Annotated in this window: 48 protein-coding genes and 1 pseudogene (2 of these 49 cut by a window edge); 19 read left to right on the top strand and 30 right to left on the bottom strand. The window is 62.4% G+C overall.

Annotated features, from left to right (window positions below):
• The 5 genes in view from M1D44_RS17155 to M1D44_RS17135 are tightly spaced (at most 50 nt apart) and all read right to left on the bottom strand, a layout consistent with a single transcriptional unit that may run on beyond the window.
• Positions 1-435, bottom strand: partial view of an NAD-dependent succinate-semialdehyde dehydrogenase gene (locus M1D44_RS17155; RefSeq protein ID WP_316853480.1) — the start only. The gene continues 1,047 nt to the left of window position 1, outside the view; only the first 435 of its 1,482 coding nucleotides appear in the window; it begins with the start codon at positions 433-435; the stop codon falls past the left edge of the window.
• Positions 436-455: 20 nt separating this feature from the next.
• Positions 456-1,541, bottom strand: a complete 1,086-nt coding sequence (locus M1D44_RS17150) for a tartrate dehydrogenase (protein WP_316853479.1) — start codon at positions 1,539-1,541, stop codon at positions 456-458.
• Between the two features lie 29 nt (positions 1,542-1,570).
• Positions 1,571-2,374: a 4-hydroxy-2-oxoheptanedioate aldolase gene (gene hpaI, locus M1D44_RS17145; RefSeq protein ID WP_112186862.1), complete on the bottom strand. Its 804-nt coding sequence runs from the start codon at positions 2,372-2,374 to the stop codon at positions 1,571-1,573.
• Positions 2,343-3,683, bottom strand: coding sequence for an MFS transporter (locus tag M1D44_RS17140; RefSeq protein ID WP_316853478.1), 1,341 nt, complete (start codon positions 3,681-3,683; stop codon positions 2,343-2,345). The genes hpaI and M1D44_RS17140 overlap by 32 nt, the downstream gene beginning before the upstream one ends.
• A 50-nt stretch (positions 3,684-3,733) precedes the next feature.
• Positions 3,734-5,281 carry a UxaA family hydrolase gene (locus tag M1D44_RS17135; RefSeq protein WP_316853477.1) on the bottom strand — a complete coding sequence of 516 codons (1,548 nt, stop codon included), beginning with the start codon at positions 5,279-5,281 and terminating at the stop codon, positions 3,734-3,736.
• Positions 5,282-5,444: 163 nt separating this feature from the next.
• Between M1D44_RS17135 and M1D44_RS17130 the strand changes: the two genes are divergently transcribed.
• Positions 5,445-6,497 (top strand): LacI family DNA-binding transcriptional regulator, encoded by a 1,053-nt coding sequence (locus M1D44_RS17130; protein WP_024977986.1) that lies wholly within the window; start codon positions 5,445-5,447, stop codon positions 6,495-6,497.
• Positions 6,498-6,500: 3 nt separating this feature from the next.
• Here the strand turns inward: M1D44_RS17130 and M1D44_RS17125 are convergent, their stop codons facing one another.
• From M1D44_RS17125 to M1D44_RS17095, 7 genes are all read right to left on the bottom strand, one after another.
• The gene (locus M1D44_RS17125; RefSeq protein WP_316853476.1) at positions 6,501-7,979 is read right to left on the bottom strand and encodes a M81 family metallopeptidase; all 1,479 of its coding nucleotides are present in this window, start codon (positions 7,977-7,979) and stop codon (positions 6,501-6,503) included.
• Between the two features lie 20 nt (positions 7,980-7,999).
• Positions 8,000-9,262 carry a Zn-dependent hydrolase gene (locus tag M1D44_RS17120; RefSeq protein WP_439007800.1) on the bottom strand — a complete coding sequence of 421 codons (1,263 nt, stop codon included), beginning with the start codon at positions 9,260-9,262 and terminating at the stop codon, positions 8,000-8,002.
• Positions 9,259-9,972 (bottom strand): ABC transporter ATP-binding protein, encoded by a 714-nt coding sequence (locus M1D44_RS17115; protein WP_037032086.1) that lies wholly within the window; start codon positions 9,970-9,972, stop codon positions 9,259-9,261. Before M1D44_RS17115 ends, M1D44_RS17120 begins: the two co-directional genes overlap by 4 nt.
• On the bottom strand, positions 9,969-10,739 hold the full coding sequence (locus M1D44_RS17110) for an ABC transporter ATP-binding protein (protein WP_024977990.1): 771 nt from the start codon (positions 10,737-10,739) through the stop codon (positions 9,969-9,971). Before M1D44_RS17110 ends, M1D44_RS17115 begins: the two co-directional genes overlap by 4 nt.
• Positions 10,736-11,704, bottom strand: a complete 969-nt coding sequence (locus tag M1D44_RS17105) for a branched-chain amino acid ABC transporter permease (RefSeq protein WP_024977991.1) — start codon at positions 11,702-11,704, stop codon at positions 10,736-10,738. Before M1D44_RS17105 ends, M1D44_RS17110 begins: the two co-directional genes overlap by 4 nt.
• On the bottom strand, positions 11,704-12,561 hold the full coding sequence (locus tag M1D44_RS17100; RefSeq protein WP_024977992.1) for a branched-chain amino acid ABC transporter permease: 858 nt from the start codon (positions 12,559-12,561) through the stop codon (positions 11,704-11,706). Before M1D44_RS17100 ends, M1D44_RS17105 begins: the two co-directional genes overlap by 1 nt.
• Positions 12,562-12,641: 80 nt before the next feature.
• Positions 12,642-13,841 carry an ABC transporter substrate-binding protein gene (locus M1D44_RS17095; RefSeq protein ID WP_316853475.1) on the bottom strand — a complete coding sequence of 400 codons (1,200 nt, stop codon included), beginning with the start codon at positions 13,839-13,841 and terminating at the stop codon, positions 12,642-12,644.
• A gap of 355 nt (positions 13,842-14,196) precedes the next feature.
• Here M1D44_RS17095 and M1D44_RS17090 point away from each other — a divergent pair, with 355 nt between their 5' ends.
• Positions 14,197-15,045, top strand: a complete 849-nt coding sequence (locus M1D44_RS17090; RefSeq protein WP_316853474.1) for a FadR/GntR family transcriptional regulator — start codon at positions 14,197-14,199, stop codon at positions 15,043-15,045.
• A gap of 4 nt (positions 15,046-15,049) precedes the next feature.
• Here the strand turns inward: M1D44_RS17090 and cynS are convergent, their stop codons facing one another.
• Positions 15,050-15,493, bottom strand: a complete 444-nt coding sequence (gene cynS, locus M1D44_RS17085) for a cyanase (protein WP_024977995.1) — start codon at positions 15,491-15,493, stop codon at positions 15,050-15,052.
• Between the two features lie 137 nt (positions 15,494-15,630).
• Positions 15,631-16,710 carry a porin gene (locus M1D44_RS17080; protein WP_024977996.1) on the bottom strand — a complete coding sequence of 360 codons (1,080 nt, stop codon included), beginning with the start codon at positions 16,708-16,710 and terminating at the stop codon, positions 15,631-15,633.
• A gap of 335 nt (positions 16,711-17,045) precedes the next feature.
• Here M1D44_RS17080 and M1D44_RS17075 point away from each other — a divergent pair.
• The 5 genes and pseudogenes from M1D44_RS17075 to M1D44_RS17055 all read left to right on the top strand — a co-directional run.
• Positions 17,046-17,153: pseudogene (locus M1D44_RS17075) on the top strand (carbohydrate porin); the annotation flags it as partial.
• Positions 17,154-17,183: 30 nt separating this feature from the next.
• On the top strand, positions 17,184-18,194 hold the full coding sequence (gene xylF / locus M1D44_RS17070; protein WP_024977997.1) for a D-xylose ABC transporter substrate-binding protein: 1,011 nt from the start codon (positions 17,184-17,186) through the stop codon (positions 18,192-18,194).
• Between the two features lie 63 nt (positions 18,195-18,257).
• On the top strand, positions 18,258-19,805 hold the full coding sequence (locus tag M1D44_RS17065; protein WP_024977998.1) for a xylose ABC transporter ATP-binding protein: 1,548 nt from the start codon (positions 18,258-18,260) through the stop codon (positions 19,803-19,805).
• A gap of 6 nt (positions 19,806-19,811) precedes the next feature.
• The gene (locus M1D44_RS17060) at positions 19,812-21,014 is read left to right on the top strand and encodes a sugar ABC transporter permease (protein WP_024977999.1); all 1,203 of its coding nucleotides are present in this window, start codon (positions 19,812-19,814) and stop codon (positions 21,012-21,014) included.
• 155 nt (positions 21,015-21,169) lie between these two features.
• Positions 21,170-22,096, top strand: a complete 927-nt coding sequence (locus M1D44_RS17055) for an NAD-dependent epimerase/dehydratase family protein (RefSeq protein ID WP_316853473.1) — start codon at positions 21,170-21,172, stop codon at positions 22,094-22,096.
• Positions 22,097-22,156: 60 nt separating this feature from the next.
• Here the strand turns inward: M1D44_RS17055 and M1D44_RS17050 are convergent, their stop codons facing one another.
• The 15 genes from M1D44_RS17050 to M1D44_RS16980 form a co-directional block, all read right to left on the bottom strand.
• Positions 22,157-23,410 (bottom strand): GumC domain-containing protein, encoded by a 1,254-nt coding sequence (locus M1D44_RS17050; protein WP_316853472.1) that lies wholly within the window; start codon positions 23,408-23,410, stop codon positions 22,157-22,159.
• Positions 23,411-23,795: 385 nt separating this feature from the next.
• Complete coding sequence (locus M1D44_RS17045) at positions 23,796-24,836, bottom strand: LacI family DNA-binding transcriptional regulator (RefSeq protein WP_024978001.1); 1,041 nt, start codon at positions 24,834-24,836, stop codon at positions 23,796-23,798.
• 112 nt (positions 24,837-24,948) lie between these two features.
• A complete protein-coding gene (locus tag M1D44_RS17040) occupies positions 24,949-25,842 on the bottom strand; it encodes a DMT family transporter (protein WP_316683540.1) in 894 nt (297 codons plus the stop codon).
• Between the two features lie 493 nt (positions 25,843-26,335).
• A complete protein-coding gene (gene tssJ, locus M1D44_RS17035; RefSeq protein ID WP_316853471.1) occupies positions 26,336-26,947 on the bottom strand; it encodes a type VI secretion system lipoprotein TssJ in 612 nt (203 codons plus the stop codon).
• On the bottom strand, positions 26,944-27,897 hold the full coding sequence (tssG, locus tag M1D44_RS17030; RefSeq protein ID WP_316853683.1) for a type VI secretion system baseplate subunit TssG: 954 nt from the start codon (positions 27,895-27,897) through the stop codon (positions 26,944-26,946). The genes tssJ and tssG overlap by 4 nt, the downstream gene beginning before the upstream one ends.
• 71 nt (positions 27,898-27,968) lie before the next feature.
• Entirely contained in the window at positions 27,969-29,768 is a 1,800-nt protein-coding gene (gene tssF / locus M1D44_RS17025; RefSeq protein WP_439004614.1) for a type VI secretion system baseplate subunit TssF, read from the bottom strand.
• 5 nt (positions 29,769-29,773) lie between these two features.
• Positions 29,774-31,330: a type VI secretion system protein TssA gene (gene tssA / locus M1D44_RS17020; protein WP_316853469.1), complete on the bottom strand. Its 1,557-nt coding sequence runs from the start codon at positions 31,328-31,330 to the stop codon at positions 29,774-29,776.
• Between the two features lie 3 nt (positions 31,331-31,333).
• A complete protein-coding gene (locus M1D44_RS17015; RefSeq protein ID WP_461241618.1) occupies positions 31,334-34,714 on the bottom strand; it encodes an ImcF-related family protein in 3,381 nt (1,126 codons plus the stop codon).
• Positions 34,715-34,886: 172 nt separating this feature from the next.
• A complete protein-coding gene (locus M1D44_RS17010) occupies positions 34,887-35,939 on the bottom strand; it encodes a hypothetical protein (protein WP_439004867.1) in 1,053 nt (350 codons plus the stop codon).
• A gap of 114 nt (positions 35,940-36,053) precedes the next feature.
• Positions 36,054-36,317: a PAAR domain-containing protein gene (locus tag M1D44_RS17005; protein ID WP_316854158.1), complete on the bottom strand. Its 264-nt coding sequence runs from the start codon at positions 36,315-36,317 to the stop codon at positions 36,054-36,056.
• Between the two features lie 41 nt (positions 36,318-36,358).
• On the bottom strand, positions 36,359-37,108 hold the full coding sequence (locus M1D44_RS17000) for a DUF3592 domain-containing protein (RefSeq protein ID WP_316854157.1): 750 nt from the start codon (positions 37,106-37,108) through the stop codon (positions 36,359-36,361).
• Between the two features lie 30 nt (positions 37,109-37,138).
• Positions 37,139-38,200: a formylglycine-generating enzyme family protein gene (locus M1D44_RS16995; protein ID WP_439004866.1), complete on the bottom strand. Its 1,062-nt coding sequence runs from the start codon at positions 38,198-38,200 to the stop codon at positions 37,139-37,141.
• Positions 38,197-39,279, bottom strand: a complete 1,083-nt coding sequence (locus tag M1D44_RS16990; RefSeq protein ID WP_439004865.1) for a formylglycine-generating enzyme family protein — start codon at positions 39,277-39,279, stop codon at positions 38,197-38,199. The genes M1D44_RS16995 and M1D44_RS16990 overlap by 4 nt, the downstream gene beginning before the upstream one ends.
• Positions 39,280-39,288: 9 nt before the next feature.
• The gene (locus M1D44_RS16985; protein WP_439004864.1) at positions 39,289-41,742 is read right to left on the bottom strand and encodes a hypothetical protein; all 2,454 of its coding nucleotides are present in this window, start codon (positions 41,740-41,742) and stop codon (positions 39,289-39,291) included.
• A 2-nt stretch (positions 41,743-41,744) separates the two neighbouring features.
• The gene (locus M1D44_RS16980) at positions 41,745-44,231 is read right to left on the bottom strand and encodes a type VI secretion system Vgr family protein (protein WP_461241617.1); all 2,487 of its coding nucleotides are present in this window, start codon (positions 44,229-44,231) and stop codon (positions 41,745-41,747) included.
• A 240-nt stretch (positions 44,232-44,471) separates the two neighbouring features.
• Between M1D44_RS16980 and tssB the strand changes: the two genes are divergently transcribed.
• From tssB to M1D44_RS16930, 10 genes are all read left to right on the top strand, one after another.
• Complete coding sequence (gene tssB / locus M1D44_RS16975; RefSeq protein ID WP_316854153.1) at positions 44,472-44,990, top strand: type VI secretion system contractile sheath small subunit; 519 nt, start codon at positions 44,472-44,474, stop codon at positions 44,988-44,990.
• Between the two features lie 27 nt (positions 44,991-45,017).
• A complete protein-coding gene (tssC, locus tag M1D44_RS16970; RefSeq protein WP_316854152.1) occupies positions 45,018-46,565 on the top strand; it encodes a type VI secretion system contractile sheath large subunit in 1,548 nt (515 codons plus the stop codon).
• A gap of 126 nt (positions 46,566-46,691) precedes the next feature.
• Positions 46,692-48,038: a type VI secretion system baseplate subunit TssK gene (tssK, locus tag M1D44_RS16965; protein ID WP_316854151.1), complete on the top strand. Its 1,347-nt coding sequence runs from the start codon at positions 46,692-46,694 to the stop codon at positions 48,036-48,038.
• Positions 48,039-48,046: 8 nt separating this feature from the next.
• A complete protein-coding gene (locus M1D44_RS16960) occupies positions 48,047-48,700 on the top strand; it encodes a DotU family type IV/VI secretion system protein (protein ID WP_316854150.1) in 654 nt (217 codons plus the stop codon).
• An 11-nt stretch (positions 48,701-48,711) separates the two neighbouring features.
• Positions 48,712-50,427 carry an OmpA family protein gene (locus tag M1D44_RS16955; protein ID WP_316854149.1) on the top strand — a complete coding sequence of 572 codons (1,716 nt, stop codon included), beginning with the start codon at positions 48,712-48,714 and terminating at the stop codon, positions 50,425-50,427.
• 14 nt (positions 50,428-50,441) lie between these two features.
• On the top strand, positions 50,442-50,927 hold the full coding sequence (locus M1D44_RS16950) for an Hcp family type VI secretion system effector (protein WP_253540698.1): 486 nt from the start codon (positions 50,442-50,444) through the stop codon (positions 50,925-50,927).
• Positions 50,928-51,044: 117 nt separating this feature from the next.
• Entirely contained in the window at positions 51,045-53,750 is a 2,706-nt protein-coding gene (gene tssH / locus M1D44_RS16945) for a type VI secretion system ATPase TssH (protein ID WP_316854148.1), read from the top strand.
• Complete coding sequence (gene tssE, locus M1D44_RS16940) at positions 53,747-54,181, top strand: type VI secretion system baseplate subunit TssE (RefSeq protein WP_316854147.1); 435 nt, start codon at positions 53,747-53,749, stop codon at positions 54,179-54,181. The genes tssH and tssE overlap by 4 nt, the downstream gene beginning before the upstream one ends.
• 428 nt (positions 54,182-54,609) lie before the next feature.
• Positions 54,610-55,143 carry a hypothetical protein gene (locus M1D44_RS16935; protein WP_428984195.1) on the top strand — a complete coding sequence of 178 codons (534 nt, stop codon included), beginning with the start codon at positions 54,610-54,612 and terminating at the stop codon, positions 55,141-55,143.
• Positions 55,140-55,637 (top strand): hypothetical protein, encoded by a 498-nt coding sequence (locus M1D44_RS16930; RefSeq protein WP_316854146.1) that lies wholly within the window; start codon positions 55,140-55,142, stop codon positions 55,635-55,637. Before M1D44_RS16935 ends, M1D44_RS16930 begins: the two co-directional genes overlap by 4 nt.
• A 13-nt stretch (positions 55,638-55,650) precedes the next feature.
• Here M1D44_RS16930 and M1D44_RS16925 read toward each other — a convergent pair whose 3' ends face one another.
• On the bottom strand, positions 55,651-56,226 hold the full coding sequence (locus M1D44_RS16925; RefSeq protein WP_316854145.1) for a TetR/AcrR family transcriptional regulator: 576 nt from the start codon (positions 56,224-56,226) through the stop codon (positions 55,651-55,653).
• Positions 56,227-56,318: 92 nt separating this feature from the next.
• On the opposite strand from M1D44_RS16925, the gene M1D44_RS16920 reads away from it, so the two are divergent.
• Together M1D44_RS16920 and M1D44_RS16915 are read left to right on the top strand one after the other, a co-directional pair.
• The gene (locus M1D44_RS16920; RefSeq protein ID WP_024978007.1) at positions 56,319-57,053 is read left to right on the top strand and encodes an SDR family oxidoreductase; all 735 of its coding nucleotides are present in this window, start codon (positions 56,319-56,321) and stop codon (positions 57,051-57,053) included.
• Between the two features lie 49 nt (positions 57,054-57,102).
• A protein-coding gene (locus tag M1D44_RS16915; protein ID WP_112186840.1) for a 2-hydroxychromene-2-carboxylate isomerase crosses the window boundary here: on the top strand, positions 57,103-57,671 show its 5' portion. The gene runs 19 nt beyond the window's last position; the window shows 569 of its 588 coding nt (coding positions 1-569); its start codon is at positions 57,103-57,105; its stop codon lies off the right edge, out of view.

Here is a 57,671-nt window from a genome sequence, read left to right as displayed (position 1 = left end):
CATGCGTTTGCCGCGCTGCTGTTGCGGGATCAGATCGCCATAGATGCGCGTGGCCTCATCGGCAAACCACGCGACGTACGAGGCGCCGTACATGACCTCGCCGCGCCCTTCGGCAAACGGCTTGCCCTGCTCCAGCGAAATCAGCCGCCCCAGCGCATCGGCATTGGCGACGATGGCCGCGTGCCAGCGGCGCAAGATTGCAGCGCGTTCGGCAGGCAGCGTATCGCGCCACGCGGGAAAGGCGCGTGCTGCCGCGTCGGTGGCGGCACGCGCGTCTGCGGCGCTGCTGTCAGGCACGTTGGCGATGAGGCTGCCGGTGGCAGGGTCCGTCACGGCAAAGCGTGCGCCGTCTGTGCTGGCAACCCATTGACCGTCGATCAGGTTGTCGGTGCGCACGAGCCCCGTCTGACGGAGTTGGTCGAAGCTGAAAGCCATCGTCGATTCCTTCAAGCCGTTCAACCGAGGTGCGCGGCAATCGCCTCGCCCACCTGCGTGGTGTTGGCGGTGCCGCCCAGGTCTGGCGTGCGGGGGCCTTCCTTCAACACGGTCTCGATGGCCGCGACGATGGCGTCGTGCGCGGCGCGCCCTTCGCCCTGGCCTTCGGTCAGGAAGTCCAGCATCAGCGCCGCCGACCAGATCATCGCGATCGGGTTGGCGATGTTCTTGCCGTAGATGTCCGGCGCGGAGCCGTGCACCGGCTCGAACAGCGACGGGAACGTGCGATCGGGGTTCAGGTTGGCGGAAGGTGCCAGGCCAATCGTGCCAGTCGTCGCGGGGCCAAGATCGGACAGGATGTCGCCGAACAGGTTGGTGGCAGCCACCACATCGAAGCGACCCGGCTGCAGCACGAAGCGGGCGGTCAGGATGTCGATGTGCTGCTTGTCGAGCGTGACATCGGGGTAGCTTTGCGCGACTTCATCCGCGCGCTTGTCCCACCACGGCATGCTGATGGCGATGCCGTTGCTCTTGGTGGCAAGCGTCACATGCTTGCGCTCCCGGCTCTGGGCAAGGTCGAAGGCGAACTTCAGCAGCCGCTCCGCGCCCTTGCGCGAGTAGACCGATTCCTGGATGACGATCTCGCGGTCGGTGCCTTCGTACATGATGCCGCCGAGCGACGTGTATTCGCCTTCGGTGTTCTCGCGCACGACGTAGTAATCGATGTCGCCCGGCTTGCGATTGGCCAGTGGGCACGGTACGCCTTCAAACAGACGCACGGGGCGCAGGTTGATGTACTGGTCGAATTCGCGGCGGAACTTGAGCAGCGAGCCCCACAGCGAGACGTGATCGGGCACCGTAGCCGGCCAGCCGACCGCGCCGAACAGGATGGCGTCCATGCCATGCAGTCGCTGCTTCCAGTCATCCGGCATCATCGTGCCGTGCTGCTGGTAGTAATCACAACTGGCCCAGTCGATGTGCTGGGTTTCGAGGCCGATGCCGAAGCGGCGTGCGGCCGCTTCGAGCACGCGCAGGCCTTCGGGCATCACTTCGCGGCCGATGCCGTCGCCGGGGATCACGGCGATCCGGTAGGTCTTGCGGGTCATGTCAGGTCCGGTAGAAAGAGGAAGAAGAATCAGGCACCTTGCGGCGCGATGAACTCACGGGCGAGCTTGCGGGCGCCGTTGGCGAACATCAGGATATCAACGCCAGTGGCGACGAAGGTGCAGCCCAGCTCCAGATAGTGACGTGCCAGCGCAGCATCGGACGTCAACGTGCCGGCGGCCTTGCCCGACGCAACAATCGTGCGCACGGCGTTGTCGATGGCAGCCTGCACATCCGGGTGGCCTGCATTGCCACGGTGGCCCATCGACGCTGCCAGATCCGCCGGGCCGATAAACACGCCGTCCACGCCATCCACATTGCAGATGGCTTCAAGGTTTTGCAGCGCGGTAACGGTCTCCGCCTGGACGAGCAGGCAGGCTTCGTCATCGGCAACCTGCAGGTAATCGGTGCGGGCGCTCCAACGCGATGCGCGGCCCACTGCACTGCCCACGCCGCGAATACCGCGCGGGGGATAGCGCACCGCGCGCACGAGTTCGCGCGCCTCGTCCGCCGTGTCGACCATCGGCACGAGCAGCGTGCGCGCGCCAATGTCGAGCAGGCGCTTGATGAGCGACGGATCGCCGTTGTACGGGCGCACGATGGGCTCGGCGCGGTACGGCGCTACGGCCTGCAGTTGCGCGAGGATCGTGCGCACGTCGTTCGGGGCGTGCTCGCTGTCGATCAGCAGCCAGTCGAAGCCGGCGGTGGCGCTTACCTCCGCCAGGTACGGATCGCTCATCGCCAGCCAGAAGCCGATCTGGCGTTGCCTGGCGGCCAGCGCGGCCTTGAAACTGTTCGGGCGGTCAAGCGCGGGCGTTTGCATTGCGTTGGTCATGCGAATGGAGTGTTTCAGAAGTGGGCTCGAAGCTGATGGGTTCCACCTTGCCGAGCAGGAAAAGGTAATTCAGGATCGCCAAGCCGATCAGCGCGGCGGAAAACACCAGCGCCGGAATGAACGAGCCCGTGGCACCCACGATGGCGCCGGTGACGATCGGGCCGACCACGCCGCCCATGTTCGACACGCTGTTCTGCAGGCCCGCCACCATCGACACGTTGTTGCCCGGTGCCACGTCCGCCGGCAGCGCCCACACCTGCGACGCCGCCACGGTCGTGCCCGACTTGGCGATGCACAGCAGGATGACCGCAACCACCGCCGATTGCGCGAACGCGGCCAGCCCGATGCTCGATGCCATCACCAGCCCGATCACCAGGAAGAGCTTGCGCGTGGCCGTGAGCGAAAGCTTGCCCGACGCATACACGCGGTCTGACGCCCAGCCTGCAAACACCTCCACAAACATCGACACGAACAGCGGCAGCGACGCCATGAAGCCCATCTCCATCAGTCCCATGCCGCGTTCCTTGACGAGGTACGTCGGCAGCCATGTGATGAAGAAGTACGAGTTGTAGTTGATCATGAAGAAGCCGATGCACATCGCCCAGATGTTCCGGTGCGTGAGCAGCTTCGTCCAGGGCACCTTGGGTTCATCCTTGCTACGGGCCGGCGGCAGGCCGCGTTGGATGTGGGCCAGCTCGGCGGCGTTCACGCCCTTGTGCGCTTCGGGCGTTTCCTTGAACACCGCCCACCACACCACCGCCCACACGATGCCCAGCGCGCCCGTCACCGCAAAGGTGATCTTCCAATCGAACATCACCAGCAGCCACGCGATGAGCGGCAAGGCGACAGCGCTACCCAGCTTGGAACCGCTGTCGAAAATGGCCGCCACCGTGGCGCGTTCCTGCTTGGGAAACCAGCGCCCCGTAATGCCCGCGCTGCTGGGGTACGCACCCGCCTCCCCGATGCCCAACGCCACACGCAGGCCCACCAGCGACTTGAAGCCGTTGGCCAAGCCCGTCAACGCCGTCGCAACGGACCACCACAGCACCGCAAACCCGAGCACCTTCTTCTGCCCCAAACGGTCGGCCAGAATGCCCGCCGGCAACTGCAGCAGCGCATACGACCAGAAGAACGCCGACATGACGACGCCCATTTCCACCGCGCTCAGGTGGAATTCTTTCTGGATGTGCGGCGCGGCGGCCGACAGCACGGTACGGTCGATGTAGTTGATGGCAATCGCCGCCCACATGAGGCCGGCGACGACCCAACGCACTTTGGAGCGCGGGCCGCCTTGTGATGTGTCCTGCATGGTTTGTCTCCTGTTTTGTAATAGGTGATGCGTGCCTTCGAGTCGAGGCGCTAACTCACGATGCCCATGTGCCAGGGCACGAATTCATGGTCTCCAAGACCGAGCAGCTCGCTCTTGGTGCGCTCGCCCGAGGCGGTGCGCAGGATGTGTTCGAAGATGTCCTGGCCCATCTCTTCCACCGAACGTTCGCCGTCGAGAATGCGGCCGCAGTTGATGTCCATGTCTTCTTCAAGCCGGCGGAACATGGGCGTGTTGCTGGCGAGCTTGATCGTCGGGGCGGGCTTGGAGCCGAACATCGAACCGCGCCCCGTGGTGAAGCAGATGAGGTTGGCGCCGCTGGCAATCTGGCCCGTCACGGCAACGGGGTCGTAGCCAGGGGAATCCATGAAGACGAAGCCGGTGCGGTCAATGGGCTCGGCGTATTCGTACACGGCCTGCAGGGGCGTGGTGCCGCCCTTCATGGCCGAGCCGAGTGATTTTTCGAAGATGTTGGCCAGGCCGCCCTGCTGGTTGCCGGGGCCCACCACGCCGTTGAACTGGCCGTTATGGCCGCGCGTGTAGTTCTCCCACCAGGCGAGCCGATCAAGCAGCTTCTGGCCGACTTCCGGCGACACCGCACGGCGCGTGAGCATGGTTTCCACGCCGTGGATCTCTGGCGTTTCCGACAGGATGGCCGTGCCGCCGTGGCGCACCAGCAAATCCATCGCGGCACCCAGCGCCGGGTTGGCGGTAATGCCCGAGAAACCATCAGAGCCGCCGCACTCCAGGCCGATCTTGATATGACTGGCCGATACCGGGCGACGCACGATGGCGTTGGCCGCCGGCAGCATCTTCTGGATGGCGGCGATGCCCCCCTCGATGGTGGCGCGCGTACCGCCGGTGTCCTGCATCACGAGCGTGTGCATCAGCTTGCCGGTTTCCAGGCCTTGGCTTGTCATCAGATCTGCCACCTGGTTGCGCTCGCAGCCCAGGCCGACGATCAGCACACCCGCCAGGTTTGGATGCCGCGCATAGCCCGCCAGCGTGCGGCGCAGCACATCGAAATGCTCGGATGGCGACGACATCCCGCAGCCGCTCGTCTGCGCAAATGCCACCACGCCATCCACATTGGGAAACGGCGCCAGGCGCTCCGGCGTGAACCACGCCGCAATGTTCTTGATAACGGTGGAAGAGCAGTTGACCGACGCGAGGATGCCGATGAAGTTGCGCGTGGCCACACGGCCGTCGGGGCGGACGATGCCATTGAACGTTGCGCGCTGCGCCTCTGGGATGTAATCGACCGGGCGCACATCCAGGCCAAAGCCGGGGTCGCGCGCATAGTCGATCAGCTCCACGTTGTGCGTATGAACATGCTCGCCCGCTTCGATATCGCGCGCTGCCCGGCCAATGATCGTGTCGTACTTGCGGATGAATTCGCCCTGCGCGATCCGCCGCGCGGCGATCTTGTGGCCGGCCGGCACCTGCGCGCGCAGGCGCACCGCGGTGCCGTTAATCGACAGGTTCGCCCCAAGCGACAGCCCTTCGCGCGCAATCAGCACGTTGTCTGCCGCGTTCAGCTGAATCAGCGGCCCAGCGTACGTTGGGGTTGCCTGCAACATCCTTTGCTCCTCCGGGCTGTCTTCTGGTGCAGCCGTCGTCTATCGTCAGTTTTGATGTTACCGGTTTATGTAACCGGTAACATTGGCGCAATCGTAGTCGGGTTTTGCGATAATTGCTAGCCCCTTCGTTCCCCTGTGTTTCCCTAATCGGCCTCTCGATCACGTGACCAAGTCCCCCGCCGTGTCCCTCTTAGAAACCGCACCCGCCGCCGCACGCCGCGCGCGCAAGAACACCGGGCGCGTCACATTGAGCGACCTTGCCAAGCTGGTGGGCGTGACCAAGGTGACGGTGTCACGCGCGCTGAACACGCCAGAGCTGGTATCGAGCGACACGCTGGAACGCGTGCGCGCAGCGGTACGGCAGACGGGCTATACGCCGGACCTGGTGGCCGGATCACTGGCGTCCAACCGCAGCCGGTTGATCGTCGCGCTCATCCCCACGATTGCGGGCAGCGTGTTCCAGGAAACGGTGGCGGCACTCACCACGGAACTCGCGGCGGCGGGCTATCAATTGCTCATCGGCCAGAGCGGCTATGACGAATCACGCGAAGACGCGCTGCTCGACGCCATCGTCGGGCGGCGGCCTGCGGGCATCGTGCTGACCGGCGTGGTGCATTCGGCCAGCGTGCGGCAGAAGCTGCAAGCCGCCGGCGTGCCGGTGGTGGAAACGTGGGACATCACGCGCAACCCGCTGGACATGCTGGTGGGCTTCTCGCACCAGAAGGTGGGGCAAGCGGCAGCGCGCTATCTGAAGCAGCGCGGCGCAAAGCGCCCTGCCGTCGTCACGCCCAGCGACCGCCGCGCGCAGGCACGCGCGCAAGCCTTCGTGAAGGCGTTCGGCCCGGATGTCGACATTCCCGTGATTGCCGCTGAATCCCCTGCCAACCTGGGCGATGGCCGGCGTGCGCTGGGCGAATTGCTCGCGCAGCATCCGGACACCGACGCCATCTTCTGCGGCGCCGACATCCTCGCGCTCGGGGTGTTGATGGAAGCGGAACACCGCGGCGTTGCGGTGCCCGCACAGATTCGCGTGGTCGGCTACGGCGACCAGGTGTTCGCCAAGGACACCACGCCTGCCCTCACCACAATCCGCATCGACGGCACGGGCATTGGCAAGCTGGCGGCAACGTTGCTCATCGATCGCATCGAGCACGGCGACGAAGAACGCCGCACGGTCGACGTGGGCTTCACACTCGTTGAGCGCGACAGCGCGTAGCGCTCAGGCTGACACCGCTTCCGCATCGAGCGGAAACACAGGCCGCTGCACCTTCGCAAACGGAAAGCGCGCGTAGTCCGAACTCGTTACGCCGCCGCCGTCGCACTCCACCACGGCTTTTGCGATGGGCACGAACACGGGCCGGCAATACATGCGCGACTTCAGCAGAACGAAGCGCGCGGCATGCGGGTCCACGCCGATGTGCGTAAAGATACCGAGGTCCCAATGCTCCTGCGGCGTCTCGGTGACGACCACCTGCGCCGCGCCAATGTCCAGCAGCGCCGTGCGCCCCATGCGGATGCGCTGCCCGGTGTAGGTCGGCCCCGTGATCGTGTATTCACCGTCGCTGATGGCGGCGACCTTGCCCGTCAGCGCGCGCGGCACCGGGTAGATGCCCAGCTGCGCAAGCGGCACCTTGTCGCCCACCGGCAGCGTGACGGTGGCGCCAACGCCGGCCTCGATCATTGCGGCGACGGCCTCGGGGTCGCACACAGGCCCGACGGCGATGTCACTCAATCCTTGCTTCAACGCTTCGTGCAGGACGTGCATGTCGTCGCACGTGCCGCCGGACATGCAGTTGTCGCCGTGGTCGAGCAGCAGCACGGGGCCGCTGCCCGGCGCGTCCGCCAACTTGGCTGCGCGGTCGACCGATTCACTCAGCGGTTCGGAGCGGTAGACGAACCCTTCGCGGTCGGCCCAGATGGCATCAGCAATGCGTTGCGCCGCAGCGTCGGCAGCGTGCTTGTCGCCGTTGCCGACCACCACGATGGAAAGGCACGGCGCGGAAATGTCCGCCAATCCGAATCCGGCCAGGATCGACACGGCCAGCATGCCGTCCTGCTCCGCCTGCTTGGCCAGCGCCACGGCGCGGTGCATCGCGCCTTCATCGGTGCGGCTGCGCAGCGTGTGCGTGACCAGCGGCAAGCGGCGCCACGCGAGCACGGGGTTCGCGCGGCCGGCCAGCTTGTCGAACAGCAGGCGCCCTGCATGCTCCCCGGTTTCATACATGTCGACGTGCGGATACGTCTTGAAGCTGACCGCGATGTCGGCCAGGTCAATGAACTTCTGCGTGAGATTGCCGTGCAAGTCGAGCGCGACGGCAATCGGCACGTCGGGCACGACCGCGCGCAAGCGTTCGAGCAAGTCACCCTCGCCGTCGTCGCTGTTCTCGGCGACCATCGCGCCGTGCAGGTCGAGCAGCAGCGCGTCGCACCCCGGCGCAGCCGCGACAATCGCGTCGCACAACGTGGTGTACGCCTGCGCTGCCACGCGCCCGCTAGGGTTCGCACCGGCAACAACGGGCACGACAATTTTCGCGCCGGCCGCCTCGGCCAGATCAATGAACGCACCGGCCGCCGTACGCGTGCCCTTGGCGGCGCGATAGGCGTCAGCGCCGTAGTGCGGGTTGAAAGATGCCAGCGGCGTCGGCACCGGCGAGAACGTATTGGTCTCGTGATTGAAGCGGGCGATCAGGATGCGCATGGGGCGGTCTGGTGGTGGTGTCAAACGCGGCCGGCGGCTTGCAGCATCGCGTGCAGCAGCACGTTGGCCCCGGCTTCGAGATGCTCTGGGCGGGCGTCTTCGATCTCGTTGTGGCTGATGCCGTCCTTGCACGGCACGAAGATCATCGCGGTGGGTGCCACACGGGCAAGGTAGACCGCGTCATGGCCCGCCCCGCTGATGACGTCCATCTCGGACAAGCCCAGCGCACGCGCCCCGCTGCGCACCGCGTCCACAAGCGTCGCGTCGAACGGCTGCGGCGGAAAATAGACCACCTGGCGCAACGCAATGTCGATACCGCTGCGTGCGGCCAACGCCGTCACGGCCTCATGGAGTGCGGCGTCCATGTCGGACAGCATCGCATCGTCGGCGGCACGAAAATCGATCGTCATCGATACGCGGCCTGGGATCACGTTGCGCGAATCCGGGTGCACGCTCAGGCAGCCCACCGTGGCGCGCGCATGGGGTGACCGCTCCCGCGCGATGCGGTTGGCAATGCCGACAAGCTCCGCCGCGGGCAGCAACGCATCGCGGCGCAGCTCCATCGGCGTGGGGCCAGCATGCGCCTCCATGCCAGTCAGAACCACGTCGTACCAGCGCTGGCCCAGCGCGCCAGTCACCACGCCAATCGTCGTGCCGCGCGCTTCGAGCACCGGCCCTTGCTCGATATGCGCCTCGAAGTAGGCGCCGACCTGCCTGCCGCCAACCGGCTCGGCGCCCGCGTAGCCGATGCTGCGCAGCGCCTCGCCCACGGCCACGCCATCGCGGTCCTGCGCGGCCAGCACGGCGGCCAGCGCAAACTCGCCGATGAACGCGCCAGAGCCCATCATCACCGGCACGAAACGCGAGCCCTCTTCGTTGGTCCACACGGCCACTTCGATGGGCGCTTCGGTTTGAATGCCCGCGTCGTTGAGCGTGCGTAAGACCTCGATGCCGGCAAACACGCCGTAGTTGCCGTCGAACTTGCCGCCGGTCGGCTGCGTATCGATATGGCTGCCCGTCATGACCGGCGGCAGCGCATTGTTGCGCCCGGGGCGGCGTGCGAACAGATTGCCGATGGCATCCACGCGCACGGTGCACCCGGCAGCCTTTGCCTGCGCAACAAAGAAATCACGGCCCTGGCGGTCGAGATCCGTCAGCGCCAGGCGCCGCACGCCACCCTTGGGTGTCGCGCCAATGCTGGCCTGCTGCATGAGCGTGTCCCACAGGCGCGCGCCGTTGATACGAAGTTGAGTCTCTGTCGTCATCATTTCTCGCGAGTTCATGCGGCCAGGCCGACGCCGAGGTAACGGTCCTTGACGGCGTCGTCGGTGCGGAAGGCTTCGTTGCTGCCGGTGTAGACCACGCGGCCCTGTTCAATGATCACGTGGCGGTCAGCCAACTGCGTGCAAACCTCCAGGTTCTGCTCGACCAGCAGGATGGACACGCCCGCCTGCTTGATCATCTTCAACTGCGCGACGATCTCTTCGACGATGACGGGCGCCAGGCCCTCCACCGGCTCGTCCAACATCAGCAGGCGCGGGTGGTTCATCAGCGCGCGGCCAATAGCCAGCATCTGCTGTTCGCCACCGGAGAGGTTGGCACCACCGTTGCGCCGCCGCTCGTGCAGGCGCGGGAAGATGCGGTAGATGTCGGCCAGTTGCCACGGAGAATCGCGCCGCGCGCCGAGCTTCAGGTTCTCCTCCACCGTCAGCAGCTTGAAGATGCCGCGATGCTCCGGCACGAGGCACAAACCCTGCGCGGCGATGCGATGCGCCGGCAGTCCGGCAATGTCCTTCCCGCGAAAGCGCACATGCCCGCGCGGCGGCACCACGCCGGCAATCGCCTTGAGCGTGGTCGACTTGCCCGCGCCATTGCGGCCAAGCAGCGTCACCAGTTCTCCCTCGCCCACCGATAGCCCCACGCCCTGCAGCACGTGGCTCTTGCCGTAGTAGCCGTGGAGGTCTGCAACGTCGAGGATCGCCGTCGTTGTCATTTCTTGCCTCCCGTGATCATGTTGCCGAGATACGCGGCACGCACGCGCGGGTCCGCTCTTACGGCATCGGGCGTTCCTTCCATCAGCACCTTGCCCTGCTGCATGACGGTGATGGTGTCGGAGATGTCCATCACGATGTCCATGTTGTGCTCGATCAGCACGACGGTATGGTCCTGCGCCAGGCCGCGGATGAGCGCCTTCATGGCGGGCAGATCGTCCACGCCCATGCCGGAAGTCGGTTCGTCGAGGAAGATCGCGCGCGGGTTGGCGGCCAGTGCCATGCCCACCTCCAGCCGGCGCTGCTGGCCATGCGAGAGTGCGGCGGCCGGCGTATCGGCCAGGCGTGGCAATTCAAGCCGATCAAGCACGCGGTCAACCGTATCGGCGCAGGCCAGCTCGCCCTGCGGCAAGCGCCAGCCGTGCATGGCACGACGCGGCGCGGTACCGAGTGCCGCAAGGCGCAGGTTCTCGCGCACGGAAAGGCTCGGGAACAGGCTCGTCACCTGGAACGAACGTGCAATGCCGCGCTGCACGCGCTGGAAATCGGCCTCGCGCGTCACGTCGTGGCCATCGAAGACGATGGTGCCGCTGGTGATCATGCGTGTGCCCGTGAGCATGTGGAACAGCGTGGTCTTGCCGGCGCCGTTCGGGCCAATCACGGAGTGCACGGTGCCGGGCATCACACGCAGATCGACGCCGCCCAGTGCGGTGAACTTGCCGTATTGCTTGACGATGCCGGTGGCTTGCAGGATGGGCGTGGTGGTCATGCGCGTTCCTCCTGCACCGCCGGTGCATTACGCGTTGCACGCACGCGTTGCCACAGCTTCTGCCCGAGCCCGAACAGCCCGCGCTGCATGAACAGGCTCACCGCAATCAGCAGGAAGCCGAGCAACATCAGCCAGCGCGGCCACAGGCTGGAGAGCCAGTCCGACAGCAGCACGTAGAACGCCGCACCCAGCACTGAGGCAAACACGTTGCCCGTGCCGCCGATGACGGTCATCACCAGAATCATCTCGCTGACGTGGTAGTCGATATTGGCCAGCGGCGCGATGCCCGTGAGCATGGCGTGCAGTGCACCGGCCAACCCGGTCACCGCACCCGAGATGACGAACGCCAGCAGCTTGAACGTACGCACGTTGTAACCGACGGCGAGGGCGCGTTCTTCGTTGTCGCGAATCGCCAGCAGCGTGCGGCCGAATACCGATTCCGTCACGCGCTGCACGAGGAAGAACACAACAAGGAACAGCGCCGCCGCGAACGCATAGAACGCCCAGGGTGAGCCGGCAAACGCCGGGCGCGGAATATCGAGCAGGCCGTTATCCCCGCCCGTGAGCGACGGCGTGGTGTAGGCCAGGAAATAGAACATCTGCGAGAAGGCCAGCGTGAGCATGACGAAGTACGTGCCGCGCTGGCGGATGGCAAACCACCCGACCACCGCCGCCACGATCGCACCGACCACGACGGCCAGAACAAGCGCCACGGGCATCGGCAGCGCCAGTTGCGTGAGGCCGATGCCCACGGCATAGCTGCCCAGCCCGAAGAAGATGCCCTGCCCGAACGACAGCAGCCCCGTGTAGCCGAGCAGCAGGTTGCAGGCCATGACGGCCATCGCGTAGACGAGCACTTCGGTGGCCAACGTGCCGGACGTCAGCACCAGCGGCAGCAACAGCGTCACGCCCAGCGCCAGCCACCAGAAGCGGTAGCGCGAGAGTCCATGGAATGCGGCTTGCATCATCCCCTCCCCAGCAGGCCATGCGGGCGCAGCAGCAGCACAGCCGCCATCGCCACGTAGATCATCAGCCGCGCACCCTCGGGCCACAGCGTGCTCATCAGGCTCTGCACGATGCCGACCAGCAGGCCGCCGACCAGCGCCCCCGCAAAGCTGCCCATGCCGCCCACCACCACCACTACGAAGGCAACGCCGAGGGCCTCTACACCCATGAAGGGCTCCGCACCGCGAATGGGCGCCGCCAGCACACCGGCCACCGCCGCCGTAGCCGCACCCAGTGCGAACATCAGGCTGAACATGCGAAACACGTTGATGCCGAGCAGCGACACCATCTCGGTCGATTCGCTACCCGCGCGCACCGCACTGCCCAGCCGTGTGCCTTCCAGCAGCCACCACAGCCCGAGCGCCAGCACGGCGGTAAAACCGATCACGAAGAGGCGGTATTTCGGATAGACGAAATCGCCCCACATCACCACGCCTTGCAGCGCATCGGGCGCCGGCACATCCACGCCCAGCGGCCCCCACGCCACGATGATGAGTTCCTGCACGACCAGCGCCAGCCCCACGGTGACGACGATGTGGAACTCGTGCGCCTGCGCATACACATGGCGCAGCAGCACCTTCTCCGTCACCCAGGCAAGCGCGCCGATAACGATGGGCGCAAGCACGAGTGCCAGCCAGAAATTCATGCCCATCTGCAGGGCCTGAAAGCAGAGATACGCGCCCAGCGCATAGAACGCGCCGTGGGCGAAATTGACGAAGCGCAACAGCCCGAAGATGATCGACAGCCCCACCGCCAGCAGGAAGTAGAGCATGCCGATCCCCACGCCGTTGACGACCTGGAGCAGGTAGACGTTCATTGCGTTGATCGAAATGACACTCAGAAAGACAGGCGCCCGCGCTTCAGTGACCGAAGGCGGGCGTGCGGCAGATCAGCCCCTCAGGCCAGCTTGCACTGCGTCTGTTCAACCGGCAGGAACGCCTTGCCGACGGCCACCACGTCTGCAAAGTCGTCCTTGTCTTTCATGCGGCTCTTGGGCTTGCCCTTGAGCAGGTAGTAGTTCTTGAGCACCTGGTGGTCGGCCGCGCGAATCTCTTCCGGGCCCGTCAGGCCGTCGTACTTCATGCCCTGCAGCGCGGCGATCACGGCCTTCGGGTCTGCGCTGCCAGCCTTGGCCATCGCGTCGAGCAGGATCTTCGTGCAGGTGTACGAGCCTGCAAGGCTGTAGTTCGGGTTGGATTTGAACGCGGCCTGCGTGCGCTTGACGAGATCGTGGTTGGCAGGTGTATCCACGGCGTGCCAGTACTGCGCGCCGAAGTACACGCCGTCGCACAGGTCCGCGCCGAGCGATTCGAACTGCTCCAGGCCAGATGCCCACGCCACCAGGATCGTCGTGTTCTTCTTCATGCCGAAGCTCACCGCCTGGCGCAGCGTGTCGGACGACTGCGAGCCGAAGTTCAGGATCAGCAGCACGTCGGGCTTGGCCGCCATCGCGTTGGTCAGGTAGCCGCTGAATTCCTTCTCGGTAAGCGCGTGGTAGCTGTTGCCCACATGCTCGATGCCCTTTTCCTTGAAGATGTTCTTGGCAGCTGACAACAGCCCATCGCCAAACACGTATTGCGGCGTGATGGTGTACCAGCGCTTGGCCTTGGGCATCGATTCGATCAGCGGGCGCACGGTGCGCTCGATGGCGCCATAGGTCGGCACCGACCAGCGGAAGGTCGCGCGGTTGCAGTCCTTGCCCGTAATCTCATCGGCGCCAGCGGTGGTGATGAACACGCCGCCGAACTTCTCCGCCTCCTTGCCCATCGCGAGCGATTCGGACGACAGGATGCCGCCCGCGAAGTAGCGCGCATTCTTCTGCTGCGCGAGTTCCTGCACCTTGCGCACAGCGGTGGCCGGCTTGCCCTCGGTGTCGAGCACGCTGTACGCCAGCGGCCGGCCAAGCACCTTGCCGTATTGCTCCACAGCCAGCTTCATGCCCAGGTCGGCGAACTTGCCGTTGGCAGCGAACGGGCCGGACATCGGCACCGGGCAACCCAGTTCGATGGCATCGGCAGCCCATGCAAGGCGGGCCTGCAGCAGGGACGCGGGCACGGCGGACAGCGCCGCCAGTTTGAGCAAGTCTCGACGATTCAAAGCGCACTCCTTGGGGTTCGTGTGGATACAGAACAGCGCTTGGAGCCACCACCGGCGGCGGCTTCCTCCTGGCCTTGACCGGCGAGGTTTTCGCCGACCATAGCGTCGAGCAAAAACCAGACCAGTTTCTTATATTTGTTATGATAAATAGGCGAAATCATCATAGAAGCCGTGTTGGCGATGCGTCAACGGTCAAGAGGTTGGTGTTTACGCCGAGGTGCAGGACGCGGTCCCGCTGCGCGACGATGTGTGAAACCGGTGCGCGCGCACGATGGATGGGCATGCATGCACCACGCCGGGCAGCCGGGCGGCACAACCCCGCAGTTAGAATGCGCGCAACAAGGAACGGACATCCATGGCCACACTCGGAGCAGGCAAAACGGCGTCGATCGGCATCCGCAAGCAGAAGCGCGCCGACCTCGTCGCCGAAGAACTCAAGCGGCTGATCACGCAGCGTAACCTCAAGCCCGGCGACAGGCTCCCGCAGGAGATCAAGCTGCAGGAGACCTTTGGTGTGAGCAAGGGCACCATCCGCGAAGCGCTCAAATCATTAGAGGTGCAGGGTCTGGTGAGTGTGAGCACGGGCCCCGCCGGCGGCGGCACCATCGTCGAGGTGCCGCTGGACCGCACGTTCCAGCTCATGCAGAACTACCTGTTCTTCAAAGACATCGGCATTGCCGATGTCTACACCGTGCGTCGGCTGCTGGAGCCGGAGCTTGCCGCCGGTGCCGTGCCGCATCTGACCGACGACGACTTCCGCGCGCTCGAACACACCATCGACCTGTGCGACCCGGCTTCTGCCAAGGCCGCCGCGCCGCTCGATCAGCGTCAGGAAGACCTGAGCTTTCACGACATCCTGGCTGCGGCCAATCCCAACCCGATGCTGCGGTTCTGCTGCGAGCTGATCAACGAAATGATTCGGCAGCTTGTGGTGTTCGGCAACGAAACCTCGCAGAGGGACCACGCCAAGTTCGGCGCGTCCAACGTCAAGTTCCACCGACAGATTCTGGACGCGGCACGCGCGCGCGACGCCGACACCGTGCGCGCACTCATGAGCACGCACATGGAAGACTGCACGCATCACGTCACGCGCATGAAGGGCCGCGTGCACGGCCGCCTCGTGCTGGATTCCGAGATGCCGCGCCGCAATCGGCCGCTTCTCGACGACCCCGACGACAGCGGCCACAGCGACGACAACGCGTGACGGCTCAGTAGGTCTTGTAGGGCAAGAACTTGCCGCTCATGACGATGCGCACGCGATCCCCCTTGGGATCGGGCTCGCGCGTGAGGTCCATGTTGAAATCGATCGCGCTCATGATGCCGTCGCCAAACTCTTCGTGGATCAGCGCCTTGAAGGTCGTGCCGTACACGCTGATGAGTTCGTAGAAGCGATAGATCAGCGGATCCGTTGGCACCGCTGTGGGCAGCGACCCCTTGTACGGCGTCACCTGCAGCAGCGCGATGGCCTCTTCGGGCAGATCCAGCGCCGCGCCAATGGCCTTTGCCTGCGCTTCGGTCAGCGTCATCTGGCCGAGCAGCGCGGCGGTGCTCCACTCCTTGCTGTGGCCGATGACCTCGGCCAATTGCGTCCACGTCAGTTTCTTTTTGATTTTCTGCAGGACGATCAGATCGGTTACGTCTTCGCGTTGCATGGTGGCTCCCTGGGTTGGGTGAGAAAACAGCACGCGACATGAGCAAGGTCGATGCCAACCCAGGAACGCCGCCCCTTGAAGGGTTGCGCAATGACGGCCATGCCGCCATCGCGCTTCGGACGTCGACGCGAAGCGCGTCAGAACCAGTGCATGATCCCGGTGTACACACCTTGCTGGCCAGAACCCGGGGCCGGCTTGCCGCCACCCGCCTCAACCGAGAAAGACGCATTGCTGCCGTTCATTACGGTACCGATGGTGCCGTACAGCAACGTGCGCTTCGAGAAGTAATAGTTGGCCCCCACCGTCAGCAGCGTGCCATTTCCGCCGCCTTGGTTGCGGTTGGCCCTGTATGCACCGCCAATCAGCGTCAAAGCCGGGGTGACCTGATAGTTGGCCCCCAGCCAGTAGGTTTGCTGGCGGGTCGCGCCGCTCGGGTTATCCGCGTCCGCCGTGGTGGCGCCACCCGACTGGATACGGCTGTAGCCACCAAACAGCTTGACGTCGCCAATCTGATAGGTACCACCGGCCGTGAACAAGCGGGAAGCCGTATAGAGGTTGGTGAACTCGCCGTTTGTGTCGCGAATTTCTTCGTAGAAGGCCTTGAGCATCAGCGGGCCGTTCTGGTAGGCCATGGCGCCGGCAAGCTGCCTGCCAGCGTTGAAGTGCCCCGCCGTTCCGTTCAGGCCGGCTTGCGCGCGGAACGAGAAGCCACCCCAGGTCGGCGAGTTGTAGGTGATCGCCTTCTGGCGTGAGCCCCAGGTGCGGTTGGCCTGCAGCGTCTCGGCGCCCATGTTCTGCAGGCCCATCGGGTCAATCGACCATGTCTCGCCGTCGGGAATGCCCATGGCCCGGCCGAGCAACAGCGTGCCGTATGTGGTGCTCGACAGCCCCACGACAGCGAAACGATTGAACAGCGCATCCGATGAACCCGAGCCGGAATTGAAGCCGTTCTCGAGGTTCATCACAGCAGACAGCCCGCCACCCAGATCCTCAGAACCCTTGAGGCCCCACATGCTGGTCCCCCATTGGTTGCCGCCGTACTGCAGGTTGCTGGCGGTGCCGTTCGCAGTCGCAATCTTGTTCGTGTAGTCGATGCCGCCGCCGACGCGGCCATACAGCGTGACACTGCTCTGCGCGGCGGCCAGGCCGCTAGTGGCTGCCAGCAGGGCTGCAGCGGCTGCGATGGCAATCCGCTGGGATGGGTTCTTGATACGCATAGCTTTCGTCTCCTCAATTTGGCGTTGTCTTTGTTCGTTCGAGCCGAGTCTCTTGGCGGGCCCGGACAGGAGAATGAGGAGAATTGACAGCGCTGTCAATGTAGGGAGTTGCCCTAGTTTTTAGCCAATGTGCGTCACTGCCAGGCGTTGGAGACAATTGCGTGTGGTGCCTCAGACCCTAGGGCAAATCCCGAGATTGACAGCGCTGTCAATTTTGACCATTCTGCAGTCCCAACCGGCCCGTGAACCGGATGCCGGTGCCGGCCAGAGCGTCCTCGTACGTGATGGCGACGAATCTCCATGTGCGCAAGCCGTCCTGCAGCTAGCCACACGAGCCGTCGATGTACTACCGTCCTAATCTGCAGTACATCTTGCATCCGGACGGCACCAGCCAGAACAAGAACGCGTTCGTCATCGGGCTGACAGCCGGCATAGCGTTCTGAACGACAACATCAATGAAGAAGGAGACATTCATGCTTTCCCGCGTACTGAACACCATTGCCGCTGCAGCGGTCCTCACCTTCGCAGCCACCTCGGCCCACGCCAGCAAGGAAGCACCGGTGATCGGCTTCTCGATCGACGACCTGCGCGTCGAGCGCTGGACGCACGACCGCGACTACTTTGTCGAATCGGCCAAGAAGCTGGGCGCGACCGTGAACGTGCAGTCGGCCAACGCCAACGAAGCCAAGCAGATCGCTCAGATCGAAAACCTGATCGCCCAGAACGTCGACGTGCTCGTGATCGTGCCGTTCAACTCCAAGGTGCTGGGCAACGCCATTGCCAGCGCCAAGAAGAAGGGCATCAAGGTTGTGTCGTATGACCGCCTGATCCTGAACGCCGACGTTGACGGCTACGTCACCTTCGACAACGTGAAGGTGGGCGAGCTGCAGGCGCAGGGCGTCGTGAAGATCGCGCCGAAGGGCAACTACTTCCTGCTGGGCGGCGCCGCGACCGACAACAACGCGCGCCTGCTGCGCGAAGGCCAGATGAAGGTCCTCAAGCCGTACGTCGACAAGGGCGACATCAAGATCGTCGGCGAGCAGTGGACGCCGGAGTGGGACCCCTCCAAGGCGCAGAACATTGTTGAGAATGCGTTGACCGCAAACAACAACAACATCCAAGGCATCGTCGCGTCCAACGACGGCACGGCCGGCGGCGCCATCCAGGCGCTGGCACGCCAGAAGCTGGCGGGCAAGGTGCCGGTGTCGGGTCAGGACGCCGACCTGGCCGCCGTGCGCCGCGTGGCCGAAGGCACGCAAGCCATGACGGTTTACAAGCCGATCAAGGAAATTGCCTCTACCGCAGCCGAGATGGCAGTCGACTTCGTGAAGGGCACGGCGCCGAAGTTCAATACCAAGCTGAACAACGGCAAGAAGGATGTCGACACCGTGCTGCTGACCCCGACCCTGCTGACCAAGGACAACCTGGATAGCACCGTCGTCAAGGACGGCTTCTATACGCATCAGCAGATTTTCGGCAAGTAAGCAGTCGATGCAGCAGTCGGTCGTCGGTGGTCAGTGGTCAGTCGTAGTGAGTAGGAGAACGCCATGAGCAGTAACGGCACCCTGTTCGAGATGCGCAACATCGTGAAGTCGTTCTCCGGTGTGCGCGCGCTCGACGGCGTCAGCCTGGCAGTGAAGCCGGGCGAATGCGTCGGTTTGTGCGGGGAGAACGGCGCCGGGAAATCGACCCTCATGAAGGTGCTGTCGGGGGTCTACCCCTACGGCACCTTCGAAGGCGAGATCCTGTGGGAAGGCGAGCCGCTGCACGCGCATTCCGTGCGTGACAGCGAGCGCGCCGGCATCGTCATCATCCATCAGGAGCTGATGCTGGTGCAGCAGCTCTCCGTCACGGAAAACATCTTCCTCGGCAACGAGATCACCAAGCCGGGGGGCCGCATGGACTACGACGCCATGCACGCCAAGGCTGAAGAACTGCTCGCCCGCCTGCGCCTGACCGACGTGAACGTGGCCGCGCCCGTGATGAACTACGGCAGCGGCCACCAACAGCTTTTCGAAATCGCCAAGGCGCTCGCCAAAAACGCGCGCCTGTTGATCCTCGACGAGCCGACGTCATCGCTGTCGGCCAAGGAAATCGAGGTGCTGCTGTCGATCATTGACGACCTCAAGCGCGGCGGCGTGGCGTGCGTGTACATCTCGCACAAGCTCGATGAGGTCAAGCGCGTGTGCGATACCGTCACCGTCATCCGCGACGGCAAGCACATCGGCACGCGCCCCGCCGCCGACATGACCATCGACAACATCATCACGATGATGGTCGGCCGCGAAATGACATCGCTCTTCCCCAAGGTGGAACACACCGTGGGCGACGTGGTGATGGAAGCGCGCAACGTCACATGCTGGGATGTCACCAACCCCAACCGCAAGCGCACAGACAACGTGAGTTTTGCCGTGCGCCGCGGTGAGATTCTCGGCATTGCCGGCCTGGTGGGCGCCGGGCGTACGGAGATGGTGTCCGCGCTGTTCGGCGCCTACCCCGGCCGCTCCAGCGCCGAGATCATCATGGACGGCAAGCCGGTCAAGGTCGGCACGCCCGCACAGGCGATTGCCAACGGTATCTGCCTGGTGCCCGAAGACCGCAAGCGCCACGGCATCGTCCCGCTGATGGCCGTGGGCGAGAACATCACGCTTGCCACGCTGGCTCAGTACGCGCGCGGTTTGCGTGTCGACAAGGGCGCCGAACTCACCACCGTCGACCGCGAAATCAAACGCCTGCGGATCAAGACCGCAAGCCCCGCACTGGCGATTGCCAGCCTATCCGGCGGCAACCAGCAGAAGGCCGTGGTCACGAAGATGGTGCTGGCGATGCCGAAGGTGCTCATCCTCGATGAGCCGACGCGCGGTGTCGACGTTGGCTCCAAATACGACATCTACAAGATGATTGCCGACCTCGCCGCCAGCGGCGTGGCGATCATCATGGTCTCTTCCGAGATGCCGGAAATCCTTGGCATGAGCGATCGTGTCCTGGTGATCGGCGAAGGCCAGTTGCGCGGCGACTTCGTCAATCAAGGCCTGACCCAGGAGCGCATCCTGGCTGCTGCAATCAACGCTGAACCCGGCCGCCAAGCGGCTTGAATTGCCATGTCCAATATCCTGCAATCCCAACTCGCCCGCCAAAGCGGCGGCAATGGCGGCCCGCGCCTGGACGGTCGCGCCATCCAGCAACTGTTCGTGCGCTACAAGGTGCTGGCGCTGCTGCTGGCCGTCGCACTCATCTGGGTCTTCTTCTACTTCCAGACCAACGGCACGTTCCTCAAGCCCAACAGCATCTCCAACCTGTTCCTGCAGATGTCGGTCACTGGCATGCTGGCCTGCGGCATGGTGTTCGTCATCATCGCGGGGGAGATCGATCTTTCGGTCGGTTCGCTGCTTGGCTTGCTGGGCGGGCTGGTCGCCATCCTCACCGTCAACCTCGGGTGGAACACCTGGCTGGCCGTGGGCACGGTGCTCGTGGCGGGCGCGGCCATCGGTGTGGTCAACGGCTTCATCACGACCAAGCTGCGTGTGCCCTCGTTCATCGTTGGCCTGGGCGGCATGCTGGCCTTCCGCGGCTTGCTGCAGTGGAGCACGGACAGCGTGACGATTGCCCCGGTGCCCGATGACCTCGGCAACCTCGCGCAGAGCTTCGTGCCGGCATGGCTGTCGTGGTCGCTGGCTGCTGTCATCGTTGTCGGCTCGGTTGTGCTGACCGTGCGCCGACGTCGCGAGCGTGCGCGCCTGTCGCTCTCGCTCACGCCGATTTGGGCTGATGGGCTGAAGCTGCTGGCCATCGCTGCCGCGTCGTTTGGCTTCGTCGCGGTGCTCAACGACGCCAGCGGTGTGCCGCTGCCGGTGCTGATCTTGCTGGTGCTGCTGGCCATCTTCTCGTACGTCGCGACACAAACGGTATTCGGCCGTCACGTCTACGCAGTGGGCGGCAACATGGAAGCCACGCGCCTGTCCGGCGTGAACGTCGGTCGCGTCAAGCTGCTGGTGTTCGTGCTGATGGGCCTGATGTGTGCCTTCGCGGGCATCATCACCACCGCGCGTTCGGCGGCGGGTTCGCCCTCCGCCGGTGTGGGCGGCGAACTGGATGCCATCTCCGCCTGCTTCATCGGCGGCACGTCGATGCGCGGCGGTTCGGGCACGGTGTACGGCGCGCTGATTGGCGCACTCGTCATGGCCAGCCTCGACAACGGCATGCAGCAGATGAACGTCGACGCCTCGTGGCAGATGATCGTCAAGGGCGTGGTGCTGGTGGTCGCGGTGCTGATTGACGTGCTGTCGGGCTCCAATCGCGGCTGACCTCGGCGGCTGACCCGTCGGCAAACGCCACACAACTCCTGGGCCCATCCGGCCCACCTTCCTGATCTGGAACGACACGGCGGCGCGCGATGATGTTGCAGCGCCAGCCGCCGGTCGCGCCTTTCTTTCCTTCATCCCGAACGGAATTCCACATCGTGGCTGACTACCAAACCCCTGCTCGCGTTCTTGTGACCGGCGTAGCTGGCAACCTGGGCCGCAAGGTCGTCGAGGCGTTGGCCTCTGCCCCGTGGTGCACCTCCATCATCGGCATCGACTGGGTCGCACAGAACGTCGAGTTTTCGCCGCAAGCGGCCCAACATTTCCAATGGGTCAAGGCCGACCTCACGCAAGCCGATGGTGCATGGACTGATCTGCTGAGCAACGTCGATGCGGTCATCCACCTGGCCGCCATCCACTCCACGCCAGACGCAACGTGGGAGCAAGCGCTGGCCTCCTACGGCATGACGCTCAATGTGCTGCAGGCCGCTGCCACGCACGGCGTGCGCCGCTTCGTGTTCGCCTCGTCCAACCACGCGATGGGCGCGTACAAGGATCAACCCCTGGCCGGCACCATCGGCCCCGGCAAACTCACCGCTGAACTGCCGCCCGCCCCAGGCACGCGCTGGAATAACGGTACAGAAGACGTCTACTCGCTCGCCTACGGAACGTCCAAGGCAATGGGCGAACGGCTCTGCAAAGCAGTAGGCGCCGTCTCCGAAGCCAACGGCGGCAAGCTATCGATCGTGTCGCTGCGCATCGGCTGGGCGCTGCCCGACGAAAACGACCCCAACGAGATCAACTATTCCGGCACCGCTGACACACCCGTGCCGACCGAGTTGCCCGATGAAGCCAGCCGCGTCGCGCTACGCTGGTTCCGCAACATGTGGCTCTCGAATGGGGATTTGCGCCGGCTGTTCCTCTGCTCCATTACGGCCGACCCGGCGCGCTGGCCAGCACCGGCCATCGTCGTGAATGGCGTGTCGAACAATCGCGGAATGGATTGGGGCCTGGAGACCGGGCGCGAGCTGCTGGGGTATGACCCGCAGGATGATTTGTATGCGTTGATCAGACAGCCGCAGTAGGCGCATGAAAAAAAAGCCCGGCGCTAATGGCCGGGCTTTTTTCGTGCGCGCAGCTAGACGTCAAGCTGCATGGGCAGGTCGGAGAGTATCGTCCTGAGCTTCATTCGCCGCGGGTGCTGCACCATCGGCACTGACAGGCTCGTCCCGTACGCGCGCCGTGTCGAACAACAACGCAATCGTGATGGCCAACATGGTTCCGCCCATCAACGACAACAGTGCCAAAACGAATGGCGCCGGGCCAGAGCGATTCTCTGGAAGCGTAGGCCCCGAGACGAATCGCGCTTCCGTAATGTGCTTACTCTGCATTTGCTCGGCGACCAGCATGATTTGGTTGTAGACCTCACGCGTCTGGTCGTCCGCGAGGCTTTTATCCTTGAAAACGCTCTGGACGGTTTTCACAAACTCTCCGAGTAGCGCTTTACCCGTCTCTACCTGCTTGCTGCGTTGTTCAATCCGCCCATAGAACTCCCTGCGCAAGGCGTTCTGTTCGGCATCACGCTCGAGCAATGCAAGTTGGGATTTCAGGTCCGCCATCTCCGTTTCCGTTCCAACGAGCTGCGCCATTGGTGACAAGTAGCGTGTCGAGTCTTTGTCGTTGCCGGTGGACAACAACTGTCGCGACTCCATTTTTGAGGCTTCGGGATATCTGTTCGCGATGGCTCGAGCGGCTTCGAGCCGTCTCATGGACTGCTCCAACGCGACCCGTTTCTGAATGATCTGGTTGTCGATGAGCTGCTTCTTGGCCTTAGCCTCACCAGCTTTGGTGTAAATCGTATCGCGCAGGTCCTCACTCAGCATAGTGTCCTTGGCGTAGTCGCCCATCAACTCCACCCGGGCTTGTGCATCCTGTGGCGATCGATCGGAGAACGAGATCGAGAAGCCGAGAATACCCGCCGCTTCAACGGTACTCTTTGCATCCGCGATGTAACGCAAATCGTCTTTCGACAGTGGCTGGACTGGTTGCAGATGAGCCTGCACGAACCGCTCATTTAGCGCACCCAGCAAATAACGACCATTCTTATCGTCGAGCTTCTTATTCTCTTTCAGGTAGCCACGAAGCGTTTCGCCATCCCATAGAGCCGCTTTATGAGCGTTATATTCGGAGAATTTACGCGGCGCGCGCAGAAATCCTTCGCTGGAATACTGACACTTCACCCAAAAGACGGCCGCAAAAATGAGGCATGCAAAAATAGCCGCAAGGGAAAAAACTTGCCGACGCAATTGCCAGCTCCGGTGGAGCAACGTTGACAGATCGAGCAGCTCTTCTTCTATGCTGGCCACTGAATCGGTACGCTTAATGGTCGACGCTGCCATCCCTTTTTCCTTTGATACTTTGGGCACTATTGGAAAGCACGGTGCGACTCCGACCCGTTCGACTCCGCTATTCGAGAATGACAGTCGATGCCAAGTGGCACTGCCGAAATAAACACGGCTGAGACGATACCGCACTTGTGCGACAAGTCGCGTGGTTATACCAGCGATCGGGATTTCTGAATGTCAAAATATGTGCCATTGCTGGCAGCACGATAGTGACATTTACCGTGGAATTACTAAAGCACCAAAAGTAACAGTCGGAGTGAACCGCGACGCCTGCCCAGAGAAGAACTCTGGCCGCTGCTGCGTCGTAACCAACGGCTACGCTCCCTTTGTCAGGGTCAACTGCCACATTTAGTCGTGACAGATTGCCCCAAAAAAAGGATCAACGCGCCGGCGCACAAGTCGATTCCCGAATCACCAACTCATACTGCAAGTTTTCGTGCACCGAATGCGGCTTCAGGCCCGGTAGATGCGGGCGGTGGATCGCAATGAGCTGCTCCACAGCCGCATGCGCCATCGCCTGGATCGGCTGGCGCACGGTGGTGAGCGCCGGCCAGAGCTGGCGTGAGAGCGGCGTGTCGTCGTAGCCGCAAATGGAGAGTTCTTCCGGCACTTTGATGCCGCGTGCCTGCGCTACCCGGAGCACCCCGGCGGCCATGTCGTCGTTGCCCGCAAAGATGGCGGTCGGACGCGGCTCGCAGGAGAGCAACCGCTCAGCACAGGCAACGCCCGACTCGAACGAGTGCTCGCCCTGCTCCACCAGTCGTTCGTCGACTTCGATGCCGGCCTGCGCCATCGCGTCGCGATAGCCGAATACGCGCTGATACGCCGCGCCATGAGCGGGGTCGCACACCACGAAACCGATGCGGCGATGCCCGAGCCCGATCAGGTGCAGCGTCATGTCACGCGCAGCAGCACGGTCTTCGGTGTTGACCGACAACCCCTTGTGCTCGCGATCGGCCGGTGCCAGACGCACGTAGTCGATGCCCGCTTCATCCAGCGCCGTGATCAGCGACGGCACATCCGACACCGGTGGCGTCAGGATGATGCCGGCCAGTGCTCGCTGGCGCGCACTCTGGATGATCTGCTCGGCGAGGTTCGGGTCGCGGTAGTTGCAAGGGGTCAGCAGCAGGCTGTAATCGAGCGCCTGGCAGGCTTCGAGCGCGCCGTGCTGAATGTTGACGATGTAGTTGTCGGAGGGGTTGTCGTAGACCAGCGCGATGATGTCGGCGCGCTTGCTGGCCAGTCGCCGGGCAGCCGGGTTGGGCCGATAGTCGAGCGTCTGCATCGCCTCGACCACCTTCGCGCGCGTCTTCTCGCTGATGTTGGGCTCGTGGTTGAGCACGCGCGAGACGGTCTTGATGGACACGCCCGCATGCGCGGCAACATCATCGACGGTGACAGCTCCTGCGTTGCGCTTCATGGTCTGACGATGGTCTGGCGAGAGTGGTTCTGGAACACGGAACGGGCGCTATCACGCGCCCGCCAATGTGCTCGATTTTACCGCCAACCCCCAAGCGGCGCGGCCAAAAAAACTAACGGGCACTCAATCCCGAACTGCCGATCGGCAGCCGCACGATGCCTTGCGCCAGGCTCACGCCCAGCAGAACGAGGCCGCCGCCGATCCAGTGATAGCCGTGCACGGTCTCTCCCAGCATCACCGCAGCCATGCCTGCGGTGAAGACCGGCATCAAGTTCATCAACACCGCTGTACGCTCGCTGCCGATGCGCTTGAGCCCTTGCATCCACAGATACGACGCGACGATCGACGAGGCAATGCCCGCAAACACCACCAGCCCGATGCCCTTGGCCGGTACGGCCAGGCTATGCGCGGTCATGGCCACCGGCACAAGCATCACGACGGCCAGCAACACCTGCACGTACAGATTGAGCCACTGCCCGAACGGCAGCGCCCAACGGCGATAGAGGATGTTGTACAGCGCGTATGCAGTGGCGCCCGCAAGCACCAGCACGTCGCCGTGGTTGATGCCGCCATCGAACAGGTTGGCAGGTTCTCCGCGCCCCAGCAGGTACAGCACACCAAGGAGCGACACCACCACGCCCGTCACTGCCTGCGCCCCGACAGGCTGACGAAATACCGCCACGTTCAGGATCAGGCCCAGCATCGGGATCAGCGCCCCGATCACGCCCATATTGGTCGCGCTCGTGCTGTGCGCCGCGTAATACGCCAGGCACTGGTACATCACCATGCCCAGCAGCGCGAGCACCGCAAAGCGCCGCCACAGCGCCAGCACAGCCTGACGTTGACGCCACAGCGGCCGCACGCAGAAAGGCGTCAGCACGATGGCCGCCAGCAGCCACCGGTAGAACGAAATGGCCGCCGGGTCCACCACGCCGGCCGCGGCCTTCGACACGATGGTGTTGGCAGCCCAGATCAGCACCGCCAGCAAGGGATACAGCACAGGCACGACGGCCTCCTCGAACAATGGAAGACCGCAGTTTAGTAATGTCTGGTTCAAAACATATACTTCGAACCAGACAACATCACACCTCGAAAGCGACAACCGTGGCTGACACCCTGTACACCGCCTACCGCGAAGCAGACTTCACCCGACCCATCGCCTCACGGGCACCACAATCCATCCCGAGGCCAACGGCCGTCGTGAGGTTTGGACCTGCTCCGACTATTCGCGCCTCATAGCCCCAGCCAACTCTGCCTCGACGACTTTGACGCACAGACCATCCGCCGGCAGATACGAGAATCCGTCCTGATCACACCACCAATGCGCGAGCCGGCCAGCGCTTGCGCTGCACACTTCTGATCTGGAACGGCAAACACCACCTCGATCGGAAGCCCGATCCGAACGCGTGATTCCATAGTCCCGCTTGGATCAAGCAGCAGAAATTGTCGTGTATTGCCGGGGCGAGAACATCATGCGCTTGATGGGGCACTCATAATGCTCACCCTGCCTTGTCCAAATTTGTCATGGCGGCAGGCTCTTGGCCTGCCGAATCGGGGGCACTCTGCACGGGCGCCGTCCGCTTGACCGGCGCAGGGTTGGCCCCGGCAAGCTGCAGCGTGTTGCCGATGACCTGGATCTGCACTGGGTCCGTCTTCTTCCACTGCTTCTTCGGAATGGTGAGCTTCCATGCCGAATCCCTGTCGGCTTTGTGGAAGAACGCCACCACGCCAACGAACTCGGCATCCTCGCTCATAGGTTCGCTCACACTCACGCTGGCGTTGGGGCGCAGCACCACATCCTTGGTCGCCAGCAGCTCGGTCTTGAGCTCCTTTAAGTCACTGGACTCCAGTTGCGCATAATCAAGCGCATCGAAGGTCTTGGCGTCCTTGAGCTGGTAGATGCGCACCACGGTGGACAGCGATTGGCCCCCACCATTGGGGTTGATCGATGCACGGCTGGTCAAGTCCAGATTCATTGTTTTCACCTGGGTGGTAAACGCCCATTTGGCGGCGTCCACAGTGCCGTCCTTGACGGACTGTGCCACGCCACATCCTGCGAGGATTGCGGTAGCCAGCGCGGCCACCAGTGTGTGTGTCTTCATCGTGTTCATGCTTGGTGTGCAGTGCCGCCCCAGGTGCCAAGTTGGACACGGATGGGGGCTTTTTCTGTATCTATGGCGAGGGGTGGCAGCAGCGTGGTGTAGCCTAGGCTCACTTGGGTCGTGTTCAGCGCGGGCTTGGGCATCAGGTCTGGGCGCACCGCCATCTCCAGTTGCGCTTGGGCTTCGTAGCCCAGGTAGTAGCGCAACAGCGCCATGATCTTGCTATGCGCAGGGTCGCCCGGCATGAGGCTTTGCACCGCCTCTTTGGTTTGCGGGCAAAACCTGACGCGCACGGTGTTGCTGCGATCCGTAAAGCCACGCCCAAGCAGGCAGTTCTCCCCCAGGGGCATGGGCTCGAAGTCGTTGACCCGGACCCAGGTCGGGTGGAATTCGGTAACGGTGACAGTGGCCTCCGGCACAGCGTGTTGCAACACACCGGCCAGCCCTTCGGCGGTGCGAGTGCGTTGCCCGGTCAAGCCCAGGGTGGCAAGTAAGGTACGTGTTTCCAGCTCCTGCCGGATTTCCGGTTCACCAATCCCAAGACCAGTGAAACTGAGCAGGTAGCTGGACACCTTGTCGCTCGCGTCCTTGCGAAAGCCCGCCGGGTAACGGTACTTGCGCCACACGCGGTAGTACTGCGTCACGATGCGGTGGTGAAACAGGTCCAGGAACGCGGCCAGGGGCTCGGCGCCGTCGCGATTCTGTGCGATCTCATCGACGAAGTACGACGGCATGCGCGCATCCACACCATACAGACCCAGAAAGGTGGTGCGAATGGCGGGGGGCGCAGTGGGTTCATCCAGATCGAATTCGACCGCATCGATCTCGCGGTTTGGAAAACCAAGCTTGGGCCGTGAGCGGAAGCGGATAGGCTCGTTCTTAGGCGAATCTTCTGCGCCAAGCGGCGCTCGATCGGGCGCAGCCAGCTCCATCAGTTCGCAGAAGCGGAAGAAGTTCATCTGCGTGGCGTGCTGGAGCAGCGCTGGCAGAAGCGTCGGCCCTGAGTTGGGCGGGACTTTCTCGGGGGCATTCAAAACGGTGCCCCCTCTCCTTTGGTATCAGGCCAGGTGATTCTCTTGCCTGTCGGCTGCACCACGATCACCAGACGCGTGTACAGGTTGAGCGTGGCATACAGCCCCAGGAAGCGATTCAGCATGCCGCCAAACAACTCAAGATCCCCGTCGCCGGCGAACTGGTTGGCGTCGAGGGCGACTTCGATTTCCACGCCGCGCTCCAGGCCGCCCTTGACCAGCTTCTGCAATGGGCGGTGTTTGACCTCGGTGATCGCCTCAATGCGGCGTTTGTTCAACTCGCCGTCCGTCCAGTCGTACAGTGCCAAGCTGCCACGCAGGATTTCCGCATCCAGCAGGGACAAATAGTTGGGGGCGAGATGCGAGAGCACGCGCCACTGGAACCGGTCACCCGTGGGCGGATACACGGGTGGCGTGGGTGCCACGAGGTTGCGCACGCTGGTAACGTTGGTAAAGCCACCTCGCATGCGTGTGATGGCAGCTTCGCGCAGGGCCTTGCGCGGCAGCATGCCGTTGGTGCCGGTCACGGAGAGCGACAGGGTTTCCGTTTTCAATGTGCTCTGGTGCTCCCAGACGTGCCCGCCCAACACGATCCAGGTATCGAAGCGCCCGGAGGGACCTTGTCGCATGCGCGTGTGGAAGTAGCGCTCGGGCATCTCGTGGCGCAGCATGCCACCGCGATGGCGAAACGCGGCAAATGGGGCGTATTCGAAACGCCGACCGTTGCCGGAGGCGAAGCCCTGCACGGCATCGACCGAGTACACGTCGGCGTGCTCGCCGTACTGCTCCATTGCGTGTACACGGTATTCGGTCTCGAATTGCGTGGCGGTGACGGGATCGGCCTCCAGTTCGAATAGGTTGATGATGGGGGTGCAGTACAGACGGATGTTGTCTGCGCTGAAGCGCATGTCGTCGGGGTACGGCCTGTTCAGCACGACCTCCAGGTCGAAGCTTGTTGCGTCGGCTGGTATGGCCTGCAGATCCAAGCCCAGCAGGTCGACGAACATGAACTTCTCCGGGAAGGTGAAGTATTCGAGCAAGAGTTGATAGCCGCCGAAGGCGTTGTCTGCCTTGGGCCACAGACGTTCGTCTGCGGCAAATCCAGCGGGAGCCAAGCGCAACCCGGGCATGGCTTGTGGAGCGCCGGGGCGATCTTCCGGGTAGCCGGGAACGCGGACCTGCATGGCCAGCGGTTCCGCGGTCAGCGCGGCGTACAGCGCCAAGGCGACCGGGCGGTCGGCGTGCAGGTACAAGCGCAGGCGCGGGACGTTCAACTGCTCTCGGCGAGCCTGGGATTGCACTTCCAGGCGCAGACGAATGACTGAGCGGCCGTCTTCGCGGGCGTAGGTGCTGGCATCCGTCAGGCGTAGCGGGTAGAGATCGACGGGCTGCGTGGTGCGATAACCGCATTCGACCCGATTCTCACCGACTGGATTGGAGGTGACTTCGTGCCCGGCCTCAATAATTTCGTGCTGCTGCAGGCTGCCATGGTTAGGTTGCAGTTCCAGAATCGACAGCGACGGAATCATCCGCAGGTAGTGCGGCCACCGCATGCTGACGATGCCTTCGGTCAACTCGGGCAGCTCGTCGTCAAGCTTGTGGCGCAGACGGCCCATGAGGAAGGCGAAGCCCTCGAACAGGCGTTCGACGTGCGGGTCGCGCTCACCGATGCGGTCGAGATTGAGCATGCGGGCGCGGTCAGGGTACGCGCGGGCAAACTCGCTGCCCACTTCGCGCAGGTAGCGCATCTCCGCTTCGTAGTAGCGCAGGATGGAATTGTCTTGGGTAGGTGTGCGCATAGGCCTTAAGGGAGTGCGATGGCGCGAGCAGGATCGATGGCCGTCAGCTCCCCCGTCAATGTTTCGATGCGGGCTGCCAGTGCGGGCTTGTCGGCGTCCTTGCGGTTGATGCGGACCTTGAGCAGGCGAAGCAGGTGGTACTTCACGTCGAAGGCGAGCGTGGGCTCCCAGGTGGCGAGCTGGTAGCGCTGGGCAGCCGTGTCGAGCGTGCTGAGCAGGTGCAGCGCGGTGTCTAGCTTGTCCGCACGCTCCGCGACGCGGGCCATCACAAGTTGGCGCAAGAACCTGTCGCGCTCGCCGTCTTGAGCGGGCAGGCGTTGCAGCCAGGCGAAAGCGGCTTCGATGCCCTGCTGGTGGGCCATTTCAGTGGCCTGAGTTTCTGTTTCAGCCCAATCGGTGCCGGCGGTGTCGAGGGCGACGGGCGCTACCGCGTCGCCGCGTTCCATGTCGCGGACGGTGGCGTGGCGGGCGATCCATTCGCGCGTGCTGTCGTCGGCAAAAGGACTCCCATCGGCGAAAGACAGGTATTCCAGACCGGGCAACCGTTCGAGCATGAGGGCACAGTCGGTGGTGACCAGATCGCGCACTTGCGCGTAGTCGCCGCCCGCTTGTTCTTGCGCCTTGAAGGCGTAGTACTGCAGGTCGAGCCAGAAGTGGTTGGCGCCTTCGGCGAAGGCCGCTTCGACACGTTCCAATAGCTCGGGCCACTGCTTTTGCAGGATGAGGCGGTGCAGATGGGCGCGCAGCTCGGCGCGCGGTGCCGGTAGTCGGGTCTTGCCACTGACTTCGTGCGGAGGGACTTCGGTGAGCGTGTCCCAGCGCACACAACGCATGAGGCGATAGGCGGCGAGATAGCCGTGCGGTTGCTCGCGCAAGAAGGCCGCCATCTGACGGGCGCGGTCTAGTAATTCCCGCGTGGATGCAACCTCCTTCGCAGCCGGCAAGCTCGCCGGTTGGGTACTGGGGGCTGCTTGCGGCGGCTGCGAGGCCTCGATCTGGTCTTCGAAGCGGCGCAGCAAAGGAGCGAGGTCGGGGCGTGCGGCTTCGGGCCAGGTCTCGGTACGCTCGCTGATGAGGGCCAGGGCTGAGAGCGTGCGTTCGAGCAGCACATCCGTCAGGCCTTGTACGCGATCAAGCCGGTTGGCGAAGGTGGTGCCGGCCAGCCATTCGAGCGCAGCTTTGCGCGTTTGGCCTCGCTCTGGCAGTAGGGTCTCGCCAAAGCGGTCGACCAGGGCGGAGAGCAACTCCATGCCGTCGGCCACACCTTCCGCGCCGTCGCGGCGCATGCGGCCGTAGACGTAGTAGGTGGCGATGCGGGCGTCCTTGGCGCTGTTCTTGAGCAGGCGTTCGGTGGTGGTGACGATGAGGTCGTCGTCAATGTCGCTGAGCTTGGCGACTTCGTCTTTGACGGCGAGGAAGTCGTCGTCGTAGATGGGGTCGGTACCGACTGGGGCGTCATCGCTGATGGGCCCAAGCCAAGTGTCCCAACGCCCTTGAGTTGATCGAGCGAGGTCGGTCGGCGTGCGGCTACCAAAGAGGGACTGGAAGAGATTGGCGAACATGGATCAAGACTCCGGCAATGCAGCCCACTCACCTCGCTCGGCCCCATTGCGTGCTGCATCCAGCACGGTCTGCGGCACGGGCGGTTTGGCGTCTGCCCGAGCAGGCGCCCGCCTGGGGCCAGGGCCATTCATAAAAATCCGTTCAGGCAATACAAAGCCGCGCAAGGCCAGGAGTTCGAGTGGCCCGCTGCCGACCTCGGTGCGCATGAGGTAGCGGATCGGATAAATCATGTCCTGGGATGTAGGCGCCAACGGAGCCTTTGCGACCTGCGTGTCGCTGTCTGACTGTTGGGCTTGTGCATCGACAGCCTTGGGCGCCGCATCGGCCACAGCCTGCCAGGTGAGTTGCACGGTGGCGCTGTCGATGGGTTCGACCTTGGCTCGCTCAAGCATGCGTACCAGGCCCCAGCGGCCGGTGTACTCATAGCTCTTGTTCGTGCCCGCCTGCTCAGTCTGCCATTGGAGGCGCGTGCCAAGGTTTTGCGGGTTATTCGCGGGCCAGGTCAGCGCGTGCCACGTCTCGCGTTGGTTGTAGTAGTGCAGCGTCTGGCCATCGAGGGTGAGCAGCGTGTCAGTCAGGCCAGGTATCGGCACCGGCTGGAAATCGAAGCGGTATTGGGCCTCACCCTGCACCAGCATGTGGGCGGCGATGCGCTGCAGGGTGTTGATGGCTTTGAGGAAGCTGGGGTCGAAGGCGAGACTGTCACCCCCGGTGGCGGTGCCGAAGGCACGGCCTGCGGGCACCCAGCGGTCGCCTTGGAGTTCAAGCACGCCGGCCAGTTGGGTGCCGAGGAAGGCGTGGATGAGGCCGCCCTGGGGGCGCAGGAATCTTGCGAGCTCGGGGATGGAGGCGTCGTTGCTGGTGTTGGCGAACGGGTAGCGGCCCGCGAAGGATTGGTTCCAGGTGGTGGCGATGGTTTGGCGCCAGGCGTCGTTGAGGCTGGCCTGGGCGGGTAGCAGCACGGTTTGCGTGGCCTGGGCGACCGGCCGTACGAACAAGGCCTCGCCCATGCCGGCCCATTGGGCGCCGAGGCTGGCGGCGATCTGGTCGGCGTAGTCCTGGATGTCGGCCAGATCCGAGCCTTTGCCTTGGAACAGGGCCATGGCGACCTGTTTGGCCTGGGCGTCAGCGTTGGGGCTGGTGCTCATTTGTTGGAGCTTCAGGCGCAGCGCGGTGACGCGATCCAGATAGCGCCGCAGGCTCAGGTCGCCCTGATTGGGCGTGTCTTGGGCCATCAGCCGCAGGATCGGGCCGAAGGTTAGGCCAAGGGGGCTGGCTGTGTCGGACGGTGCGCTCGGGGCGTCTTCCTTCTTGCCGAAGACATTTTGGGCTTTGGCGACCAGGGTGTCGGAGAGGCTCGCCTTTGGGGCACCGGCCTTGCCGTGGTATTCGAGGCTTTTCATAAGCGCGATGACGGGCGAATGGCGGGTGTCGGTCATCGGTTTGAGCTGCTCGATGGCGGCGGGCATGGTGGCCGCGCGCTCCCATTGCAGGCTGTTCATGAAGGTGGCCCAAGCGTCGGCGTAGTCGGCGAAATAGCGGGTGGTGAGTTCGGCCTTGAGGGCGTCGCCGGTGAGGCCTTGTTCGGCTTGGTGGCTGTTACTGGTGTTCAAGACCCAATCGCCGGCGGCGGCGCTGCGCTCGGCAGCTTTGTCGATCTCCGCCTGGATGGTGCCTTCGTAGGCTTGGCGGGTGAAAGCGCCAGGGACGGTGGCGCTGGTGCGCAAGAGGCCGCGCGGGTCGGTGCCGGGGGTGAGCGTCGCCAGGCTCTGGTCGGGGTACTTGCCGCCGACGGCGTCGAGCACGCTCTGGTAGACGGTGTCTTCGGAGTTCTTGACGACGATGACGGCGAGCAAGGTTTGCCGGGCGGAGCCGACCAGATCCTGTCTCGGCTGGATGCGCCAGTCGGGATGGGCTTTGAGCTGCTGGGCATAGAAACCGAGCAGGCGTTCAGAAAGGTCCAGCTTGGCCCCATCGCTCAAGTTGGCGCTGGTGCGCCAGTGGCGAGTGAGTTGCGGGGTGAGGAAGGCGGCCTCTGCACGTGCGGGCTCGGCCAGCATCAGGTAGGCCTTGAGGGCGTGGTGGCCTTCCAGGGCGATCTGATTCGTTTGATCGTCGAGCTGGTCGGTGGGCATTTGCGCGAGGTCGACCAGCTCGGCTTCGATGTTTTGTGCGACCGGGGTGATGAGCAAACGATTGGCTGCTTGGTCGTAAGGCTTCCAGAGGGCGGCCAGCGTTGCGCGGTCCTGGTTCAAGCCGAAGCGGGTCCACACTGGAGCCTGGTGCTCGATGCGATGTTCGTAGAGTTCGATGCGGTGTTGGACGTCGAGCAGCGCGCGCAGGCTGGCGGCGGTGTCGGGAGCGAACTTCAAGTCACGCAGCGCTACGTTGGTGAGGTGGACTTCACGGACGTTGCTGGCGGCGGAGGCCAGCATGCCGGTGGTCCAGGCACCGACGCCAACCAGCACCATCGTGCAGAAGACGGTGACAGGGTGTAAGCCAACGCGTTTGCCGCGCGTGCGACGCGCCAACTGGCCGAGGTGGTGCCACAGCGGCAAGTCGGCTTGCGTGTCGCCCACACCCTGCTGTGCCGGGTACGGGGCAAAGAACGCACCGCTGATGGGTTGGTGATTGCGCTTCTTGGTGGACAGGCTGGCGATCCAGGCGGCGAGCTTGGTGCTGTGGTCATCCAGGCGCTCGGAGAGTTCTGCGCTGTAGCGGTCGTGGCGGTTGGCGATCAGTTGGGCGACGCCGCGTTGGGCGAGTTGGTCACGCAATGCGAGCAGTGCATCGGCGATGGCGGGGGCGTCGGCGCCCTTGCCAAATTCACAGCCCATGACGGGCGTTTGACCGTCGCCAACAACATCCGTGTCCGCCACATCCAGTACGTACACCGGGCCGGACCACTTCAGTGTTTCTGCGATGCGGGTGAGGTTCAGGCTGTCGGTGCTGACGCCCCGGCGTTGAGCAGCCAGTTGCGCGGTGCCGTCTTCGACCAGCACGACGGCATCCACTGGGCGGCTGCGGCGGAGTTTGCGTAGTTGTTTGAGCCACGCTCCATCGGGTTGACCGTCTTCGCCCTTGTCATTCCAGAGCAGAATCGCTTCGTCTGTGTAGAGCCAGCCGGATTCAACGATGGCTGGTAACAGGCGCTGGATGGCATTGCTATCCCCCGTGAGCAGCAGCCATGGCTGGCGGTAGCGCCAACGGTAGCCATGCGTGGTACGTGGGGTGAAGACCAACTCTTTCAGGCGTCCGATCGAGGTTGTCCGACTAAGCGCCGCAGTAGCCTCAGCCTTGTCGGTAAAGCCGGGAGGCTCGATACCCTGCTCCTCCGTGGACTGCTGGATACGGAGTCGGATCGGCTTACGCTGAGTGATCACTGCGCCCAACGCAATCAGAGTCAACAGAGATAGCCCGGCAACCACCCAACGGCGTTGGTTTAGCCACTGCCGTAGTTCATTTCCATCAACTGTCAGATAGATAAGAAGAGCAATGGCGATCAGGACACTAATCGCGATCAGCCAACGACCCCACGTGTAGAACTTCTTCAATTTAGACTTCCTTCGATTGCACCGGTGACACCGCACACATCAGCACTACGTCTCCGTTTGGTTCACGCCACACAACCAATCGGGGACCGTGCTCAGGCCCCTCCGTTTCCAACGCGATGCCTAGAGCAACCCATCCACTCACGGGGCCAGGGAGACCCAGGACATCGTCAACCTGAACCTCTGTCGGGCGATCCCGCCCCGCATCTGCCCATGCGGTTGAGATCGATTCCATTTCAGCGGACTGCATCGCTGTCACCAACACCTGCGATAGCCTCCCCGGCCTGATCTGCATGTCAGTCACTTGTCGCAGATCATTGGCGAGGGCGTCACCTTGAGAAACCATGGGCCGATAAAGTCGTCCGGCCGCCGCATCCGAGTCTCCTGTCGGAGATACCAACAACAGTGCTGCACCACCCTCGCTATAGGTACGATTGCCACTGTCTGGCCAGAGGTTGACGGCAATGACTAATGTGGTTGGTGCGTCCTTGGTGTCCACGTGAGCCTCCAACCATTGGAGGCCGACGTCCTGTTGCACGACGCTCGCATGCAGCGTCGCATTCGGGGCAACAGCCTCCAGCGCTCGCTTTGCACCGGCGACCCAATCGGCCTCGCTTTCTCGGCTGGCGTCATCCAGGATGAGAAGCACCTCAACCGCTGACAGCTTTGCAAGATCCTTGGCAAAGCGATCGGCGATCAGGCCCAAGAGGGTCTCTCTACGAAACCGTGCATCTTGATTCTCGGCCCACATAAACCCGACAGGTCGAAGCGGGTTCACAGGGGTCATTGGATCGGCATCCACGATCTGCTGGGCTGTCGCTGTTGTTGGTAGAAACGCGACCGCACGCAGCACATCCACACGCCGCCGTGTCCAGTCACGCCAAAGCGATGTCACTCGTGCAATCTCTCGCTCACTCTCTTCTGCCACGAGCATTTGCCGCTCCCACTGCATGAGCAGAAGACCGAACAGCAACCCGCAGACACAGATCGGCACGCCAGCCACAAGGAGCCAGAAACTGGCGCCATCGGTTGACTTCCCATGCGGCCACAACAGCAACACTGCACCGACACAGATACCCGCTATGACCGCAATGATGGGAAGCCATATGCCTAGGCGAAGTCGCTCAGGACGCTCAGCAAGAGTCAGCGTGGGGATGGGCCATAACATGGCTCAGGACACGGAAAGCGTGGAATGCCGCGCCAACACCCGGCACCCGCAGGCGGCCTTGCACAGATGCGTCACCAGTAGCTTGCCGTCCCAGATCATCGTGCTGTCGCCCTCAACAATCGGATTCACACCGTGGTTGTCCTTCGGGCAATACACCTGATCACCGATCAAGGCTGCGCGCTTCCCGCTCTCGAAGAGGGTTGAGGTGGTTTTCATGACATATCCGCCGCTTTCCAACGGATCACCTTCAAATACGATGCCTTTCATTTATTCTGGGTAAGAGGTTGGTCCTATCAGGCCCGAGGTCATCACGCTTTCTTGGGCAGAAACGAGATGTCCATGACGTACTGCTTGGGGTTGTTGGCGTTGATGACAACACTGACCGTTTCACGCTGGACGTAAGGCGATGGATCGAACCAAATTGGATCGCTCTGAAATTCATAGACCGTCTGGGTTGTGGGGTTCAGCCACTGGGCGAACAAGCGCCACGGATTCCGTCCGTTGACAGCCATGCTGGTATCCAGATCTGCGCCCGTGAGTTGGGCTTCGATAGGAGCTCCGTGCTGCGCCAACCACGCACGCTGTTTGCGCCGGCGCCAGAGCATGGCAAGCACACTGCCGCCAATCAATGCAAACACCGCACCGAGCGTGTTCAGAATGAGCGGGCCTGCTCCACGCTCGCCAAAACTATCAATCACGGCATCTTTCGGGCTGGCAGGGTCGTAAAGCACGGTGACCGTATCGCCCTCTTCGTATGCGGGCGGATTTGAGCCAGACAGACCGGTAATCCGTACATGGCGCCCTTCTTGGGTCAGGAACTCGACGACAGGGACATACACTCCGGCGTCTTTACGTTTCTTGCTATCGGAAGACTCGCGCCAGACCAGTTCTGAAACCGTTCCCTGTGTTTTAAGGGCATGCTCTGCGAACACCATATCTGAGCGCCATAACACAACACCGACACCCAACAGCACAAGGCCAACCACCAAGAACACACCACCCAATATTTTTAGGATTTTCATTGCGATTTTTTTCTCTGCTGTAATCGCCCAGATCACGGGGGACCTTTTATGTGGGCGTGAATAGGCTCAGTTGACCTGCGCCACAGGCCTGTCAAGGTTGACCGCGCAGCGAACGACAATGTCAATGGCAAAACCAGGTCCGATTTTCCCGGTCCGAATATCCGCCTCAGTCACCATCGGATCACGTGCCACGCGTACCACGTTAGTTGCCCGCTCGTAGCTGCCACTCAACTGCCCCCGCACCACACGTTTTGTCCCTGACGCCGGTCCCTTAGGGTCAAGTGCAACCCCTTTACCGTACTCATCGGGGGCGTACCAGTCTTGGACCCACTCACCACTATTCCCGCTCATGTCATACAAACCAATCGGATTCGGCGGAAAGATACCGACTGGATAAGCCATGGCGCGGGTCACGTAGTCAGGGCGTGTTTCGACAATAGGCTTAAGACTCGTTCGTTGTTTAGCAGAAGCAATATTGCGCCCCCGATCCAGACTGCCATTGTCCGTTGCCCAAATGAAGAACTGCCCACCGCTGCGCGCGGCGTATTCCCACTGGGCTTCGGTAGGCAAATCAAATGGCACGCCGGTTTCTTTAGCAAGCCAAGTGCAATAGTCCTTGGCGGTTTTCCAGTACATACCTGCAGGAATCAACGGGTGACGCCATAGGCCATCGTCCCATTGCATACCCGCCCTAGGTTGTCCCGTTGCATCGGCAAACACATCCAGTTCTGCGTAGGTGGCCTTGTAGCGCGTAATGCTGAAGCTAGTCAGTGCGACTCTTCGTGGGGGCTTGTTATCGAGTCCTGAGGTGTAATACCTCTCCTCTTTTGTCCAAAGTGGCCCGAAATCGCCCATCATGAAGGTGCGGCCCTTAACGAACACCAGATCATTGATTGCCTTTCTCTTCAGCTTGGCAACGCGCTCGGCTACGGTACCTTTCGTCAGGTCCATTAACTCGGCCTCTAGTGCTTTGGGCTGCTGCGGGTCAGGCTGATCGTCGTAAGGCGTCTCGTCAGTAATGTTGTTGAACGTCGGTACCTTCGGCGGCTTGACATCAGTCGCCGCAACTGCCAACGTGAGAGGAAAGCTCAGCGTGGCAACGCAAGTGATAAGCGCCGATATTTTCATTGAGTTTGCGCCACGGGCTTGTCAAGATTCACTGCGCAGCGAACACCGAGGTCAATGGCAAAGCCTGGGCCGACCTTGCCAGTTCGGATGTCCGGTTCAGTCAACATCGGGTCATATGCCATACGCACCACATTGGTAGCCCGTTCGTAGTTGCCGCTGAGTTGTCCTCGCACCACACGCTTTGTTCCAGATGCCGGCCCCTTTGGGTCAAGCGCTATCTCTTTGGCGTACTCATCGCGGGCGTACCAGTCTTGCATCCATTCACCGCTGTTTCCGCTCATGTCATATAGACCAACCGGATTCGGCGGAAAAATACCAACCGGATACGCCATTGCTCGGGTAACGCTTTCTGGATCGTCGGGATCAACCTCGACGATCGGTAGCAATCTCCGTCTCCTCTGTTTCGTGGAGGCAATATTGCGCCCCGGTTCCAAACTGCCGTTATCGGTCGCCCAGACGAAGAACTGCCCTCCGCTGCGCGCGGCATATTCCCATTGGGCTTCGCTCGGCAAATCAAAAGGCACACCGATTTCTTTGCCCAGCCACGCACAATAATCTTTGGCGGTTTGCCAGTACATGCCCGCAGGAATAAGGGGGTGGCGGTAAATTCCATCTCTCCACTGCATTCCTGCACGCTGTTGCCCAGTCGCATCCGCAAATACATCCAGCTCTGCATAGGTAGACTTGTAGCGAGCGATGCTGAAGCTAGTCAGCGCGACTCTTCGTGGGGGCTTGTTATCGAGTCCTGAGGTGTAGTAGCCCTGCTCTCGGGTCCATAGCGGCCCGAAGTCGCCCATCATGAAGGTGCCACCCTTGATAAACACAAGATCATTGATGGCCTTTTTCTTCAGCTTGGCTACGCGTTCCGCAACGGTGCCTTTCGTCAGATCCATCAGCTCCCTCTCCAAGCCATTGGGCTGCCGTGGGTCGGGCCGATTGTCGTAGGGCGTATCATCTGGATCGCGCATCTGCGGTACTTTTGGCGGCATGACAGCAGTTGCCGCGACGGCCAGAGCGAGAGAAAAACTTAGCACGGCAGCACAAAGTGCTCGTAGCAGGTGTTTGTATTGGAGCGTCATGTGCTTTCGTTATGCGTAATAGGCTTGCATCCCCGTGGATGCAAACATCGGGTTGTCATTGGCACCGCGCATTACCTCGTATTCTGGTGAGGTACATGCCACCAGCGCGAACCCATGCGGATATTCCTGCATCAAATGTGCCTCGAAGGCTTGGTACCACCCTCCAAAATCACCATTCAGCGCAAGGGAATCCCACCGGTCATCAAACTGACCACTCGGAGCAGACGACGCACCTGCAAAATAAACATCCCGTACCGCCTCGGTTTTAAAAAACGCATTCAGCGTTGACAAGCCGTCATTGAAATGATATTTCGTCCCGTTCTCACTTATATGCTGGATCACGTTACGTGCCTCAGGCTCGATCACATTCGTCTTGATGATGGCAAGCACGGCTGCGCGCAGCAGACTAGGGTTGCCTTCGCCCGCATGCAGAGCGACTTCCTGTGTGCCTGTCACAAGTCTGTAGATCAACATCCCCTTGGTTTCAGGCGGGGCGTAGCGCAGTGCATCGGGTCGCGACAGAATCTGCCTAGCTAACTGCAGGCGACTCTTAAACTCCTTAAATTTTTTGCTAATCATCTCGATTTCTTTGGTGACGCTGAGCAGCGTGCGACCGTAAAAATCCTCGATGGATTTCCCACTCTGAATCGCAAGAAAGTACAACCCTTTCAGCATTTCAAAGGCATCGTCCCTGATGATCTTCAGATTCTGGAACTGCCAGTACGCCAAGTTGTAGTGCAGACACATGGAGAACTTCGCGATCTGCAATGGACCAACGGAGAATTGCACGCCACCCTCCGCTCCGATGCCGAAGCACAGGCTGGCATGCGCCGTCAAACGGAACAGACCCTCACGGGTTATCTCAACCTTGAACTTGCCTTCAGCACCAATCCCCGCCATGACACCGATTGCCGGCGTGACGCTCGCAATCTCCACAAAGTCCTTGTCCTTATCTTCGGGATTGCGCCACTCCAAAGCACCGGTGAGCGAACCGTCCACCCTGGCCCCCGCAAATGCACTGGCCGACGCCTCCAACGTCCCAACATCCCGCTCATCCACACGATTGAGCGCGACGGTTTGCTTCTGTCGCGCCTTCTTGCGTCCACGTGCACCTTTGGCCTTGATCTTGGCGGGCTGGCCCGGGTCAATCTGCTTGGCATCCACCGCCAAGGACAGCTCGCCAGCGATGCTCGCCCCGACCACGCCTGAGGCCTCCACGGTGAACCGACAGCGCCCGGCAATGAGTTCGTACTCCTTGCCCTTCAGGTCGTACACGGTCCACAGCCAGCCATCCTTGCGGGGGAAGCAGAGTTCGAGCTTGGCCTCAGCCTTGGCGAAATCAACCGATGCATGCCCTTCCGCCTTGACTTTGAGGCGGCGCTCCATCACTGACAACTCCGCATCGAGGCTGCCGCCATAGGCATAGCGCATGAGCTGTGCGCTGGCGCTCAAGTCGATGTCAGCTACTTGCGTGTCACCCACCTTGATTGGCGTGCGCTGGTCTCCGGGCTTCTTCTCTGTGTGATGGGTCTTGTTCCAGTTGTCGGCCCATTTCCCTAGCGTGCCGCTCGAACCAGCCTCCAAGCTCTCCCCAAAAATCTGTTTGGCGGAGATGGTGGTCTGCTTGGCTAGCTGCTCTTTGACGTAGGTGTTGAGCTTGGCTTTGTCGAGACTGCGCTTACCGTCGCCCCCTTTCTTGTAGACATCGGCCCAGAGCGTCTTTTCCTTGTCTTTGAACTTGGGCCAGGACGGCTTGACCTTGTCCGAGCGCACGTAGATAAGCTTCTCGGGCATGGTCTTGGGCCACTTCCTGAGTTTCATCAACTCTTGCCCGGTCTTGATGGTGCCGACCTTCTTCTTGAGGGTCAGGTCGTCCGTCCAAACATTGCCGATCTCGAGATCTTCGCGCTCAGCCTTCTTACGCTTCTTGTTTTCCTCGGTGTCATTCTTGAGTGCAATCAGCTCGATCAGCTTGGGGCCGGCACCTTTTGTGGTGACCTTGTCTTCCTGTGAGCCGGATGCCGGCTTGCCGGTTTTGGCATCCTTCTTTGGCTCATCTGGAATCGGTGCCAACTGCTCGTAGAGCGCATGCAGCTTCTCGTGCGCCTTCTCCTGCCAGTCCACGGCAAAGCCAAGGACCTTTTTGGCCTGCTCGGTTTCCGCAACACTGGCGTGCTTCTTGGCCAGTTCTTGCATATGCTCTTCAAGCAATTGCACTGCGCTGTTAGCGGAATGAAACTCCGCCACCATGTCACTCAACTCGTTGTAGTGACTACGCAGCAGGTTGGCGTCTTCCGCCGGAACGATAATGATCTCGCCAGTCTCTGGGCGCAGGAAGGCCAACGGCTCGGCTGGTGTCTTGACGTTGACGTTGCTACTGCCCAGGTTTTGGCTGCTCGTTGCAGCACTTCCGAGCTGCTGCCGGTCAGCTGACTGCGGTTGAGTCGTGTTCTTGTGTGCCATGCTCACCCCTTGAAGATTTTCAGCGGTTGCGCCTTGTCGGCATATATGCGAACGGTCCTGCCCAACGCATCCGTAACGCCTTCGACGATCCCGTCTACGGTTTCAATCTGGTACGGGTGGAATGGCAATGCCTCGCCCGAATGCTCATCAAGCAAGGTGAACTGCTCGTCGTACAGGCCCGGTGGCTTGGGCAGCGGCTGCATGGCGTCGCTCAACGTGGATGCGCCCTGCTTCTGCATCGAGATGACCTTCAAGATGAGGTCTCCTGGCCCGCCGATCGTGACGTTCCCATCGGCGATACGGACAAACGCCCCACCAGATTCAAGGATCAATTCGCTCTTGGCAGCAATGCGCACCGCGCCGTTGACGCTGGTCACCGTCAGGTCCTTGTCGGAAGCCAAGGACATGGCATCGCTCTGCGCCTGAATCTCAATCGGTCCCTTGCCGGCAAACAGTTTGATGCCCAGCTTTTGCGCGAACATCGACACCACTTCGCCAGCGGCTACCGTGAAGCGCTTGATTACGCTGATATCAGCGTTCTGCCCAGCCACCGCGGTAATGTTGTCTCTTGCTGCAACCTGCACGCTGTTGCCCGAAACAATGCCGACAGAAGCGGGCGCGCTAGCAAGCAATCCAGGGGCTTGTAGATTTTTCAGTTGTGCATTTGCGGATTGCTGTGTGTCTGTGTCAGCAGGCGAGGCCTTAGCCGCGTTGGCTGAGCTTGCGAGCGCCTTGGCTATCCTCAGCGCACCCTCCAACTGCGCAACAGCCTCCTGCATGTCGAGCTGTTTGCCGTTGGCTTTCGGCTGATCATCCGCAGAGATGAAAAGTCCCTTACCACCCCGGATGGCCCCCCATCCGGAGGTCCGCAGCTCAAAACCTTCCCCCCGCTTCTCCCACCGCCCATCGTTGATGTGCCCCAGCGTGAGCTGGCTCTTGCCCGAATGCTCGGTTCTGAGCGTGACGTATTCCTCGCCCTCCCAGTCATCGAGCTCCAGCAGGTTCCGGCTCTGGGTAGTGAGGCGGTTGCGCGAGAGCCAGCGGTCTTCGCTGGTGATCAGATCGCGGTGAATGCTGTTGTGGTGGAAGGCTACGATTTCCGGCTTATCGGGATCCCCGTCGCGGCAGGAAATCACGGCCTCGTCACCAGGGAGCGCAGGCAGGTGCAGACCGGTCTGGTTCTTGCCCGCGAGTGCCTTGGCCATGCGCAGCGGCACACATTCGGCACCAGAGTCCCACCCCTCCTGGTCGAACTCGAACCGAACCACATACCGACCGGCCGTGTTGAGGTACGCGTATTTGTAGGTGCTATTGCTGGGCGAAGTCACCCTGGCAGTCAAGGTGCCGGCCACTTTCGGCCACGTATCACGCTCGATCTTCAAGCGGAAACGCCTATCGCTGGGGATGGCCTTGAAGGTGTTGCTGTACGCCTGATCGCGTGCACCACGGTGGATGACCTCGATGGCGACCATGCCGTTGGGGGCATCGGGCTCTGGTTTGTCGATGCGCAGGATCTGCGCAGGACACAGGTCACGGACGTTGCCCTGACCTTCGTAGATCAGTTGCCAGGCAATCTCGGCTTCATGCTGCAGTTGGGCTTCCCACTTGGCTTCCGCCGGGTCGAGATGGTGGGTTCCCCAGATGTAGGGTTGACCAAACGTGGTCGTATCCTTGCGGGCGATGTTAGCTTCGCCGTCAATACGCTCCCACGCGGCGTCCGGGTTGTAGTCCGCCACCCGCACCGACTGCGCCACGACCTGGGCATGCGTCTGCAGGCTGGAAATGGCCTCGACCCCGGATGACTCCAGACCGGCGGTCTCTCGATAGGGGACCGTCCGATCGGGCGTGTAGATGTAAAAATCGATGTCATCAGCCCAGACGATTTCATCCCCAAATTCGCCCTGAACCCAGTAGCAATACAAACCTTCACGCTGCATCAGGATCTTGATGTAGTCCCAATCCGAGCAGTTGTACTGGAAGCGAAGCGCGTGCGTGCGATAGCTCTCGCGGCGCAGCTTGAAGCGGAACTGGTGGCCCTTGAAACCATGCCGGCGCAGGATCGCTTCAATGATCTCGGGGCCGGTCTTGTGCTGGAAGATCCTCGTGTTACGGACAATCCGTAAGCGGGCGACGTGGGCTTCGACAACGATTTGGTAGGCGGTGAAGTCCGCCGTGGCCTTGAGCTTGGAAAAGCCGGTGATGCAGCCGCTGAACTTGCGCGGCTCGCGCCCATCATTACTGTCAATGCTGAACGTCGCATCCTTGCCCAGATAATCCGCGCGCACCAACTCGTCGGGGTGCGTGAGTTCGATGGTGATGCGATAAGGCTCGCCTAGGCGCTCGATGGCTTCGAACGACACGACTGACAACGCCTGCGCGCTCTCCGTACCCGGCACGTCGAGGTGATACGGCTGCCGGCCGGTGAGAGCCCGAGCAACCCGCTCAACGTTTGTGCCAATTGCTCCGGATGCCCCTTGCCACTCTGCCATCGTTGCTCACCTTGATTGGGTTTCATCGCGCACCCTGTGCGGCAGCATGCTGCGCGTGCGGGGACGCAAGGTAAGCAAATTATTTCGAGTTGGGAAGTTGGATTACTTGTTATTTTGTGAATTCATAAAAATCAATGTTTTAGGTATTTTCATGCCGTGTCGCCTCGTGATATTCCTTAAAAAGAGTTCATTTCCAAATAAACTCTGCTTAATTCTGATCTAATAAAATACAGAGGCAACATGGCTGAGAGCTTCCAGAACGAAGTGCCGAAGGCGCGCGTCAATATCAAGCTGGACCTGCATACGGGCGGTGCGCAGAAGAAGGTGGAGCTGCCGCTCAAGCTCCTCGTGATGGGCGACTACAGCAATGGCCAAAGTACGGCGCCCCTGGCCGACCGGGCAAAGGTTTCCATCGACAAGAACAACTTTAACGCGGTCCTGGCCGAGCTCAACCCCAAGGCGAAGCTGGCGGTCGATAACACCCTGGCGGGCGACGGTTCGGAGTTGCCGGTCGACCTCGATTTCAAGTCGATGGACGATTTCAAGCCTGATGTCGTGGCGGGCAAAGTGCCGGAGTTGCGTGCACTCATGGCCGCCCGCAATTTGCTGCGTGATTTGAAATCCAATTTGCTGGATAACGCAACGTTCCGTCGCGAACTCGAAAAGATCCTAAAGGACCCGACCCTCTCGGATCGCCTGCGCTCTGATTTGCAGAAAATCGGCGAAACCACGCCGCTGACCTCCAATTCCGTTCAGTAATCCCGCTGTCCTCAAGGAATAAGCAACATGGCAAAGCAAGAAAACAGCCGACTCGATTCGAGCGCCGTGGACACGGTCGTATTGGACGCGCCGGGCAAGAGCGTCTACGAAGCCCTATGCGAAAAGATCAATCTGACGCCAGTCACTGCGACGCGTCCGTTTGATTCCTTCCAGAGCGCAGATGCGCTGTCGGAATCGTCATTGGACGAGCGTGTCGCCCAGGCGATGAGCGTGTTCCTGAAGATGATTCAGGAGTCATCGCAACAGGTGGACCGCCTAGACAAGAGTTTGCTCGACTTCCATATCGAAGCCCTGGACCAGCAGATCAGCCGCCAGCTCGACGCGATCATGCATAACGAGACGTTCCAGCAGATCGAATCGGCATGGCGCGGCCTGAAATTCCTGGTTGACCGTACGGACTTCCGCAAGAACGTCAAGATCGAGCTGTTGGATGTCTCCAAGGACGCGCTGCGCCAGGACTTTGAAGACACGCCTGAAGTCATTCAGAGCGGTCTTTACCTGCACACATACATTCAGGAATACGACACGCCGGGCGGTGAGCCGATCGGCGCGCTCATCTCGAATTACGAGTTTGATCGCGGCCCGCAGGACATTGCCCTGTTGCGCAATATCTCCAAAGTATCAGCAGCGGCCCATATGCCGTTTGTTGGCGCCGTGTCGCCGCAGTTCTTCGGCAAGGAGTCGATGGAAGAAGTCGCCAGCATTCGCGACATCGGCAACTACTTCGACCGAGCGGAATACCTCAAGTGGAAGAGCTTCCGCGATTCGGATGACGCACGCTACATCGGCCTGACAATGCCACGTTTCCTGGCTCGCCTGCCCTACGGCCCGGAAACGGTGCCGGTGCGCGCCTTCAACTACACCGAGGCTGTCAAGGGCCCCGATCACAGCCGCTATCTGTGGGCCAACGCCGCGTTCGCCTTTGCCGCCAACATGGTGCAGAGCTTCATCAAGAACGGCTGGTGCGTGCAGATTCGCGGCCCGCAGGCAGGCGGCCTGGTGGAAGATCTGCCGATCCACCTGTACGACCTGGGCACGGGCAACCAGGCCAAGATCCCGACCGAGGTGCTGATCCCGGAAACGCGCGAGTTCGAGTTCGCCAACCTGGGCTTCATCCCGCTGTCGTACTACAAGAACCACGATTTCGCGTGCTTCTTCTCGGCCAACTCGGCGCAAAAGCCCACGCTGTACGACACGAAGGAAGCGACCGCCAACAGCCGTGTCAACGCGCGCCTGCCGTACATTTTCCTGCTCTCACGCATCGCCCATTACCTGAAGCTGATTCAGCGCGAGAACATCGGTACCACCAAGGACCGCCGCGTCTTGGAGCTGGAGCTGAACACCTGGATCAAGACGCTCGTGACGGAAATGACGGACCCGGGCGACGATCTGCAAGCCTCGCACCCGCTGCGTGAGGCGAAGGTGATCGTGGAAGACATCGAAGACAACCCCGGCTTCTTCCGCGTCAAGCTCTTCATCGTGCCGCACTTCCAGATCGAGGGCATGGACATCAACCTGTCGCTCGTCTCGCAGATGCCGAAGGCCAAGAGCTGATCGGAAGCGTCTCTCTTCACATCATAAAAACGTCATAGCTGTACCGCGCGGTGTCTTCGGGCACCGCGCGGCGGTACGCCATGCGAAGTCGCAGCTTCGCGCCCCCGTTTGACCCCAATTACCACGATGAAGATCACCAGACCGCTGTGGGCACAGGGCATATTCATGACGCCCCAGCACTTCCAGCAACAAGCGATGTGGGACCGCTTTGCCGACGAACGCATTGCACGGCTGGTTTGGCCTGACCCATGGGGCGTGCGCCGGGTGGAGATCGATACCCATGCACTGGCGATCGACCGGCTGCAGCTGACCGCGTTGGACGTACGCCTGCCAGACGGCACCTTGATTGACACGCAAACCGCTGACCTCCTGCCCACCGCGCGCAGCCTTGGCGACGTCCCGACGCAGACTGAGACAGTTGTTGTACTGGCAGGCTTGCCGCTGCTTGATGCGCAAGGCGGCAATTGCATCGAGGCAGGCCAGAAGCCTGCGCGCCCACGCCGCCTGATGCGCGAATACCTGCAAGTGAGCGACCTCAACGGCGAAGGCCGTGAGGAGATCAGTGTGGAGCGCCACGTGCTGGCGCTGCTGTTCGACTTCGAGGAACACGGTGACTATGTGACCTGTCCGGTGGCGAGGCTGGTACGAAATACGCAGGGGCGATTTGAAGTGGATTCCGCCTTTGTCCCGCCGTGCCTGTTTCTCTCGGCCAGCGCGCGCTTGGTTGAGCGCATGAAGCGCCTGTCAGACATCCTCAGTGCAAAAAGCGCCAGCCTTGCTGTGCGCCGGCGCGAACGCTCGGATCAGATTGCCGATTTTGCAGTAGCCGATGTGGCGCTCTTCTGGCTGCTGCACAGCGTCAACAGCAGTTGGCCAGAGCTGGCTCGCCTGTCTGCCGCGCCAGACCAGCACCCTGAACGGTTGTATGCGGTACTCGCTCGCCTGGCCGGGTCCTTGCTGACGTTCTCGACCACAGAGGCACTTAATGCGATCCCCCAGTACGACCATGCGGATCCGGAACCGGCGTTCTCCGCACTGGAAGACCTGATCCGCACGCTGATCGATACCGTAGTGCCCTCACGCGTCGTACCGATCCCGCTGGAGCGCATCAAGCCGACCCTGTGGGCGGGCAAGATCCACGACGAACGATTGGTCGAGGGAGCGGACTACTACCTTTCCGTTCAGTCGGCGCTGCCGGCGCATGCGCTGCTCCAGCAGTTTCCCCGCCTGTGTAAAGCGGGCGCCCCTGATGAGGTCGAGCAGATCATCAACTCGGCCCTCACCGGCATTCCGCTGCGGGCGAGTGCACGGCTACCGGCGGCGATTCCTGTGCGCATCGAGAACCAGTATTTCGCGCTCGATGGATCGCACCCCGCCTTTGACCGCATGTTGAACGCGCGTACGTGCCAGTTCTATGTGCCGGCATCGGTTCCTGACGTGTCGCTCGAACTCTACGCTGTCCTGCCGGCATGACCCCCTCGATGACCACAGTTTCCACCCCAATCGGGCTGCCGCTTGCGCTGCGCAATACGGCGCTCACCGTCACAAGCCTCGCCAACGGAGCACAACCGGAAACGTTCAAGACCTTCGCCGCTCAATGTGATCAACAGATTGGCCTGTTGCGCACTGAACTGGCCGCCGCAAGCTGCACGCCCGACGTGATCAACGACGCGGTGTATGCGCAATGTGCGCTGTTGGATGAAATCGCGCTCAAGTACCTGAGTGGCGGCGATCGCGATACCTGGGAGCGTGAGCCGCTGCAGGTACGGTATTTCAATAGTCACGATGCGGGGGATGAATTGATCAGACGCATCGAGCGCCGCCTAGCCGAGCCACAACCCGTATTGCCGCTCCTGGCCATCTTCAGCGCGGTGCTGGGCTTGGGTTTCGAAGGCAACTTTGTCTTGCGCGGCGCCGAATCCCGCGAGACCCTGATCCGCTCGGTCAACGGACGGCTGGACGGCAAAGCGGGGCGAGAAACCACCGGAGCCGTGCTGGTACGCCCAGGCACATCACGCCGCTTCACGGGCTTACCGCCATTCGGCTGGATCGTACTGGCATGTGTGGCCTCCGGCCTGGTCTATGTTGGCGCGCAACATTGGCTGACCGCGTCGATTGACGCGTTGCCCCACTGACGAGGCGACGCTTGACCGGCTATCCGACTCGCACCCTGTTTGTCTGGTTTGCTGCGCTCGTGCTGTTCTGGCTGGGCGCCTGTTCGCCGTGGCCAGCGGCGTGGAACACGGGCATTGCCATTGCGGTGGTGCTTGCAGACTGTATTGCGCTCATCGTCGTCACACGACGCATCCGCGCACGACGTGCGGCCAGCCGCCAGGTACTGGCGTCCATCGACGGCGCGCTGCAGTCGCTACCTGGCGACACCCGGCGCAACACGCCGCTTGTACTTTCCGTGGGTGAGCCAACGGGTGTCCTGACGCAGGCGTTCGGAACGGATGTCGTGCAGATCACCGACACCGCCATCTGGGTGCGCGTGGACGAGCCGACGCGGCTCAAGCACATTGCCGATGCCCTCAAACGCTGGCGCGATGGTCAGGGGCCGGATGCCGTAGCGTATCTGGTGGACGCGGACAGCGCGGTCGATGATGCGGCCTTGAGCGCCTCAACCCGGCACTGGCGTACGGCCGTGGATGAAGCCAGCCGCGCGGTCGGTTATGCATTGCCGACTTGCATGGCCATCTATGCGGCGGAGGCAGGCATCGGGTCACATGCCGGGCCACAAGCATGCCCGTGGTTTGGCGTGTCCGGCGCGTTGCCGCCAGACCGCCAGGCGCTGGCCGATCAGGTTGCCAGCGCGGCACTCGCGCACGGGCGCTGGGTCGCGTCGGAAGATCGTGCACGTTGGGCCAACCGTGTGGCCCGCCTGGATGCCTCAGCGCGCTGGGCAACGGAGACCGTGTTGCCCGCATTGGCGGATGGTGGACGCGGCGCACGACCGGTCAACCTGGCGGGTTTCGGCCTCACGATGGCGCCGGGCCATCCCTCATCCGCATCCTTGGTGGGACGGTACGCCGGTGCCATCACTGGGCTGGCGCTTTCGGCGCCCTCGGGCGTGCGTTCTCGCGTGCCTTTGCCGGATGCGTTGTTGCGCGGCATTGCCTTGCAGCCCATACGTCGCGCATTGCCACGCGCGCTGGCCCATGCGTTTGTTGGGCTGGCGGCAGCCTTCTGCGCAGCGGTGGTGGCTTCCGCTTGGCAGAACCGTGCGCTGGTCACGCGCGTCCAGGGCAACATGGCGCGCTACCAAGCCATCCCCGCCGCGCGCGATGCCGCGCGACTCGACGCGCTGGCGACGGTCAAACACAACCGGGACGAACTCGAGCGCTATGCCCGCATGGGTGTACCGCCTCGGCTTGGACTCGGCTTCTACCGCGCAGGTGCGTTGCTGCCGCCGGTCAACACTTTGATCGCGAGCTACCAACCGCCCCCACCGCCGCCGTCGATGATCGAGCTGGATGCCCTATCGCTCTTCAACAGTGGCAGCGCCGTGCTGAACCCCGGCTCGAACCGGGTGATGTTCGGCGCGCTAGAGATGATCAAGTCGCATCCGAACAAGCGCGTGCTGGTGGCCGGCCACACCGATTCGGTGGGCAAGCCTGCGAGCAACCAGAAGCTCTCAGAAGCCCGCGCGGCGTCCGTTCGCGACTGGCTGGCCGACGCCTCGGGGATTGCCCCGTCGCACTTCGCCATCCAGGGTTACGGCGATACCCGCCCCAAGGCCTCCAACGACACCGATGCAGGGCGCGCTGCCAACCGCCGCGTTGAAATCACGCTCATCCCGGACTGCCGCGATGAGCAAACCACAGATTCCCCCCCAGGCCAATCGGCCTGTTCATTCGAGTAGAAGGAGCTCAAGCAATGGCAATTCCGGCATACATGTGGATCAAGGACGATGGCGGCGCCGACATCAAAGGTTCGGTCACCGTGCAGGGCCGTGAAGGCAGCGTCGAGATCGTGGCACTGGACCACTGCGTCAACATCCCGACCGATGGCAACACCGGCAAGCTGACCGGCACGCGCGTGCACAAGCCAATCACCTTCACGAAGGAGACCGATGCGGCCACGCCGTATCTGTATAAGGCCGTGACCAGCGGCCAGACCCTGAAGTCGATTGAAATCAAGTGGTACAAAATCGATGACGCGGGCAAGGAGAAGGAGTACTTCAACACCAAGCTCGACAACGTGAAGGTCGTGGCCGTACGACCGAAGATGCTGGACATCAAGAACCCGGCGTTCGAGAAGCACAACCACCTGGAAGACGTGGAACTGCGCTACGAAAAGATCACGTGGTCGTACAAGGACGGCAACATCATCCACGCGGACAGCTGGAACGAGCGCGCATAACACGTTGCTGACCACCGGCGCCTGCAGTACCCACCAACACGGGGTGCCGGTTCTTGCGCCAGGTTCGGACGGAATTCGTTCACGCCTGGCGCTTTTTCTGAATGCCGATCCCCCGCCATGACCGCCCGCGACCTTTCCCCATTCCTGCGTCGACTCAACTCTCACTGCGCCCAAGCACTTGCCGATGCGGCCAGCCTATGCGAGACACGCGCCCATCGCAATATCGAGGTTGAGCACTGGCTCATTAAGCTGCTGGAGCTGGGCGAGGGAGATCTGACGGCGATCGCGCGCCGTTACGAGCTGGATACGGACGCGATCTGGAACGGATTGCTGGCCGCGATAGAGCGGCTGTCGCATGATCTGCGCGGCAAGCCGGGGTTGTCGCAACGGTTGGGGATGCTGATGGAGGCGGCCTGGATACACGCCTCCCTGGAAGAAGGGCAACCGGTCATCCGCTCGGCGCACCTGCTGGCGGCTCTGGTGGAGTCGCCAAGCCTGCTGCGCGCGCCGGATGCCTGGCCGCTGCTATCGGTCTCCGCTGCACAGATCCAACGACTCATGCCGGAGTTGGATCGAATCTCCACCGAGACGCCGAAGGCTGCCTCTGGCTCCGCAACGCCATCCAGCAAGGCGGCAGCGCCATCGACACGACCTGCCGGAACTGGTGCGCCTGCAGCGACGGCTGCCCTTCCAGGCCAAGCCGACGCGAGCGTACTGCAACGTTTTACCGTCGACATCACGCAGAAAGCGCGCGATGGCCGCATCGATCCTGTCTTCGGGCGCGATGTGGAAATTCGCCAGATGATCGACATCCTGATGCGCCGACGCAAGAACAACCCGATCCTGGTCGGTGAGCCTGGCGTTGGTAAGACCGCACTGGTCGAGGGGCTCGCGCTCAAGATTGCAGAAGGCGACGTGCCAGCGGTGCTCGCCAATGTAACCGTGCTGACGCTTGATCTGGGGCTGCTGCAGGCGGGTGCGGGCGTCAAGGGCGAGTTCGAGCAGCGTTTGAAAAACGTGATTGAAGCGGTGCAGCAGTCGGCCACACCGATTCTGTTGTTCATTGATGAAGCGCACACGCTCATTGGCGCAGGCAATACGGCCGGCGGCGCAGACGCCGCCAACCTGCTCAAGCCAGCGCTGGCACGCGGCGAGTTGCGCACGATTGCCGCCACCACGTGGGCCGAATACAAGCAGTACTTTGAGCGCGATGCCGCATTGGAGCGGCGCTTCCAGATGGTCAAGGTCGACGAGCCGGACGACGACAACGCTTGCCTGATGCTGCGTGGCCTCAAAGATCGGTACGCCAAGCATCACAACGTACACATTACCGACGCCGCCGTCACGGCAGCGGTCAAGCTCTCGCGCCGTTTCCTGACGGGGCGGCAATTGCCGGACAAGGCGGTAGACCTGCTCGATACGGCTGCTGCACGCGTGCGCCTTGGCATGGACACCACGCCGCTGGCGATCAGCGAAGCGCAAAGCGAACGCGCCGCGCTCGACATCGAACGTGCCGCGTTGCTGGAAGACCAAGGCGCCACTGCCATCGATGCCCACGCCCGACTCGCCAGCATCGAGGCACGTTGCGCTGAACTGGACACGCAGCTTGCAACCCTGCAAGCGACATGGACCGAGCAACGGCATACGGCGCAGGAACTTGAGCGACTGCGCCACGCCTGGCAAAACACCACCGACGAATCCGCCCGACGTGGCTGGCAGCAAGCCATCAAGGCACAACGCGATACAGCTGCGGTGCCGGGAGGCGCTGTGCTGGTGCCGCTGGAAGTCAACGAAGGCGTGATCGGTCAGGTCGTCGCGGATTGGACGGGCGTGCCCCTCGGCAGCTTGCTCGAAGACGAACTGGCTACGCTGTTGGAGCTCGAAGCTCGGCTGGCGCGCATCGTGGTAGGCCAGGACGATGCGCTGGCCGCATTGGGCAAAATTTTGCGCACCGCCAAGGCCGGGCTCAAGTCAGAAGACTCGCCACTGGGCGTGTTCCTGCTCACCGGCCCGTCCGGCGTGGGTAAGACGGAAACCGCCCGCGCACTCGCCGACCTGATGTTTGGCGGAGAACGTTCACTCATCACCATCAATCTGTCGGAATACCAGGAAGCGCACACGGTATCCCAGCTAAAGGGCTCGCCACCGGGCTATGTCGGCTACGGGCAAGGCGGCGTGCTGACGGAAGCTGTGCGTCAACGACCATACAGCGTGGTCCTGCTCGATGAGGTGGAGAAGGCCCACCGCGATGTGCTGAACCTGTTCTACCAAGTCTTCGATCGCGGCTTTATGCGTGACGGCGAGGGGCGCATCATCGATTTCCGCAATACCGTGATCCTGATGACATCGAACCTTGGCAGCGACGAGATCCTGGCGGCAAACAACGCCGTCTCGGAAGCCGGTGGCGTCGCCACGCCCAGCATGCTGATGGAGGCGATCCGGCCACTCCTGGTCGAGCATTTCCAGCCTGCGCTGCTCGCGCGCTTCCAGGCCATTCCGTTCATGCCGCTGTCTGCTGATGCGTTGACGACCATCGTGCGCATGAAGCTCGGCAAGGTGGCAACACGCATCGCGCGACGTTTTGAAGTCCCGCTAGCATGTGACGACGCATTGGTGAGCGAACTCGTGCGGGCGTGCCAGTTGCCGGACTCTGGCGCTCGCAATATTGATAGCCTGCTCGATCAGCAGATCTTACCGGTGCTCTCGCGCGAGTTGCTGCTATGTGGCGCCAATCGCGGCAAGCCCACCGCGATCCGGTTGTCGTTTGATGAGGCCGAGGGGATTGCGGTGCACTTTGATGAACACGAGGGCATTGCTGCATGACGCGCGGCGGTCCAGGGCTGTTCGAGGCCATCACGGGGCACTTTGCGAATGGTGCGCCGATCGATGCGTTTGATGAGGCCACACAAACCTTCTTGTCCGTGCAGGACAACATCCAACGCATCCTGAACAGCCGGCGCAATTGCCTGGCGCACGTGCCGGATTACGGGCTAGGCGATCTGACAAAGGTGTATCGCCACTTGCCAGCGTCCGCGCACACGCTCAAGCGCGAAATCGAGACGACGTTGCTGGCCTATGAACCCCGCCTGCAATCCATCGATATCGAAATTGAGGAACCCGACCCAGGCATGCTGCTCAGTTTCACGATGAGCTGTTATCTTCACCAGCTTGGACTGGTCCGCTACGGTACGCACTTTATGCCCGATGGTGGCACGCGCCTGACGCTACTTAAGGCGGAGTTGGATCGAAACTGAAAAGCGATGACCAACCACGGTCGCCTCACCGCCTAGCGAACGGATGGTCTTTACCAGTGCGAGTCACGGCCCGCACCGTGCCCCCAACGACCCCCTTGGCGCCGCACCGGGCTGGTCAATCGGCGATGCGCAGCCGGTGCCGCGCTGCGTCCGCATATCGAGCGCGACCTCGTGCGCGTGCTTCGACGGTTCGAGCCTCAACCTTGGACGCTCCATGTGTATCGACCACAAAGAGCGCCAGTATCGACACGGGTGCGGGTGGTTTTTGATGCGTTGGCCACGCAGTTGAAGGCGCTTTGCCCAGGCTGAACAAAGGCAACACCGCACCGCAGCAACTAAAAACAATTGTGAGAAACCGCGCCGCATCGCCGTTTGCGGGCCGCAGTGTCCTTTAGAATTCGCTCTGTTGCAGATTTGGAAGTCCACACATGCGCACACCTCGGTTCGCATCCGCCCGGATGCTGGGCAGCGCGCTCACCCTGAGCACGTTGGCACTCAGCGGTTGCAGTTCGCTGATGTCGGAAGGCACGACTGCCGCAGCCGGCATCGGCGGGGCAGCCCTTGCTGCCAAGGTGACCGACAACGCGGCGGTGGCCACCGGCATCGGCCTGGGCGTGCAAGCTGGCGCACGGGCCGCGTTGCAACACAGCCAGCGTGTCGTCCACACCGAAACCCAAGACCACATCGCGCAGATTGCCGGCGCGCTGGCCGACAACACCGTCGGCAACTGGCAGGTCAAGCACCGCATCCCCCTAGAGCCAGACGAACACGGCCGCGTAGTGGTCACGCGTTCGATCAACGGGCCGCTCGTCAACTGCAAGGAAATCCTCTTTACCGTCGACGGAATGGAAGACGGCGCAGCGAAGGTCGACTTCTTCGTCGCCTCGATCTGCCATGACGGCAAGCAATGGAAGTGGGCGACGGCAGAACCGGCTACGGCGCGATGGGGTTCGCTGCAATGAGCCGCGCGCGCTGGCTTGTAGCAGGGTGTGCGTGTCTGATGGCCGGCTGCTCGTCGGTGGGGCCGTTGACCGGCGCGGCAGCGGGCGTGGCCACGGGCACCGTCACGGGCAATCCGGCGGTGGCCTACGGTGTGGCCGTGTCGGTCAACGCCGCGACCGATGCCTCCATCAAATACGCAACGCGCAAATGGGCCGCCAGCGAGCAAGACGCGCTGGCGATGGCAGTCGGGCGATTGAGCGACAGCACGCCTTCGCTCAACTGGTCGCTCGAACGCATGATGGGCTTGACCAAGGCACACGGCCAGGTCGTGCTGGTGCGCACGTTCACGACGCCGCTGGCCACCTGCCGCGAGGCCGTTCTGACCGTTCAGGAAGCCCTGGCTCCCAAGAATGCGCCCGGCGCCGGTTACACGATCTATGCGTGCCAGAACGGCACCACGTGGCAATGGGCGAACGCGGAACCCGCTGTGCCGCGCTGGGGCAACCTGCAATAGCGGGCCTCGTACGTCAGGACTTGGCGGCAAGGCGCGTCACAGCGTCCTGCAGAAACCGCTTGCTCGCCTCGACAATCGTGCGCTGCATGGCCTCCTCCGGCATGGCACGCGCGATATGGATGGCACCCACGAGCTGCGCAATCATCGCCCACGCGGCATCATCGTCACCCAGACGCTGCGCCAGGATCGCGTGCCCTTTGCGCATCTCTTCCTGATACAGCTTGCGCACTGAAGCATCTGCACGCGCGATCTCGGCGGCAAGGCCGGGCACGGCGCAGCCTGCTTCGGGGTGCTTCACGTGGGCAAGGCACAGGTAGCGATCCAGCTCGAAGCGCAGCCAATCTTCGGCCGTATCGTGCGGATTGCCGGCCCACATTTCGCGACTGGCGGCAAGTTCGGCTTCGATCAATGCCTTGAGCCAATCCGATTTGGAGCCGAAGTGGCTATAGAACGCGCCACTGGTCATGCCGGCCGCCTGCGCAAGCGCGTCCACGCCGGTCGCGGCAAAGCCGTTCACCTTGACCTTGCGGCCCGTGGCCTTCAGCAGCTCCTTGCGCTTTTCTTCCTTGTGACCGGGCTGGTATCGCATCTTTTCCCCTGCGTTTTTCCCGCTTGACACTATGCAACCAGTAGCATAATTTTGCTTTCGGTAACGATCGTTATTCTATAAACGAGGTGGACATGGAGACAAGCAAGAACAAGGCGGCCCTCGTCATCGGCGCGGGCGATGCCACGGGCGGCGCCATCGCCAGGCGCTTCGCGCGCGAGGGCTACATCGCCTGCGTGACACGCCGCTCGGCCGACAAGCTGCAACCGTTGGTCGAGGCGATCCGCGCGGAAGGTGGGCGGGCGCAGGGCTTCGCATCCGACGCGCGCAAGGAAGACGACGTCATCAAGCTCGTCGACGACATCGAGCGCGACGTCGGCCCCATCGAGGTGATGGTCTTCAACATTGGCGCCAACGTGCCGAGCAGCATCCTGGAAGAGACCGCGCGCAAGTATTTCAAGATCTGGGAGATGGCGTGTTTTTCGGGCTTCCTAGCAGGGCGCGAAGTGGCCAAGCGCATGGTCACGCGCGGGCGCGGCACGATCCTTTTCACCGGCGCAACCGCAGGCATGCGCGGCGCAGCCAACTTTGCGGCATTCGCAGGCGCCAAGCATGCGCTGCGCGCGCTGGCGCAGAGCATGGCGCGCGAGCTGGGCCCCAAGGGGATACACGTGGCGCACGTGGTGGTCGACGGCGCGATCGACACCGCGTTCATCCGCGAGAACTTTCCCGAGCGCTACGCGCTGAAAGACCAGGACGGCATCCTCAACCCCGAGCACATCGCCGAGAACTACTGGTATCTGCACACGCAGCCCCGCGATGCGTGGACCCATGAACTCGACCTGCGGCCCTGGATCGAGCGCTGGTAGAAGCCTGTTCCAAGCCCATCGCAACATCACGACACCAGGAGACACACGCATGAAGCAGGTCGAATTCTTCTTCGATGTGGGCAGCCCTTACAGCTACCTCGCGTATCACCAGTTGCCGAAGATCGCGCAAGCCAAGGGCGCGGACATTGTCTGGCGGCCGATGCTGCTGGGCGGTGTGTTCCAGGCCACAGGCAACAGCAGCCCGGCGACGATTCCCGCCAAGGGCCGCTACTCCAATGTGGATCTGGAACGCTGGGCAAAACACTTTGGCGTGCCGATCCAGCAGAACCCGCACTTTCCGATCAACACGCTGCAATTGATGCGCGGTGCGGTGGGCATGCAGTTGCGCAGCGATGCGGAATTCCACCGCTACCTCGCCGCCATCTTCAGCGCGATGTTCGAGCACCCCCGCAATCTCGGTGATCTGCAGGAACTCGCTGCGGTGCTGGAAGCGGCCGGCATCTCACCCGCGCTGATGCTGGAGCTTGTGCAGGACGACCGCATCAAGCAGACGCTGCGCAAGACGACCGAAGAGGCCGTGGCACGCGGCGTGTTCGGTGCGCCCACGTTCTTTGTCGGCGACGAGATGTTCTGGGGGCAGGATCGTCTGCACTTTGT

It is taken from the genome of Ralstonia sp. SA306, assembly GCF_054792405.1.
Note: the sequence above shows the minus strand (reverse complement) of the source record. Positions and strands in the feature narration are given on the sequence as shown.

Excerpts from the sequence above, each read along its gene's own strand:
- tssA (WP_316853469.1), bottom strand. The coding sequence starts at position 31,330 with ATGTTCGCCAATCTCTTCCAGTCCCTCTTTGGTAGCCGCACGCCGACC.
- M1D44_RS16980 (WP_461241617.1), bottom strand. The coding sequence starts at position 44,231 with ATGGCAGAGTGGCAAGGGGCATCCGGAGCAATTGGCACAAACGTTGAG.
- cynS (WP_024977995.1), bottom strand. The coding sequence starts at position 15,493 with ATGCAACGCGAAGACGTAACCGATCTGATCGTCCTGCAGAAAATCAAA.
- tssC (WP_316854152.1), top strand. The coding sequence starts at position 45,018 with ATGGCAAAGCAAGAAAACAGCCGACTCGATTCGAGCGCCGTGGACACG.
- M1D44_RS16960 (WP_316854150.1), top strand. The coding sequence starts at position 48,047 with ATGACCACAGTTTCCACCCCAATCGGGCTGCCGCTTGCGCTGCGCAAT.
- M1D44_RS16990 (WP_439004865.1), bottom strand. The coding sequence starts at position 39,279 with ATGACGCTCCAATACAAACACCTGCTACGAGCACTTTGTGCTGCCGTG.
- xylF (WP_024977997.1), top strand. The coding sequence starts at position 17,184 with ATGCTTTCCCGCGTACTGAACACCATTGCCGCTGCAGCGGTCCTCACC.
- tssK (WP_316854151.1), top strand. The coding sequence starts at position 46,692 with ATGAAGATCACCAGACCGCTGTGGGCACAGGGCATATTCATGACGCCC.
- M1D44_RS17060 (WP_024977999.1), top strand. The coding sequence starts at position 19,812 with ATGTCCAATATCCTGCAATCCCAACTCGCCCGCCAAAGCGGCGGCAAT.
- M1D44_RS17125 (WP_316853476.1), bottom strand. The coding sequence starts at position 7,979 with ATGCGCATCCTGATCGCCCGCTTCAATCACGAGACCAATACGTTCTCG.
- tssE (WP_316854147.1), top strand. The coding sequence starts at position 53,747 with ATGACGCGCGGCGGTCCAGGGCTGTTCGAGGCCATCACGGGGCACTTT.
- M1D44_RS17050 (WP_316853472.1), bottom strand. The coding sequence starts at position 23,410 with ATGGCAGCGTCGACCATTAAGCGTACCGATTCAGTGGCCAGCATAGAA.
- M1D44_RS17150 (WP_316853479.1), bottom strand. The coding sequence starts at position 1,541 with ATGACCCGCAAGACCTACCGGATCGCCGTGATCCCCGGCGACGGCATC.
- M1D44_RS17045 (WP_024978001.1), bottom strand. The coding sequence starts at position 24,836 with ATGAAGCGCAACGCAGGAGCTGTCACCGTCGATGATGTTGCCGCGCAT.
- M1D44_RS16925 (WP_316854145.1), bottom strand. The coding sequence starts at position 56,226 with ATGCGATACCAGCCCGGTCACAAGGAAGAAAAGCGCAAGGAGCTGCTG.
- M1D44_RS16920 (WP_024978007.1), top strand. The coding sequence starts at position 56,319 with ATGGAGACAAGCAAGAACAAGGCGGCCCTCGTCATCGGCGCGGGCGAT.
- M1D44_RS17065 (WP_024977998.1), top strand. The coding sequence starts at position 18,258 with ATGAGCAGTAACGGCACCCTGTTCGAGATGCGCAACATCGTGAAGTCG.
- M1D44_RS17135 (WP_316853477.1), bottom strand. The coding sequence starts at position 5,281 with ATGTTGCAGGCAACCCCAACGTACGCTGGGCCGCTGATTCAGCTGAAC.
- tssG (WP_316853683.1), bottom strand. The coding sequence starts at position 27,897 with ATGAACTTCTTCCGCTTCTGCGAACTGATGGAGCTGGCTGCGCCCGAT.
- tssB (WP_316854153.1), top strand. The coding sequence starts at position 44,472 with ATGGCTGAGAGCTTCCAGAACGAAGTGCCGAAGGCGCGCGTCAATATC.
- M1D44_RS16985 (WP_439004864.1), bottom strand. The coding sequence starts at position 41,742 with ATGGCACACAAGAACACGACTCAACCGCAGTCAGCTGACCGGCAGCAG.
- M1D44_RS17080 (WP_024977996.1), bottom strand. The coding sequence starts at position 16,710 with ATGCGTATCAAGAACCCATCCCAGCGGATTGCCATCGCAGCCGCTGCA.
- tssF (WP_439004614.1), bottom strand. The coding sequence starts at position 29,768 with ATGCGCACACCTACCCAAGACAATTCCATCCTGCGCTACTACGAAGCG.
- M1D44_RS17100 (WP_024977992.1), bottom strand. The coding sequence starts at position 12,561 with ATGAACGTCTACCTGCTCCAGGTCGTCAACGGCGTGGGGATCGGCATG.
- M1D44_RS17115 (WP_037032086.1), bottom strand. The coding sequence starts at position 9,972 with ATGACAACGACGGCGATCCTCGACGTTGCAGACCTCCACGGCTACTAC.
- M1D44_RS16995 (WP_439004866.1), bottom strand. The coding sequence starts at position 38,200 with ATGAAAATATCGGCGCTTATCACTTGCGTTGCCACGCTGAGCTTTCCT.
- M1D44_RS16930 (WP_316854146.1), top strand. The coding sequence starts at position 55,140 with ATGAGCCGCGCGCGCTGGCTTGTAGCAGGGTGTGCGTGTCTGATGGCC.
- M1D44_RS17110 (WP_024977990.1), bottom strand. The coding sequence starts at position 10,739 with ATGACCACCACGCCCATCCTGCAAGCCACCGGCATCGTCAAGCAATAC.
- M1D44_RS16950 (WP_253540698.1), top strand. The coding sequence starts at position 50,442 with ATGGCAATTCCGGCATACATGTGGATCAAGGACGATGGCGGCGCCGAC.
- M1D44_RS17140 (WP_316853478.1), bottom strand. The coding sequence starts at position 3,683 with ATGCAGGACACATCACAAGGCGGCCCGCGCTCCAAAGTGCGTTGGGTC.
- tssH (WP_316854148.1), top strand. The coding sequence starts at position 51,045 with ATGACCGCCCGCGACCTTTCCCCATTCCTGCGTCGACTCAACTCTCAC.
- tssJ (WP_316853471.1), bottom strand. The coding sequence starts at position 26,947 with ATGAACACGATGAAGACACACACACTGGTGGCCGCGCTGGCTACCGCA.
- hpaI (WP_112186862.1), bottom strand. The coding sequence starts at position 2,374 with ATGACCAACGCAATGCAAACGCCCGCGCTTGACCGCCCGAACAGTTTC.
- M1D44_RS17005 (WP_316854158.1), bottom strand. The coding sequence starts at position 36,317 with ATGAAAGGCATCGTATTTGAAGGTGATCCGTTGGAAAGCGGCGGATAT.
- M1D44_RS16935 (WP_428984195.1), top strand. The coding sequence starts at position 54,610 with ATGCGCACACCTCGGTTCGCATCCGCCCGGATGCTGGGCAGCGCGCTC.
- M1D44_RS17090 (WP_316853474.1), top strand. The coding sequence starts at position 14,197 with ATGGCCACACTCGGAGCAGGCAAAACGGCGTCGATCGGCATCCGCAAG.
- M1D44_RS17120 (WP_439007800.1), bottom strand. The coding sequence starts at position 9,262 with ATGAACTCGCGAGAAATGATGACGACAGAGACTCAACTTCGTATCAAC.
- M1D44_RS17105 (WP_024977991.1), bottom strand. The coding sequence starts at position 11,704 with ATGCAAGCCGCATTCCATGGACTCTCGCGCTACCGCTTCTGGTGGCTG.